Here is a 57,671-nt window from a genome sequence, read left to right as displayed (position 1 = left end):
AAAGCAATGCAAAACACCACCTTGTAATTCTTTTGAGTATGTTTTTAGAATATTAAAGCTGTCTTCATTAGCTTCACGCACATGCACAATCAATGGCTTTTTATATTCAATAGCTAGTTGTATTTGAGCTATAAAAACTTCTTTTTGTCTTGTTTTAATAGTATCATCATTAGTATTTAAACGATAATAATCAAGTCCGCACTCACCCACTGCGATACATTTTTTATCATCTATAAATTCTTTTAAAACTTCTAAATCAAAATCATCTATATCATAAGGATGCACCCCACAAGAAAAATACACATTATCATAAGTATGTGCTATCTCTCTTGCTCTTGGTAGATCTTTTATATCTGCACCTGGTATAATGATTTTATCTACACCATTTTCAAATGCATGCGTTAACATCTCATCTAAATATCCAAAATAAGCTTGGCTATCTAGATGACAATGAGTATCTATGATTTTTTCACTAAAATCACAATCTAAAAACATACCTCTACCCTATTTTTTCCATTAGCCTTAGCTAAATCTAATGCCTTTTGTGCTTTATTGAGCAAATCTTGCATTTGGCTTCCTTTGCTACCAAAAGCAACCCCCACAGAGATGCTATAATCAACCTCGTCTAAAGCTATTAAAACGCTTTCTTTGGAAATATTAACTCTTATATTTGAAAAAGCTTTTAAAGCCTCTTTATTGCTTATATTTTTCAAAGCAATGTAGAATTTACCATCTTCAATTCTAGTAGCTAAATCCATACCACGAATTTGATCTTTAATCTTTTCGGCTGTATGTTTTATCACTCCATCACCGCAATCATAACTTAATTCATAATTAATTGTTGCAAGATTATCAATATCAATCAAAGCCAACGCCATTTCTTCATTTTCTTGTATATCTTCTAAATAATCTAAAAATCTTTTTTCAAAAGTAGTATAATCATCAAGTCCTGTTAATAAATCTTTACCTAAACTATACTCATCTAGCAAAACACACTTTTGCATATAATCTAAACAATTATTTACTCTACAATTAAGTGATTCTTTTTGGAAAGGTCTAATCACATAATCATTCACACCTTTTCTAAAAGCTCTTGCTTCTAATGCATCATCTTTATCCCCAACCATAATCACACCAAGTTCTATTTTAGAATATTTTGAGCGAATTTCTACAAGTAAATCTTCCCCATTAATTACCGGCATAGTAGCATCGCAAATTACTAATTTTGTATCAGGATGATCACTTAAATAGCTTAGTGCCTCTTCCCCATGAGCTGCTGCTAAAACATTAAAAAGCTGATTGTTTAAGTTTTTCTTCATTTCTGCGCGTAAAGTTACATTTGCAATTGCTAAAATTATCTTAGTTTTATTATTTTTTTGAAGCATTCTAATAGAATTTAACATTTCATTAATACAATCTTCACTTTCTTTTTGAATATAATTAATAATATCTTTTTCCATAAATTTTTTACGAGTTTGTCCGTCATTACTTCCTGTAAGAACAATAGCGGGGATATTTTTTTCTAAAACTACATCAACCACTTCACCATTAGGAGCATCTGGTAAACAAAGATCTACAAAAGCCATAAAATAATCATTTTTTAATAAATCTTTTGCACTATTCATATCAAAAGCAACATCTACCTTTAATCCTAAAGTATTTTCTACTTTTTTTGCTAAAAGTTTAGTTAGCATCTTATTATCATCAATGATTAAAATTTTTTCTTCCATGGTAAAACACTCTCTTTAAATAATTTTAAAAAACTAATTATATCATATTGAAATTTACTTTTTGTTTTTAAAGCAAAGTTCTAGTAAATTCTAAAGCTTCTTGGGTAATATTTTCCCCGCTTACCATTCTAGCAAGTTCTTTTACTCTTTCTTCTTTTTCTATCTTTCTTACCCTACTTTCATTTCCTATTTTTTCTACTAGGAAGTGATTGCTTGCTTTTGATGAAAGCTGTGGTAAGTGTGAAATTGCAAAAATTTGATAAAACTTAGCAAGCTCTTTTAAAACTTCAGCTATACTCATTGCTTCTTTACCACTTAAATTTGCATCAATTTCATCTAAAAATATTATCCCACTAGCTTTATTAGTAACATTACATTCAGTTGCGATAAAAGAAAGTCTTAAACGATTTATCTCACCTGAGCTTAAATTTTTCAAACTAGCTTCATTTATATTTAAATTCACTTCATCTTTACCTAAAATACTCAAAGCACAATCTTTAAGCTCTAATTTAATCTCTTTCATATAAAGTTTTTCAAGATAAAAATTAAGTAATTTCTCAAGCTCTTTTAATCTTTTTTTGCGCAAAGTACTTAATTTTTGGCTTTTCTCATCTAAAAGTATTTTAGCATTTTGCACTTTCTCTTCTAATTCTTTTTTTTCAAAACTTAAATTTTCATAATGAGCTAATTCTGCTTTTTTCTTCTCTAAAGCTTCTAAAGCTTCTTCTATACTTCCATATTTTGAAATCAAAGAAGAAAGTTTTTCTATCCTATCAAGCACTTCTTCTATATCAAAATCAAAATCATCAAAACTTTGATTTTCCCACACCACCCTTAGTTCATTTAAACACTCTGAAAAAAATGAACTATCAACATCACTAATTTGCAAAGCTTCAATCACTGCTGATTCTAATTCAAAAATTTTGCTTGCCCTGTTCCAAGCTGCATCAATTTTGTCTTTTTTAGAAAGCCTTTTTTTTAAACTCATCAACTCATCAAATTCGCCTATTTTTGGGTTAATACTTTGGATTTTTTGTATTTCAAAGCTTGTAAATTCTTTTAATTCTTCTACCTTTTTTTCTTCTTCTTGAATTTTTTCTAATTTAATTTTATTTTCTATATATTCTTTATAAACATTTTTATATTCATTTAAAAAATCTTTAAATTTCTTATCTTCTTTTGATTGCATAAAATCAAGTAAGTTTAAAAATCTTTCATTTGAAAACTCATTATTTTCCTTAGCTGAAAGATATTTTACAAATTTCTTAGAAAGTAAGGCTAAATTCTTTTTTGAAATAAGTTGATTATTGACAAAATAACGCGAGCTTTTATCTTTTAAAAGTTTAAATACATTTAATTCTTCATTTTCAATGCCAAACTCATCTAATTCAAGCTCATCATTTAATAAAACTTCCACCATTTTAGCTTCGCTCTCACTTAAAGCAAATGCTGCTAAAATAGCCTTAAAAAGCACAGACTTTCCAGCACCACTTAAACCAGTAAAGACAGTAAGCCCCACTTCTAAGTCTAATTTTGCTTGTTTAAAACCTAAATTTTCTTTGATTAAAATACTTTCTATCATCACTTACCCCAATTTAACTTTTCTTTTAAAACTTGGAAATAATCTCTATCTTTTTTATGTATAAAACTAAGTTCTTTTTTACTAAGTCCTATAAGAATTTTATCATATTCTTTAGGATCAACCACTTCTTGCCCGTCTAAATACAACAAACAATGCTCAACTTTTAGCTCAAGCTCGAAACCATAAGGCAAAACTATAGGCCTTTGAGTTAGAGAATGAGAACAAACCGGAGTTAGAACAAAAATTTCACTCCAAGGATGTACTATAGGCCCACCTGCGCTAATATTATAAGCAGTTGAACCACTTGAACTAGCTATAATCAAACCATCTCCATAATAAGCATTAAAAAGTTTATTTTCAAAAAAAACTTCCACATTTGCCATTAAAGCATTATCACGAGAAAAAACCGCGTCATTAAAAGCAAATTTTTTAATGATTTTATTCTTTTTACAAAGCGTTATTTGAAGCATTTTAGCTTTTTCTATTTTAAAATCATTTTTAAAAAAATCTTTAAAAAAACTTTCTACTTCATTAAAAGAAAAAGCAGTTAAAAAACCTAAATTTCCTGCATTTATCCCTAAAATAGGCTTTTTTGCTTGATAAGCTTGCCTACATAAAGACAAAAGCGTGCCGTCCCCACCTAGAGAAATTAAAAAATCTAATTTCTGTAAATCTTTAAGATTATTTTTTTTCTGATCTAATAGCACAAGCTCTATATTTTTTTGCAAAAAAATTGTTTTTAAAAAAGCAATTTGCTCATTTAAATTTGTATTTAACCTGCAAAATAAGCCTACTTTTTGAATTTTTTCTATATTTATACATTTTTTCATAAAAAAATTATAACAAAACTTAGCTAAGCAAAAGAATAAAATACTATAATAACAAAATTGAACAAAATTAAGCTAAGGAAAAATTTTGAGAACTCATTATAATACAGAGCTTAACATACAAAATGTTGGCGAGGAAGTAACATTATGTGGTTGGGTAAATTCTTACCGTGATCATGGAGGTGTAATTTTTATCGATCTTAGAGATCGTAGCGGACTTATACAATTAGTATGTGATCCAGCAGATAATCAAGAAGCACATAATATAGCTTCATCAGTAAGAAATGAATATGTTTTAATAGCACAAGGAAAAATTCGCCCACGCGGTGAAGGACTTGTAAATCCAAAATTAAAAACCGGAGAAATAGAAGTTGTTATAAATAAACTTACTATTGAAAATGAAAGTGCTGTAGTACCTTTTGCTATAGGCGATGAAAGTGTAAATGAAGAATTAAGATTGAAATATAGATTTTTAGATTTAAGAAGCAAAAAACTTTATGATAATTTTGCTCTAAGATCAACTGCTTGTATAGCAACAAGAAATTCTTTAGCAAAAATGGGATTTTTAGAGGTTGAAACCCCTATTTTAACCAAAGCTACCCCAGAAGGCGCAAGGGATTATTTAGTACCATCACGCGTACATCAAGGTGAATTTTATGCCCTACCTCAAAGCCCTCAGCTTTTCAAACAACTTTTAATGTGTTCAGGATTTGATAGATATTTTCAAATTGCAAAATGTTTTAGAGATGAGGATTTAAGAGCAGATCGCCAACCTGAATTTACTCAAATAGACATAGAAATGAGTTTTTGTGAGCAAAAAGATATCATAGCCATGGCAGAAAATTTACTTAAAGATATTTTCAAAGCTTGCGGAAAAGAAATTAGCATACCTTTTAGACAAATGAGTTACAAGGAAGCTATGGAAAATTATGGCTCTGATAAACCTGATTTAAGATTTGATATGAAATTTATTGATGTGATTGATATTTTTGCAAAATCAAATAATGAAATTTTTGCAAATATTGCAAAAGACACGAAGAAAAATCGCATTAAAGCTTTAAGAGTTCCAAAAGGCGATACGATTTTTTCTAAACGCCAAATGCAAAGATTTGAAGAATTTGTGCGTAAATTTGGAGCAGCAGGACTTGCATTTATACAAATGAAAGAAGATGGTCCTAAAGGCCCACTTTGTAAATTCTTTAGCGAAGAGGACTTAAATGCTTTAATCCAAAGATGTGAATTAGAAGTTGGTGATGTAGTATTTTTTGGCGCAGGGATTAAAAAAACTGTGCTTGATTATATGGGCAGATTTAGATTATTCCTTGCCGATGAAATGAAAATTATCGATGAGGATAAATTAGAATTCTTATGGGTTATTGATTTTCCTATGTTTGAGCAAAATGATGATGGAAGCTATTCTGCAATGCACCATCCATTTACTATGCCAAAAAATATTGATGAGCAAGACTTAGAAGAAATTAATTCTATTGCACATGATGTGGTGTTAAATGGTGTAGAATTAGGTGGTGGTAGTATAAGAATTCACAAAAGTCCTATCCAACAAAAAGTATTTAAGCTTTTAAATATTGATGAAGAAGAACAAAGAAAGAAATTTGGCTTCTTACTTGATGCATTAAGTTTTGGAGCGCCACCACATGGTGGTATAGCAATAGGCCTTGATAGACTTATCATGCTTTTAACAAAATCTTCAAGTATTAGAGAAGTTATAGCATTTCCTAAAACACAAAGAGCACAATGTCTTATGACTCAAGCTCCAAGCGAAGTAAGCAATGAACAAATGAGAGAACTAGGTATAAGATTAAGGGAGAATACTAAATGAAACAATTATTTTTAATCATAGGCGCACCAGGTAGTGGTAAAACAACCGATGCAAGCATTATAGCTACAGATGATGCAAATATTACTCATTATTCTACAGGTGATTTGCTAAGAGCAGAAGTGGCTAGTGGAAGCGAACTTGGAAAGACTATTGATAGTTTTATTTCTAAAGGAAATTTGGTTCCTTTGGAAGTGGTAGTTAATACTATCATCACTGCTTTAAAAAATGCACCAACTAATACTATATTAATAGATGGTTATCCAAGAAGTGTTGAGCAAATGCTTGAGTTTGATAAGGTATTAAAAAATCAAAGTGAAGTAATTTTAAAAGGTGTGATAGAAGTTAAAGTTAGCGAAGAAGTTGCTAGAGAAAGAGTTTTAGGGCGTGCTAGAGGTGCTGATGATAACGAAGAAGTTTTTAATAATAGAATGAAAGTTTATTTAGAACCTTTAGAAGAAATAACAAATTTTTATACTAAAGAAAATATCCACCATGTAATCAATGGTGAAAGAAGTATTGAAGCTATCGTAGCTGATATGAAAAATTTAATCAATGATTTATTAAAATAAAGGATAAAAAATGGATATTAGCAAAATCAAAGTTGGAGAAGTACCAAATAAACTTAATGCAGTTATTGAAATTCCTTATGGATCAAACATTAAATACGAACTTGACAAAGAAAGCGGAGCCATCATGGTTGATCGCGTGATGTATTCAGCTATGTTTTATCCAGCAAACTATGGTTTTATACCAAATACTCTTGCAGATGATGGCGATCCTATTGATATTTTAGTATTAAATGAATACCCTATCCAAGCAGGAGCTGTGATTCCTTGTCGTTTAATAGGGGTATTATTAATGGAAGATGAAAGCGGTATGGATGAAAAATTACTTGCTGTTCCTGTAAGTAAAATAGATCCAAGATATGATAATATTAAATGTTTAGATGATTTACCAAAAGCAAGCCTAGATAAAATCAAAAATTTCTTTGAAACATATAAAATGCTTGAGCCAAACAAATGGGTAAAAGTAAAAGAATTTGCAGGTATTGAAAAAGCAAGTGAAATTTTAGAAAATTCTATTAAAAATTATAAATAATCAAAGTCCTTTTGAGGACTTCACAAAGGATAAAAAATGAAAAGTATTATTGCTTTTAGTATAGCTTTTGTGGTGCTAATAGGCGCTAGTATTGGTTTTTATATGTGGTATTTTGAAGATGATTCAAATACTTATGTATATGATTATAAAAAAAGTAGTTCTTATCAAAGCTACACTCCGCCAAGTACTCAATACAATCAAGAAAGAAATAATATAAGTGATAATACTTATTATCCATCACAACAAATAAATCCGGAGTCTTTAAAAGAAGAAACTCCGGCACAAAATAATCCTACCATAGATGAAAATACAAGCACTCAAGAAGTCGCGCCAACAACCCAAACAAATATAGCTGAAGTTTCTAAAAATGAAACTATTACTCCTAAAGTAGCCCAAGAAGAACAAAAAGTTCTCGTTGAAAACAACAAACAAACAAGCATAAAAAAAGAAAAAACAACAAAATATAAAAATACTATGCAAGAATACATTACAAAAGGTAAAACTAGCAGATATGAACCAAGATTAAGTAATGATTTTGTTAAAGTTTATGTATTGGATGGAAAAAGTTTAAGTGATTATAGGGTTGATATGTTAAAAGAAATGATTAATCCTGTTAAAATTAATTCTCAAGATTACAATTTAACTATTTTTATCGATATGCTTTCAAATGACAATATGAAACTAAGCATATATAATAAAGATATTGTTTTTGCTAAAAATAAGAAAAAATACAATTATGTAGATGTTAAAATTTCTGATTTGAAATTTTTATTTGAAAGAAATGGATATAGTGAATACAGCAATGAAAATCTACTTGAAAAAATCAATCAAAATCTAGCAAGAGAAGATATACTCAAAAGAGTTAAAATTCAAGGTTATGCAGACGATAGAGGTAGTACTTTTGCAAACTATATGATAGGATTAAATAGAGCAATGAACGTGGCTAAACATTTCTTTAGTTTTACTGAGGTTATAGAAATAGAATCTTTAGGAAAAGATACCTATCCTACTAAAGATAAGTCTGATTCTCAAAGACAAAATAATCGTAAAGTAGAAATTAGTTTTTATAACTAATTTCTAAATTTCAAAACTTCTTTAACAATTTTAAGCTAACATAACAATTTATTTTCATTCTCAAGGTAGCAATTATGTATGATAAATCACTAGAAAAAGAATATTATAAAATTTGCGAAGAACGCGGATATTTTGAAATCAATGGTAATGAAAAAATTCAAGAAAAAGGTAAAAACTTTTGTATTATGATGCCACCGCCTAATGTAACAGGTGTTTTGCATATAGGTCATGCTCTAACTTGTACTTTACAAGATATCACAACGCGTTATAAAAGAATGGATGGTTATAAAACTCTTTATCAGCCAGGACTTGATCATGCAGGGATTGCAACACAAAATGTTGTTGAAAAACAACTTTTAGCTCAAGGCATTAAAAAAGAAGAACTCGGTAGAGAAGAATTTATAAAAAAGGTGTGGGAATGGAAAGAGCAAAGCGGTGGTACCATAGTTAAGCAAATGCGAATTTTGGGTATCACTCCTGCTTGGAGTCGTTTGCGTTTTACTATGGATGAGGGTTTGGTAAATGCAGTAAAAAAAGCTTTTGTAGATCTTTATGATAAAAAGCTTATTGTGCGTGGAAATTACATGGTAAATTGGTGCACTCATGATGGAGCATTAAGCGATATAGAAGTAGAACACAAAGAAAATAAAGGAAAATTATATTATTTAAAATATTTCTTAGAAAATTCTCAAGAATATATCGTAGTAGCCACCACAAGACCAGAAACTTATTTTGGTGATAGTGCTGTGATGGTTAATCCAAACGATGAAAGATTTAAGCATTTAATAGGCAAAAATGTCATTTTACCTTTAATAGATAGAAAAATTCCTATTATTGCTGATGAGCATGTGGATATGGAATTTGGTACAGGCTTTGTGAAAGTAACCCCAGCACATGATCATAATGACTATGAAGTAGGCTTAAGACATAAACTTGAATTTATTACCATCTTTGATGAAAAAGGTATCTTAAATGAACATTGCTTGCATTTTAAAGGCTTAGAAAGATTAGAAGCAAGAAATATTATTATAAAAGAATTACAAGAAAAAGGTTTTGTTGAAAAAATAGAAGATTATACTAATCAAGTAGGATATTGCTATCGTTGTAAAAATGTGGTTGAGCCATATATTTCTAAACAATGGTTTGTAAAAAATGAAATCGCAAAAGAAAGTATAGAAAAAGTTAATCTTGGTGGAAGTAAATTCTACCCTGCACATTGGATTAATAGTTTTAATGCTTGGATGAGGGATTTAAAAGATTGGTGTATTTCAAGACAACTTTGGTGGGGTCATCAAATTCCTGTGTATTACTGTAAATGCTCTCATGAATGGGCAAGCGAAGAAACTCCAAGTCAATGCCCAAAATGCCAAAGCACTAATTTCAAACAAGATCCTGATGTTTTAGACACTTGGTTTTCTTCAGGTCTTTGGGCTATGAGTACTTTAGGTTGGGGTAATAAAGACTGGGGTAAAAATACACTTTGGCATGAAGATGATTTAAAAGACTTTTATCCAAATTCTTTATTAATCACTGGTTTTGATATTTTATTTTTCTGGGTTGCTAGAATGATGTTTCAAAGCACTAATGCCTTAGGTGAACTTCCTTTTAAAGATATATATTTGCATGCTTTGGTTAAAGATGAGCAAGGTAGAAAAATGAGTAAGTCTTTAGGTAATGTCATTGATCCTGTGCAAAGTGTGGATGAATATAGTGCTGATATCTTGCGTTTTACTCTTGCTCTTTTAGCTATCCAAGGTAGAGATATAAAGTTAAGTAATGACAAACTCATACAAGTTAGAAATTTTACCAATAAGCTTTATAACGCAAGTAAATTTTTACTCTTAAATGAAGAAAAATTTGAAGATTTAGATAAAAGCAAAATTCAAACTAACTTAGCAAAATACATGCTATCTCGTTTTGAAGTATGCGTAAAAGAAACAAGAGAAAATTTAGACAACTACCGTTTTAATGATGCGGCAAATACTTTGTATAGATTTTTCTGGGATGAATTTTGTGATTGGGGGATTGAGCTTAGTAAGGCTGAAAAATCAAGCATAAAAGAGCTTGGAAGTATTTTTAAAGAAGCATTAAAGCTTTTAAATCCTTTTATGCCATTTATTAGTGAGCATTTATACCATGAGTTAAGTAAAACTTCTATCCAAACTCATGAATCTATAATGATTTCAAAATATCCTAAATTTAATTCTAGAAATGAAAAAATAGAAAAATTATTCAATATCATTATAGAAAGTATAGTGAGTTTACGCCGTGCAAAAACCTTAGTAGAACTTGCAAATGCAAAAATTCAAAAAGCTTGTATAAAATTAAACGATGAGAGTTTAATGGCTGAGTTAAAAAATTACACTAATTTCATCTCAACACTTGCAAAATGTGAAAACATCGAGTTTATCAATACAAATTTGGAAAAATCCATTAGAGATGTAAGCGAGAATTTAGAAGTATTTATACCAACTCAAGATCTTGATTTAAGCGGTGTTTTAAATAGACTTAATAGTCAAAAAACAAAACTTGAAAAAGAATTTAACAAGCTAGATGCTATGATGAAAAATGAAAAATTTATCTCTAATGCACCTGCTGCGGTTGTTGAGCAAAATAAAACTCAACTTGAAAATATTAAAGCTCAACTTGAAAAAATCAATGATGAAATTTCTAATTTAGAAGGCTAATAAGTGATAAAAATACAAAATCTTAAAAAATATTATGGCAAAGAACTAGTTATAAACGATGTTTCTTTAGAAGTTAAAGAAGGAGAAATTTATGCTCTTGTTGGACATAGCGGGGCAGGAAAATCAACTTTGCTAAGATGTATTAATGGTTTGGAAAATTATCAAAGCGGTAGTGTGGAAGTTTTTGGTAAAGAAATAGCTACTTTAAAAGAAAAAGAGTTAAGAGTATTTAGAAAAGATATAGGAATGATTTTTCAGCATTTTGCACTTATGAGTAGAAAAAATGTATTTGAAAATGTAGCTATGCCTTTAGAAATTCATAATTTTGACAAAAGTACAATTCAAAAAAGAGTTAATGAGCTTTTAGATCTTGTGGGACTTTTAGCCAAAAGCAAGGCATATCCAAATGAACTAAGTGGTGGGCAAAAACAAAGAGTAGCCATAGCCAGAGCCCTTGCTTTAAATCCTAAAATTTTACTAAGTGATGAAGCTACTTCTGCGCTTGATCCAAATACTACAAATAATATTTTAGAACTTATTGCCACAATCAATCAAGAATTTAACATCAGTGTAGTATTAGTAACTCATGAAATGGAAGCAGTAAAACAAATAGCACAAAAGGCTGTATTGCTAGAGCATGGACAAATTATAGGTCAAGGGAAAATTGAAGATTTATTCTTAAAACCAAGTGAAAAAATGCGTGAATTCTTAGGTGAGAGTGATTTTTTACCACAAAATGGAGTTAATGTGCGTTTATATTTTTGCAAAGAAAAAGCAAACCAAAGCATTATCACTCATATGGCTAGAAGTTTAAATATTGATTTTAATATAGTTTGGGGTAAGATAGAAAAACTAAACAACAATGCTTTAGGAAATTTGGTAATCAATATAGAAGCCAAAGATCAAGAAAGAGTTTTAAATTATTTACAAGAAAATGGCGTTATTTGGGAGCTTGTGTAATGAACTTAGAAACAATTTTAAGAAATTTTGAAAATATACTTTATCCGGCATTACTAGAAACTCTTTATATGAGTTTTACAGCCACTTTTTTAGCCTTTTTAATCGCGCTTATCCCTGCAATTGTACTTACTGTTACTGATAAAGGTGGCTTATGTGAAAATAAAAGCATTTATAGCGTGCTTGATTTTATTATCAATATTTTAAGATCTTTTCCATTTTTAGTACTTATTGTAGTTTTAAGTCCTTTTACAAAATATCTCATTGGTATTAGCATAGGAACAACTGCTACCATAGTACCACTTACCATAGGAATTGCGCCTTATTTAGCCAAAATGATAGAAAGTGCTTTTAAAGAAATTGATCCTGCTATCATTGAAGCAGCAAGATCTTATGGAGCTAGTAAAGCACAAATTATCTTTAAAGTTATGTTTAGCGAGGCTTTACCAAGTATTATTAATGGTATTACTTTAATTTTGATTATTGTTATTGGTTTTTCTGCTATGGCAGGAACTGTTGGTGGTGGTGGTTTGGGTGATGTGGCTATTCGCTATGGTTATGAGCGCTTTAGAACTGATATTATGATTCAAACTGTTGTGATTTTAATTATACTAGTGCAAATCATACAATTTATAGGAAATATTCTTTATAAAATCACCAAAAGATAAACAATGAAGCATAAACTTGGTATTTTACTAGCTGCGACTAAAAATTCAAGCTTTACCATAGGAACCTTGCTCATTAATATCATGGATGTTATGGGTGAAAAGGTAGATGTGTTTTACATTTTACATGATGGTTTTAGCTTGAACGATCAAAATATCATGCAAAAAATTGTTAAAAACAAAACAATTAAATTTATTCTTTTTACCCAAGAAGATTTTTTAACCACTCTTGATAAAAATCAAAACGATATTAATAATTTATTTTTCTTAAAAAGATGGACGCATATGGCTTTTGCAAGATTTGAAGCTTTTAGGTTTTTAGATGAATGCGAAAGTATTATCTATCTTGATTTTGATGTTTTACTTTTAAAAAGTATAGATGAACTTAGTAAATTAAGAGCTAGAAAATATCATTTTGGTGCAAGATTAGGTAAAACTTTACTTCTTGAAAGCTTACCTACAAAAAAAGAGTATCATCAAAAACGTACATATTTAACTGGAATTTTAGTCTTTACCGATCTTATACCAAATCCTTTAAAATGCTATCAATTTATATATAAACATTTAAACGAAAACATTCATAATTTAAACGATCAAGGATTGTTTACACTACTAGCACTAGAATACAAATTTAAAATAAAAGATTTAAAAGATACTTATAATGGAAATATTGATTATAGAACTAACTTATCACAAAATGCTTCTATAACACATGCAGAAGGTAGCAACAATCGTTTTTGGAATAATATTTTATGCAATCAAACATGGCCTAAATGGCAAGAATACTATGAAAAATGGTTAAAATTTGGAGGAAGTAAATATTTAGATGGAATAAAAGCTACTAATACTCAAGCAAAAGCAAGAGTAAGATATCATTTATCATACAAACTAGGTTATGCCTTTATAGAGTGTGCTAAGAATAAGAAAAAAATTCCTTTTTTACCTTTTACTCTACTAAAGATTTATTACAAACACACAAAACTAGCTAAGCAATACCAAAAAGATTTGAAAACAAAACCTTACCTTAAACTTCCACCTTTATCAAGCTATGATGATTACAAAAGCGAAGGTATTAAAAATCAAAATACTTATTCTTATAAAATTGGAAAAGCCCTTATTAATGCTCAAAAAAGTTGGTATAAAGGTGGTTATATAAAATTTATAAAAGAACTTAAATGCTTTTCTAAAGAATATAAAAACAAACAAAAATAAAACTTTTCTCATCTTATTAATATTTTTACAATATAATCAAACATTTTAAAAAACTATAAAAAAGGAGTTAATATGAAATTGTTAAAACTGCTCGCTGCAAGCACAATTTTAGGTGCAAGTTTATTTGCTAATGAAGTTATCACTGTAGGTGCAACACCTGTGCCTCATGCTGAAATTTTAGAACAAACTAAAGATTTATTAAAAAAAGAAGGTTACACATTAGAAATTAAAGAATTTAATGACTATGTTTTACCAAATCTTAGTACAGATAGTAAAGAACTTGATGCGAATTTCTTCCAACACCAACCTTATTTGGATGAGTTTAATGCCAATAAAGGCACAAAATTAATTAGCGTTGCAAAAGTTCACATCGAACCAATGGCTGTTTATTCTAAAAAATATAAAAATATCCAAGATCTTCCACAAAATGCTACTATAGCTGTACCAAATGATCCGACAAATGAAAGCAGAGCTTTAGATATTATCGCTAGTACTAAACTAGTTAGTTTTAAAAATATCGCATTAAAAACTCCACTTGATATTAAAGATAATCCAAAAAATATCAAATTTAAAGAGTTAAAAGCAGCACAACTTCCAAGAGCTTTAGATGATGTTGATTTTGCAGTGATTAATTCAAACTATGCTTTATCGGCAAATTTAAATCCTGTAAAAGATTCTATTTTAATAGAAAGCAAAGAAAGTCCTTATGCAAACATCTTAGTAACTACTCAAGATAATAAAGATAATCCTAAAATCAAAGCTTTAATAAAGGCTTTGCAAAGTCAAAAAGTAAAAGATTTTATCAATGAAAAATACCAAGGTGCCGTAGTTCCTGCATTTTAAAACAAACCTTGAGTTTAAAACTCAAGGTTATTTATTTTTTAATAAGTTCTGTGGTAATTTTAGCTATTTCTAATTCTTCTTCTGTTGGAACAATTAAAATTTTAATTTTAGAGTCTTTTTTACTAATCTCACCATTTCTAAGTTGTGTATTTTTATCTAAATCTATATCAAATCCCAAATGTGCTAGTCTTTGACAAACTTTTGCTCTAACAATATTATCATTTTCTCCAATACCAGCTGTAAAAATCAACGCATCGACTCTAGGTAAAATCGCAAAATATGAGCCAATATATTTACTCAAACGATAACAAAACATATCAAGAGCAAGTCTTGCTTTTTCGTTATTTTCTTCAATTTGCGCTTCAATATCTCTAAAATCATTAAACCCGCAAATTCCATAAACACCACTTTTTTTATTCATTATAGTATCTAAATCAGATGGATTTAAATTTAATTCTTTTGCTAAAAATGGCAATACAGCAGGATCAATATCACCACATCTAGTTCCCATAATCAAACCTTCTAGTGGAGTAAAGCCCATAGAAGTATCTACGCATTTTCCATTTTCTATAGCACAAACACTCGCACCATTTCCAAGGTGAGCACTAATTGCATTAAATTCATTAATATTTTTACCAAGTATATGTGCAGCTTGTTTACTTACATAAGAATGTGAAGTACCATGAAAGCCGTATTTTCTAACTTGGTGTTTTTCATAAAACTCATAAGGCAAAGCATACATATAAGCATAATCAGGCATGCTTTGATGAAAAGCTGTGTCAAAAACTGTCACATTGGGAACTTTTGGAGCTGCTTTTATCATAGTTTTAATACCTATTAAATGTGCAGGATTATGTAAAGGTGCTATATGAGAAACTCTATCAATTTCTTTTAAAATTTCATCATCTACTAAACAATGTTTAGTTAAATTTGGACCTCCATGAACTATCCTATGTCCACACCCATCAAGCTCATTTAAATCATGTAAAATTCCACTTTGAGCAAATAATTCATTTACCAATTCAATACCTTGCTCATGATCTTTAATTGCTAATTCTTTTTGGTATTTTTGACCACTTTTTAGATCTTTTAGTTCTATTTTAGAGCTTTGCTCGCCTATTTTTTCTACTAAACCAGATGCTAGGGCTTCATCTTTTTCAAAAAGCTTAAATTTAATTGAAGATGAACCTGAATTTAAAACTAATATTTTCATTTTTCTCCTTATTCTTGTGCTTGAATAGCACTTAAAATCACAGTATTAACAATATCTTCCACCAAGCAACCTCTACTTAAATCATTAATTGGTTTTTTAAGACCTTGTAAAATCGGGCCAATAGCTAAAGAATTTGCTGTTCTTTGTACTGCTTTATAGCAAATATTTGCCGCATTTAAATCAGGAAACACATATACATTTGCCTTTCCTGCTACTTTAGAATTTGGCATTTTACTTTTTGCTGTTAGCATATCATATGCTGCATCAAATTGTATAGGACCTTCTAGCTCAAGTTGAGGATATTTTTCTTTAGCTATTTTAGTAGCTTCTTTAATTGCATCCACGCTAACCCCGCTCCCACTATCTCCACTAGAATATGAAAGTAAAGCCACTTTAGGTTCAAGTCCAAAAGCCTTAGCACTATTTGCACTCACATAAGCAATTTCAGCAAGTTGTTCAGGGGTTGGATTTGGCATAACAGCGCAATCAGCAAAAACCAAAACCTTATCTTCTAAAGACATGAAAAACATACCAGAAACCAAACTCACATCAGGTTTTGTTTTGATAATTTGCAAAGCAGGACGAATAGTTTCAGCAGTAGTTGTACTTGCACCACTTACCATAGCATGGGCTTTTTGAGTATGCACAAGTAAAGTCGCAAAATAAGTTTTATCTTGCACGAGTTTTTTAGCTTCTTCTTTACTCATGCCTTTGCTTTTTCTAGCTTCATATAAAAGCTCTTCAAATTCTTCATTATATTGAGAATTTTTAGGATTTATAATACGCACACCATCGATATTGATATTTAAACTATTGGCTTTCGCACAAATTTCATTGCTATCACCTAGCAAAATCAAATCAACAATTTCATTTTGTATCAAAAATTCACTAGCTTTTAATACTCTTTCATCAAAACTTTCAGGTAAAACTACTATTTTTTTATCTGCTTTTGCTTTTTCAAAAAGCTCATAAGAAAATCTTGCCTGAGTTTTATAAGTATATTCTTGTAATAAATCTTGAGTAAGATCTTCATTTTCTTTTAACAAAACAAAGTCGCTAAGCTTTTGGCTTAGTAAAAAATTTAACATAATATGATTTTCATCTTGACTTTTTGCATACAATGGAGTGTTTAGCTCTTTAGCTAAGGCTATATTTAAACTTAAATCCCCCATCAAGCCAAAATCATCTACTCCAACTACTATAGTAAAATCATTTTCTTTTTTTGTTTTTTCAAAATCTTCAATAATTTTTTTAAAAAAATCATTTAAATTTTGAGTGAATTTACCTTGATACTCATTTTTTTCAAAACTACTAAAAAAATCTATTTTAAGATTTCTTTTTGTGCAAAATGAAGTAATTTTTTCTTTATTTTTTTCACAAAAAACAGGAAAGTAAAAAGCTATTTTACCTCGTACCTTTTCTAAACACTGCTGCAAAAATTTTTCATCAATGCAGTTTAATAAAAACATAGATTTCATTTTTTCCTCTTTATTTAACAAAATAATTGTTTTTTATAATATAATTATTTTAAAATTCATCATAATAATATAAGGTTATAAAGCTATGAAATTTAAAAATGTTAATTTTTACTTGTTACCTTTTGTAATGTTTGGCTGTAGTGCCACAGTTGATCCACATATTAATATGAAACCACCTACTTATGTAGAAGAACTAGCTCCTAAGCAAAATCATAATACTCAAAGCAATCCTGGATCGCTGTTTGGTAAAGGAGATAACCCTTTATTTTCTGATAAAAAAGCAATGAATGTAAATGACTTGGTAACCGTAGTCATTAGAGAAAATGCTACACAAAATTCACAAGGCTCTAAATCTACAAGCAAAAACAACAATGTAAATTTAGGTGGTGGACAAATAACTACAGGTGCTGGACTTAGCAAAGTTAGAGATTTTGTTAATGACTATACAAATATAGGCTATACCACAGCAAGTACTTCACAATATCAAGGCACAGGAAGCCAAACTAGAAGTGAAAATTTCCAAACTACAATTTCTGCTAGAGTAATTAAGGTTTTATCTAATGGAAATTATTTTATAGAAGGAAGTCGTGAGCTTTTAATCAATGGAGAAAAACAAATCATTCAACTAAGCGGGGTTATAAGACCTTATGATATTTCTCAAGATAATATGATAGATAGTAAATATATAGCTGATGCAAAAATTCTTTATAAAACTGAAGGCGATATAGACAAATCTACACGCAAGCCTTGGGGGACAAAATTTATGGAGACCATTTGGCCTTTTTAATAAGCTAAATGGTTTTACATAAAACTTGGTGCATCATTGGAAAATAAAATCAAATCCCCATTTTGAGTTAATCTTGATAAAGTTTGCACAAGTTGAGATTTTTCTTTCAATACATAAAAATCTAATGTGATATGTTTTTGTAAAATCACGCTATTAGCCTCTGAAGTAATAATCACAAAATCAAAACATTCATTAATAATTTTACATAATTTTATATTTTCTTCTTCATTAACTTCAACTATACCAGGAGTTACTAAAACTCTTCTTCCTTGATAGCTTTTACAAAGCTCATAGCTTTGACTCATACCCTTAAAATTTCCATTAAAGCCATCATCTATGATAAATTTAGGCTCTTTAGAAATCACTTGCAAGCGATGTTCTACTGCTTTTAAATTCGATACGTTTTTTGTAATATTTTCTATTTTTATTCCTAAATAATGTGCAAGCAAAATACACACGCTAATATTATAAGCATTAAAAGCACCTAGTAAATTTGCATGAAAGTCATAAATACTATCATCTAATCTTATTTTAAAATCTAAACCTTCTAAACTTGCCCTAACATCACTTAAATACTCATCATAAAATTCATTTTCATATAAGGTGCTTGAGTGTAAAAAGTATTTTTCTAAACGCTTGGATTTTAAAGCTTGCAACTTAGCTTTGCGGATATTATCTTGAGTTTTAAAATATTCCAAATGCGCCAAACCAATCTCACCTACTATGCAAATTTGAGGATTTAAAAACTCTGTAATTTCTAAAATATCATTTTGCTCTCTTGCACCAGCTTCTACGATATAAATTTCAGTATTATTTTCCAAATTTTCATTGATATCTTTTACTATACCCATAAAAGTATTAACACTTCTTGGAGTCTTATAGCACTTAAACTCATCTTTTAAAAGTTCGTATAAAAAATTTTTTATACTTGTTTTTCCAAAACTTGCAGTTATTAGAATAATTTTTAAATTTGGATTATCGCAAATCTTTTTACTTGCTTTTTTTATAAAACTTTTCTGATTAATTTTTTCCACAAAAAAGCTTAATAAAAATGTAACTACTAAAGCTTCTAAACCTATCCAAAAAAATGGCATAAATATCAAGCTAAAAAGTAACAAAAATAAAAAATAACGCTTAATCCTAGCAGTAAAAACTAGCTTTTTATCTAAATTTTTATATAAATATCCACCATATAGTAAAGATAGAGCAAAAACTATAAAATATAAATAAAAATTTCCACTATACAAAGAAAACACAAAAGCAAAATAAGGAATTATTAAAAAATACAAATGCCATAAGGGTTTGGAAAAGTGTAAAATTATGCGTGAAAATTTATAAGAGTACCATTGTAAGACTAAAATCAGATAAAATCCAAGTAAAAAATTCAAACTTAAAAAAGCTATCATACTAATCATTTTTTAAAAATTCCTCATGTATTTTTTCATTTATAAAATCAGCATGTTTTAAAAAGAAAAAATGATCCCCATCTAATGCAAAAAATTTCCCTTTTTGTGCTAAAGAATGGATAATTGCTCCGCTTTTTAAAGGTGTAGCCTTATCTTCATTACCCCAAAAAATTAAAATAGGATTTTTAAGCTTTTGAAATTCATTTTCTAAATTTTCATTAACAACCTTTTTAAAGGTTTCATACATCACTTCATTCATGCCTTGAGCGTCTTTACTAATAAAAAATTTCCTCCAAAAATCCCCATAAGGGAGATTTTTCAAAATTTTAAACAAGGCTATTTTAAACTTCACTTTAAAACTTTTTGGTAAAACCACGCCTGCACTAGAAAGCAAAATCAAACCTTGAAAATTAGCATTTTGGCACATAATAGTCGCAACTTTTCCGCCAAAAGAATGCCCCATTAAATAATCTGCTTTTTGCTCTATCGTAGTTAAAAAGTCTTCTACAACCTTTGCATAAGCATAAGAATCCATAGGTGCATCTATACTTGAATTTCCAAAACCAGGTAAATCTAAATAAATTTGCTTAAAATCACTCAAAGGCTTTTCAAAAGCTTGTTTCATAAGCTCTTTATTAGCACCCCAACCATGTAAAATAAGAATTATTTTTTCACATTTTGGATTGATGATTTCATAACTTAAATTATAAAAATACCCATTAGAATATACTCTAGTTTTTGCCATTTCTAGCCTTTTTTATCTTTGTAAATCTTTTCTAAAAGCATCACAGCTTCATTTAAACGCTCATATTCTTCAAAGTTCAAAAGTACAGCTTCAAATTTATTGTTTTTTACAATCACTACTCTACCATTTTCACTTTTTTTTGTTTTTTCAAGCATAGTGCTGAAATTTCTTACCACTTCAGTTGCAGTATAAATTTCATCTTTGCTAAAAGTAGCCATGATTATAGCTTACCTTTTTGTCCATTAATACTATGAATAAAAGCATAATCAATCTTAATTTGCTTTTCAAATTCTATATTTTTAGCTAGACTATTAATTACATTAGTAAAATCTTCAAATAAATAATTTGCTAAAGATCCTGGATTTGGATTGATCTCATTTAAATAAACCTCATCATCTATCACAAAAAAATCACAGCGAATCAAAGCTCCTTTAAATAAAGGATTATAAATTCTAGTAAAATTATCCCTTAATTTTTGTTTTAATTCTTCACTAATATTTGCTTCACTTACTTTAGAACTTTCTGAAAAACCTAAATATTTTTGTTCAAAATCTAAAATTTCATTTTTTCTAGGCTCTTCAATAATAGAAAATTCCATTTTTTCATCTATCATACAACCTGCTAAGTTATATTCTTTAATATTACTTACAAATTGTTCTACCACAACATCCTCATCAAATTCAAAAGCAACATCTTTGGCATACTTAAGCTCGCTTTCATCTTTAACTATGCTTATACCTATACTACTACCTAATCTTGCAGGCTTTAAAATACAAGGAAAATCCAAAGATACATTTTGCTCTTTATGCAAATTTAAAACCTTATAATCAAGTGTTTTCACCCCTACGCTTTGTGCATAAAGTTTAGTTAAAACCTTATTAAAAGATAAAACACTAGCTTCTATGCGTGGACCTATGTATTTTATACCATAAAAATCAAGCAAAGCAGCTATTTTACCATCTTCACCATCTTTTCCATGTATGATATTTATCGCTATATCAATGTCAAGTTTTTTCTCACCTAACATAGTTTTTATAAAAAACCCACCCTGCTTTAACACCAAGGCTTTTTCTTTTTTATAAGCACCGCTGCTAAAAGTTTTTGCATTCATTTTTTCTTCATCTATAAGAAAAAATTCCTTATTTTTATCACAAAATATAAATTTTTTTTGTGCTTTGAGTACTTTTTTTAATACCACAGCACTTACAATGCTAATTTCATGCTCATAAGAATTTGCGCCAAAAATTACACCATATATCATTATATTTTTCCTTTTATTATGCTAATTTTTTCAAAGCCTCTTTAATAAGCTCACTAGTATTTTTACTCTCACAAGTTCTTAAAACCTTTAAAATATTTTCTTGTTTAAAACCAAGTGAAAGTAAAGCTGCCAAAGCTTGTGCTTGGTCTTGATTGGAATTTTCTATATTGATTTTTGCATCACTTAACTCAGCTATAATTCTTTTTGCACTCTTTGGACCAATACCAGGAACCTTTTTAAATACACTCTCATCGCCACTTTGCAAAGCCGCATAAAAAGTATTAGTATCTAAGCTTGAGCAAAGTGCCATAGCAGTAGTTGCTCCTATACCACTAATTTTAATCAACAACTCAAACATTTTTTGCTCATTTATATCTAAAAATCCATATAATTTATGAGAGTCTTCTTTGATAATTTGTGTGATTAAAAACTCAACCTTTTGATCTTTTTCAAAATTACTTGAGCAAAAAAGCGAAACAAAAACACCATAACTTACCCCACTTGAAGTTTTCAAAACTACAAAAGTAGGTTCTTTTTTACTCACTATTCCTTCAATTGCCACTATCATTTAGTTTCTTCCTTGTAATTACTAATAGCACGAATTTCAAAAAGTTCCATCTCATTTTCTGTATTAATTTTTTGAAGCTCAAAACATTGAATTTTTTCTTCATCATGAGGATAATAGCTTAATTCTTTTCTAGGATTTAACAAAATGAATTTAATTTCATTTAAATCCATCCATTTTCCACTTTTATTAATAATCTTAGATTTTAAAAGTTTTTCTTGAATTTTCTTAAGCTTTTCTATGTTTGCTTTTTCTTCTTCTTTTAAAGATTCTATTTTATTGGCAAAAATACTTAGATTTTCAATCTTTTGATTAAAATCTTTAATAGTAGCTTTATAAGCTTGCGGTATAGCTCTTTTTGCACTCATTAATTCTTTTACTTTTTGCTGTAAAATTCGTATGGAGTCTTTACTTATATTGATTGTGTGTTTAGTCTCTTCTATTTCTTTAGCTAAATTTTCTTGTTCTTTTTTCAATCCATCAACATGTATTAGTATCTCTTCTCCGCTTTTTTCTTCTCCAAAAGTTTTAAGATCTTGAATTATAAATTTATTTCCACTACCTTGAATTTTTTCAACATGGATTAAACTTTTAGCACTACATAAACAATTTCCGCCGAGTTCTTGTATGTAAATTTCATCAGCAATAATCTCTCCACCCATAGCCTTTTTAATATTTACTTTTTTAGCCTTGATAGAGCCATTTTCCAAAGTTTCAGCAAAAACCTCCTCAGCCTCACAATATCCTCTTAAGATATTAACCTCAACCTTTTGTCCTATGATAGTGCTTTTATGATGCATATTGCCTTTAAGAATTATCTTTTTACCTCTTAAAACAGAATCTTGAGCCATATTACCAGTAACTTCTAATTCCTGAGCCTCAACAGTAATTCTAGGACCTATTGCATCTTCTAGAGTGTTTGTATTTTTAATCACAATAATAACTTGCTTATCAAAACCCGCCCAAATAGAACCTGTACTTTTAAAATCAACCTTACTAAATTCTAAATAATTTTCTATCTCATAAATGGATTTTCTTTGTATAATAAAACCATCTTTTTTAGCAATATATTTTATACTCTCATCATCTTCTTTAACTTCAAATTTATCAGAACAAATAACTTTTTCTTTATTTATTTTTGGTGGAAGTGCTTTTAAAATTTTAAATCTTAAATCCTTGCCATCGCTACCCTCTTTTGGCTTAATTCTCTCAATAGCCACCTCATCTTTTCCTATAGGCGCTACATAGTTTCTATTCATCACATCATTATACTTTTTTAGATTTTCTAAATAATGATATTTTATTTCTTCATTTGTAGGCTCTTGCGGATTAATTCCTTTACATACTTCAAATTCAACTTCAAAATCAAATTTTTGCTTTTCTTTAACTTTAGTATTAAAATCAATAATTTGCTTTTTAAAATCAAAAATTCTAAATCCAAGCAAATATTTTTCTTTTATCATCGCTTTATAAATAGCTTCTAAAAGCTCTAGTGCTAATTTATCATGAAAAGCAATAGTTTCACTAGCTCTAACGCTGGCTTTTAATAAAGTACAAAGCTCGTTAGTATGTAAACTAACTTCAAAAGTTGAAATGCGTGCAAATTTTTTAAAATAAATTTCTATTTTATATTCTTGTTCTATATTTAATTCATGATTTAAAAATTTCTCATCTTCTTCAAAAATTTTCAACTCTTTTTCATTAACTTTTATCCATTCTTGATTATCATAAGTATAAGAAGTACTAAAACTTAACAACCTAAAATCAAGTTCATCAACTTCACATTTATTTTCAGAAGCAAATATTAAAAGCTCTCTATAAGGGTCTTTAGTGTATAAAATTTTCTTTTCTTCCATAGCTTAAGCTTCCTTATTATATATAAAATTTTGATTTTAGCAAAAATAAAATCAAAATTTAGTTAAAATTAGCTCTATTAAAAATTTTATAATACTCAAACTAATGTTTAAAGAATGAAAATTAATGAGAAAAAATATTGTTTTTAAAAATTTCATCATCAATGCCTTAGGAATTTTATTTTCTAGGATTATGGGCGTTTTAAGAGATATTGTTTTAGCTTTGTACTTAGGAGCTGGAATTTATAGCGATATTTTCTTTGTGGCTTTAAAAATGCCTGCTTTTTTTAGAAGAATTTTTGCAGAAGGGGCCTTTGGACAAGCTTTTTTACCAAGTTTTTTAAAAGCAAGTAAAAAAGGTGCTTTTTGTATAAATGTTTTATTGCAATTTAGTATTATAGTGTTTTTAACCTGTATTTTAGTGAGTTTTTTTGCTGAATTTTTTACAAAGATTTTTGCTTTTGGCTTTAATAAAGAAACAATTATCTTGGCTGCGCCTTTGGTTTCTATTAATTTTTGGTATTTGTTTTTTATTTTTTTGGTAACTTTTTTAGGCTCTTTATTAAATTATAAACAAAATTTTTTCATCACTTCTTTTTCTGCTTCATTTTTTAATCTTTTTGTTGTGATTGCAGGTTTTTTTGTCAATCAAGATGAGCCTTTAGAGGCCTTGTATTATTTTTCATATGCAACTGTCTTAAGTGGTTTAGCTCAACTTATATGGCATATTTTTGCTTTAAAAAATACTAGAATTTTAAAAAGCATGTATTTAAGCATAAAACTTAAAAAAACAAAGACCAATTTAGATAAATTTCATTCTACTTTTACCCATGGACTTTTAGGCTCTTCGGCAAATCAAATTAGTTCATTATTAGATACTACTATAGCTAGTTTTTTAATGGCTGGAAGTATTTCGTATTTGTATTATTCTAACAGAGTTTTTCAGCTTCCTTTAGCTCTTTTTGCAATCGCTCTAAGTCAAGTAAGCTTCCCAAAAATACTAAGACATTTAAAAGCAAATGAAGAACAAAAAGCCTTAGCTTTTATGCAAAAAGCTTTTGAATATTTAAGCGTGCTTTTGATTTTAGCTAGTATAGTTGGGATTATCTTAGCTAAAGAAATTGTGGAGTTTTTATTTCAAAGAGGAAATTTTAATCAAGAAGATACAAAAATCACTGCATTTTTATTACAAGCTTATCTTTTAGGACTTTTACCTTTTGGTTTGCAAAAACTTTTCTCTTTGTGGCTTTATGCTAAATTTAAACAAAAAATAGCCGCTGTAATCGCCTTTAAAACACTTTTTATATCAGCATTTTTTAGTATAGTGATTATTTTACTTATCAAAGAAGAAACTTATAAGAGCTTAGGCATTGCATTAGCTTCATCTATTAGTGCTTTTTATTTATTATATGCTAATATTAAAGAATTTGGCTTTAAAAATCTTTGGGGTATTTTTAGGGTTAAATTTTGGCTTATTAGTATAGTATTTTTAAGTTTATTTGCTCTAGGCTTATTTGAAATTAAAGATATTTTAATACAATTTTTAATTGGAATTTATCATTTTTTTAAAGGTTTGTTTTAATGGTTTTTTTTGATAGTGTTTTAAAGAAAAAATGCGAATTTATCCCAAATGAGGCAAAAAAAGCAAACATTTATCTATGCGGGCCTACTGTATATGATGATGCACATTTAGGACATGCAAGAAGTAGCGTGTGTTTTGATTTTTTAAGAAGAGTTTTGCTAGCAAATGATTATGAAGTGGTTTTTGCTAGAAATTGCACTGATATTGATGATAAAATCTTAAAAAAAATGCAAGAGAGTGGTAAAAGTTTAGAAGAAATTACAAATTTTTATATTAAAAGATATGAAGAAGATATGCAAGCGCTTAATATCTTAGAACCTGATTTTAAACCAAAAGCTACAGCTTATATTGAGCAAATGATTATATATATAGAAAAACTTTTAGAATTAAACCTAGCTTATAAACTTGAAGATGGAATTTATTTTGATACTAGCAAAGATGATAAATACTTTTATATCTCTAAAAGAAATTTAGAAGATAATCAATCACGCTTAGAAGAAAGTGTAGCCAAAAAAAATGATAGCGATTTTGTTTTATGGAAATTTGATGAAAAATTTTATCCTGCAAGTTTTGGTAAAGGAAGACCAGGCTGGCACACAGAATGCGTTGTGATGATAGAAAGTATTTTTAAAGATAAACTTGATATTCATGCAGGAGGCATAGATTTACTTTTTCCTCATCATGAAAATGAAGCTTGTCAGTGTCGTTGTAAAAACAATCATGAGTTGGCTAATTTTTGGCTGCATAATGGCTTTGTGCAAATTAATGGTGAAAAAATGAGCAAAAGCCTGGGAAATAGCTTTTTTCTAAAAGATTCTTTAAAGCTTTTTAGTGGAGAGGTTTTGAGATTTTATCTTTTAAGTGTGCATTATAGAGCACATTTTAACTATGCTTTGGAAGACTTACAAGCTGCTAAAAAAAGACTTGATAAATTTTATCGCTTAAAAAAACGCTTAAATTTAAATGCTTTTATAGATGAAAAAACTACCATAGAAAGTGAAGTAGCTAAAAATATCTTAGAAGTTTTAAATGATGATTTAAATGCCTCTAAAGCCTTGGCTTTACTTGATGAGTTTATCAATGAAAGTAATATTTACTTAGATCAAAATCTAAAAGACAAAGCTTATAAAATACAATTAGAAAAAACCTTAAAAGAACTCGCTTTTATTTTTGGTATAGGTTTTATGGATACTATAAAATATTTTCAATTTGGCATTAGTGAAGAAAAATGTCAAGAAATAGAAGAAAAAATCGCTCTACGCAACAAGGCAAAGCAAGAAAAAAACTATGCCTTAGCAGATCAAATTCGTGATGATTTAGCTAAAGAGAATATTCTTTTAATGGATACACCAAATGGTGTGGTATGGGAGAAAAATGGATAAAAATTACAAAGAAATGAAGCTTAAAGAGGTTTTTACTCGCTTTAAGCCTTATTATAAAGATTATTGGTTTTATTTTGTTTTAGCTATTATTGGCATGCTTTTAACTAGTGGTGGAACGGCAGCTAGTGCATATATCATAGAGCCTATTTTAAATAAAATTTTTATAGAAAAAAATGTTGATTTGCTTTATTATATGCCTTTGCTTGTTGTTTTAATTTATGCTTTAAAAAATCTTGGTACTTATATGCAAGTTTATTATATATCTTATGTTGGGACAGATATTTTAAGAAGATTAAGAGAATTAGTTCTTGGCAATCTTTTGCGCTTAGATATGAGTTTTTTTCATAAATACAGAAGTGGAGAATTAATCAGCAGATGTACTTCTGATATTGGAGCTTTACAAAATATAGTTTCTACTATAATACCTGAAATTTTAAGAGAAAGTTTAACCGCGATTGGACTTTTAAGTGTGGTAATTTATCAAAGTCCAAAACTTGCTTTTTTTGCTTTAGTTATTTTACCTTTAGCAATTTACCCTCTTGCTATTTTTGCTAAAAAAATCAAAAAAATAGGACGCAATACTCAAGAAAAAAATTCTGATCTTACTTCAAGATTAAGTGAAATCTTTTCTAATATAGAACTTATTAAAGCTTCTAATGCAGGTAAAAATGAAATGCAAAAATTCAGCCAAACTAATAGCGAAGTTTGCAAACTTTCCTTAAAAGGCATTAGAATTGAAGCTTTAAGTAGCCCTTTAATGGAATCTATGGGTTCAATTGGCTTTGCAATAGTAATTATAATAGGTGGTAAAGAAGTAATTGATGGAAGTTTAAGCATAGGTTCTTTTTTTAGCTTTACTACAGCTTTATTTATGGCTTATACTCCTATTAAAAGACTTTCTTCACTTTATACAAGATTGCAAAATGCAGTAGCAGCTAGTGAGAGAACTTTTTATCTAACTGATTTAGAACCACAAATTAAAGGTGGCGATGAAAAACTTGCAGAAAACATCCAAAATATTCATTTTAAAAATGTCTCTTTAAGCTATCAAAAAGATAAAATAGTATTAAAAGATGTAAATTTTTCTTTTGATAAAGGAGAAATTCTAGCCTTAGTTGGATCAAGTGGTGGAGGAAAATCTTCTATTATCAATCTTTTGATGTATTTTTTTGAAAAAGATAGTGGTGAGATTTTAATCAATCAAAAAGACATTAGTTCTTTTGATATTATTAGTTTAAGAGAAAATATTTCTTTGGTAACTCAAAATATTTATATATTTAATGACACTATAGCTCAAAATATTGCTTATGCTAAAGAATATAACGAAACACGCGTGATAGAAGTTTTAAAACAAGCTAATGCTTATGATTTTGTCCAAGAACTTGGTGGTATACATACTGAATTAAAAGAACATGGGAAAAATCTCTCCGGCGGACAAAAACAACGCATTGCCATAGCAAGGGCTTTATATAAAAATCCTCAAATTTTAATTTTTGATGAAGCAACTTCAGCACTTGATAATGAAAGCGAAAAAGCCATAGTAAGAACTATAGAAAGCTTAAAAAAAGATCGCTTAATACTCATCATCGCTCATAGGCTTAGCACTATAGAAAATGCTGACAAAATTGCTGTGCTTGATAAAGGAAAAATAGCTTCTATAGGAAATGATGCTTATTTAATGCGACATTGTGAAATTTATCAAAAATTAAAACAAAAAGCACAAAAAACTGATAAAGTTAAAGAAAATGAAAACTAAGAATTATCATTTTTTTAGTAAAATATGCTATTTTGTAAAAAAGGAAAAATATGACTTATGAAAGTTTAAAACCTTTAATATATAAATTAGATCCAGAAAATGCCCATGCTTTAGCTGAATTTAGTATGCGAACGCTAGATTATATATTTCCTGGAGGGCTTAGTTTTTTTGCAAAAGATTGTATAATAAATGATGAAATTTTAAATCAAGAAATTTTTAATTTAAATTTTTACAATCCTGTGGGTTTAGCAGGTGGCTTTGATAAAAATGCAACTATGATAAGACCGCTAAGTGCTTTAGGTTTTGGCTTTTTAGAATATGGAACTTTCACCCCAAAACCTCAAAATGGCAACGAAAAACCTAGACTTTTTAGACTTGTTGAACAAGAAAGTATTCAAAATGCTATGGGTTTTAATAATAAAGGTAAAGATGCTATCGCAAAAGAAGTAAAAAAAGTCTATCCTTTTAGCATACCTTTAGTAGCAAATATAGGCAAAAATAAAATCACTCCAAATGAAGAAGCTATTAATGATTATATTATTTTATTAAAAGAATTTAAAGATTTGTGCGATTTGTTTGTGATTAATATATCCTCTCCAAATACCAAAAATTTAAGAGATTTACAAAGTGAGGAATTTGTAAGCACCTTATTTAATCAAGCAAAAGAAATCACAAAAAAACCTGTGATTTTAAAAATTGCTCCAGATATGAGTATAGATAGTGCAATTTCACTTTGCAAAAGTGCTATTAGTGCAAAAGCTGATGGTATTATCATGGCAAATACTAGTATAGATTATTCTTTAATTGATAATACAAGAACCTTTGGTGGAATTAGTGGTAGATTAATCACTCAAAAAAGTGCGACATTTTTTAAAGAAGTAGCTAAAGAAATTTATCAAGATACTATTTTAATAGCAAGCGGTGGTATAGATAGTGCTGAACTTGCTTATGAACGCATTAAAAATGGAGCTAGTTTGGTTCAAATTTATACAGCTATGATTTTTAAAGGACCAAGCATTGTTAAAAATATCAATCAAGGATTAATTGAACTTTTAAAACAAGATGGTTTTAATCATATTAGTCAAGCTATAGGAGTTAATTTTAAATGATTAATTATAAAAAAATCACCCTTGAAAATGAACTTGAAATTTACACTTTACCTGTAAATAAAAAAAGCGGGGTTATAAGTGTAGATATTTTTTATAAAGTTGGCTCAAGAAATGAAAAAATGGGAAAAAGCGGCATAGCTCACATGCTTGAACATTTAAATTTTAAAAGTACAAAAAATTTAAAAGCAGGCGAATTTGATGAGATAGTCAAGGGTTTTGGTGGAGTGGATAATGCAAGTACTGGTTTTGACTATACGCATTATTTTATAAAATGCTCTAGTGAAAATTTAGACAAATCTTTGTGGCTTTTTGCTGAATTAATGTGTAATTTAAATTTAAAAGATGATGAGTTTCAGCCTGAAAGAAATGTAGTTTTAGAAGAAAGGCGTTGGAGAACTGATAATAATCCTTTAGGATATTTATATTTTAGATTATACAATCATGCCTTTTTACACCATCCATATCATTGGACTCCAATAGGCTTTTTTAAAGATATACAAAATTGGAAAATAGAAGATATACAAGATTTTCATCAAACTTTTTATCAACCCAAAAATGCTATTTTGCTTGTGAGTGGCGATATTAATGAAGATGAAGTTTTCAATCTTGCTAAAAAACATTTTCAAGATATAAAAAACACCAAAGAAATCCCTATAGTTCATGAAAAAGAACCTGAACAAGATGGTGCTAAACGCGTGATCTTGCACAAAGAAAGCGATACGCAACTACTAGCACTTGCATACAAAATTCCTGCATTTAATCATGAAGATATGCCAAAACTTTGCGCATTGAGTGAGCTTTTAGGAAATGGAAAAAGCTCATTAATAAGTGAAATTTTAATTGATAAATTAGAACTAATCAATGAATTTTATGCCTATGCAAGTGAAAATATAGATGAGAATTTATTTATATTTATTTGTGTTTGTAATGAAGGTATAAAAGCAGAAGATGTTGAAAAAGAGCTTTTGAAAATTCTTGAAGATGTAAAAAATGCCAAATTTGATGATGCTATCATGGAAAAAATCAAAAATACCGTAAAAAGTGATTTTATTTTTTCACTAAGCAATGCAAGTAGCGTTGCAAATATTTATGGATCTTATCTTGCAAAGGGTGATTTAAAACCTTTGCTTGATTATGAAAAAAATATAGAAAATCTAAGCAAAGATGATTTAATTCATTGTGCTAGAAAATACTTCAATGAAGACAAATCTACAACAATAATCTTAAAAAGGGGCGAAAATGGACAATAACATCATCATAGGAGCAATGACAGCTTTAATAACTCCATTTAAAAATGGAAAATTAGATGAGCAAACTTACCATAAACTTATCAAAAGACAAATCGCAAATGGAATTGATGTAGTAGTGCCTGTTGGAACAACCGGAGAAAGTGCCACCTTAACCCATGAAGAACATAGAATTTGTATAGAAATAGCACTAGATGCATGCAAAGGAAGTTCTTGTAAGGTTTTAGCAGGGGCAGGAAGCAATGCCACGCATGAAGCTGTAAGTTTAGCTAAGTTTGCACAAGAGCATGGAGCTGATGGAATTTTAAGCGTTACTCCATATTATAACAAACCCACACAAGAAGGTTTATATCTTCATTATAAAGAAATAGCAAAAAGTATAGATATACCTGTACTTTTATATAATGTCCCAGGAAGAACAGGGTGTGAGCTTCAAACAGAAACTATTATAAGATTATTTAGAGATTGTGAAAATATTTACGGAGTAAAAGAAGCTAGTGGAAGCATTGATAAATGCGTTGATTTGCTAGCGCATGAACCTAGAATGATACTTTTAAGCGGGGAAGATGCGATTAATTATCCTATACTTTCAAATGGCGGTAAGGGTGTGATTTCAGTTACTTCAAATTTACTTCCTGATATGATTTCAAAATTAACTCATCTAGCTTTAAAAGAAAAATACATTGAAGCTAAAAAAATCAATGATGAGTTATATAATATTAATAAAATTTTATTTTGTGAAAGCAATCCTATACCTATTAAAGCGGCAATGTATATAGCAGGTTTAACCCCTACTTTAGAATATCGTTTGCCACTTTGCAAACCTAGTGATTGCAATTTAACAAAAATAGAAGCGATTATGAAAAACTATAACATAAAAGGATTTTAATGGATACTTTTTTTCAAAATAAAACTTTAGTAATTAGCGGTGGAACAAGAGGGATTGGTAAAGCTATTGTATATGAGTTTGCAAAAGCAGGAGCCAATGTAGCTTTTACTTATAATTCTAATGCAGATTTAGCTCAAGAAATTGTGAAAGATTTAGAAAATAATTATAAAATCAAAGCAAAGGCTTATGAATTTAATATACTTGAACCAGAAACATATAAAGAGTTGTTTGAAAAAATCGATCAAGATTTTGATAGAATAGATTTTTTCATCTCTAATGCTATCATTTCAGGTCGTGCCGTTGTAGGTGGATATACTAAATTTATGAAATTAAAGCCAAAAGGTATTAATAATATTTTCACAGCAACCGTAAATGCTTTTGTTGTTGGAGCACAAGAAGCGGCAAAAAGAATGGAAAAAGTTGGTGGGGGTAGTATATTATCTATTTCTTCAACAGGAAATTTAGTTCATATTGAAAATTATGCTGGTCATGGTACAGCTAAAGCAGCGGTTGAAGCTATGGCAAGATATGCTGCAACCGAGCTTGGTTCTAAAAATATCCGTGTAAATGTAGTTAGCGGTGGACCAATTGATACTGACGCGCTTAAAGCATTTACAAATTATGAAGAGGTAAAAAATGCAACTATCAATCTTAGTCCGCTAAACCGCATTGGACAGCCACAAGATCTAGCTGGCGCATGTTTATTTTTATGCTCTGATAAGGCAAATTGGATCACAGGCCATACTTTGATCGTAGATGGTGGCACCACCTTTAAGTAATATTACCTTAAGGGTGTTTTATAAAGGATTTTAAAAGTATGAATTTACCCAATATCTTAGCTTTTATAAGGATATTATTAGCTCCACTTTTGTTTTTTTTACTTATTAATGATTTTGAAAATATCCATCCTAGTTGGGTAAATTATTTTGCTTGTGTTATTTTTAGCATAGCTGCTTTAACTGATTTTTTCGATGGCTATATTGCAAGAACTTGGAATCAAACTACTAAACTTGGAGCTATTATAGATCCTTTAGCAGATAAAATGCTTATTCTAGCTGCATTTTTAGGGTTATTACTTACACAAAAAGCTGATCCATGGATGGTTTACATTATCTTAGTAAGAGAATTTTTCATCACCGGCTTTAGAGTGGTTATGGTAAGTGAAAAATTTGATGTAAGTGCTTCTTTTGCAGGCAAAATAAAAACAACCTTTCAAATGATAGCTATTATATTTTTAATTATGCAATGGCCTTTTGCTAATATATTGTTATTTATTGCTTTAGTACTTACACTTTATTCAGCTTTTGAATACATACTAGCTTATGTAAAACATTTAAAAAAGGTATAAATTGAAATCATATTTATTTTTATTTATTATCTTAGTTATTGGCTTTAAATTTTATTCTTTTAGTTTTTTAATAACACTTTTAGTGATATCTTTTTTAATTTTTTTTCACGAATTAGGACATTTTTTAGCTGCAAAACATATGAGGGTTGATGTAGAAATTTTTAGCATAGGTTTTGGAAAAGCTATTTTTAAAAAAACTTACAAAAATACAGAGTATCGCTTATCTGCTCTACCTTTTGGTGGTTATGTTAAACTTAAAGGACAAGATGATTTAAATCCTAGTGAAAAAAATTATGAGCCAAATAGCTATAACACTTTAAGTCCTTTAGCTAGAATTTATATACTTTTTGCGGGACCATTTTTTAACTTTTTTCTAGCATTTTTACTTTATATAGCCATAGGTTTTTTAGGGGTTCAAAAACTTGCACCTGTTGTTGGAGATATAGCGCCAAACTCAGCTGCACAAAAAGCAAATTTACAAATTGGAGATAAAATCCTAGCTATAGATGGAGTTAAAATTCAAAGTTTTGAAGAAATTGGCAAACTTGTTCACGCAAAACCAACCCTGCTTGACATAGAACGCGATAATAAATTTATCAATATCACTTTAACACCGCAAATTGACCAAGGCTATAATGAGTTTTATCAAAAAGTTCAAAAACCTCTTATTGGTATAGCACCTAAGGGTGAGTTTGTTACTATTTATCACTCAGGAATTAGCAGTTTAAAATATGCTTATGAAGAAAGCATAGAAGCTTCTTTGCTTATTTTTAAAGGTCTTGCTAAAATCATCAGCGGGGAATTAGATGCTAAAAATATGGGTGGAATCATCACTATGGTGGATATAACCTCCAAAGCAGCAAATACTAGTATAGTAGTTTTATTTTTAATCACAGCTTTAATTTCCATCAATCTTGGAGTACTAAATTTACTTCCCATTCCAGCACTAGATGGAGGACATATACTTTTTAATCTTTATGAATTAATTTTTAAAAAAGAAGTACCAAAAGTATGTTTTGAATATCTTAGTTATTTTGGCATGGCTTTGCTTTTAAGCTTAATGGTATTTGTAACTTACAATGACATTACTCGTTTTATGAGCAATTAATAAGTCCTAGTAGCAAAATCATAGCGATTAAACTCGGCTATACTATTTTTACGATAAAAGCTATTATAAAATTGCTTACTTAAACTTTGCTCATAATTTAGTCTAAACTTAACCCACATTGCCGTTTGATCTTTTGCACTTGTTTTTTCATCTTGATAATTAAGTGATAAATCCAAAATAGAAATTGGAGAATAAGTAATGTTATACTGATTTTGTGTTTCTTTCATGTTAGAATTTACATTTAAAACATTTAAATAAGGTAAATCAAATATAACCCCAAACTCTGTACTATCATCACTATTATTTTCTTTTATATCATAATGATTAGCATATGCTTTAAAATATTGACTAAATTGCAATTCAGCACCAAAACTATTTTTTGCATAAGCTTGTTTATATTGATCATTAAAATAATTAAAACCCAAATTGATTTCATCAAATTCATAACGATTAATAATTCCCAAAGAATAAGCTTGCTCTAACTGCCCTATTCTTGCTTGTTTTTCTAAAAGTAAAGTAGCATTATCATAATCTAAAATTGAGTTGATATTTTTAATATTTACATTTAAAGCGTTATAATCTAAACTAGCTTCTGTTTTGTCCTTTGAGCTTAAATTTAAAACCTGTGCTAAAGAATTACTAGCAAAAGTACCAAAATCAACATTTTGAGCTTGATACTCCTGCGGTTTTTGAAAAAATACTTGTTTAGAAATTGCATTTGTTTTTTGTTCTTTAGTTATATTAACATCACCCTCACTTAAGCTTTCTTCTAAATTAGAAGCAAGCACATTTAAACATATACAACTTAAAAAAATGTATTTTTTCATTTAACCTCTTATTAAATATGTTTTTTATGCTCTATTTCGCTTATCATTTTTTCATTTATATCTTGAATTTGCTTAATATGTGCATAAATTTTTCTTTCCTCTTTGACTATTTGATTGTTTCTTATACAATCAAATAATTTTTCTATATAAGAATTTAAATTTTGATTTAAAACATAAATATTACTTGTAGAATCAAATTTGGCTAAATTTTTATCTTCTATATCTTCTATTTTGGAATTAATCACACAAGAGCAAGCTAAATATGTTTTTAAACAACACTCTAAATAAAGCAATATTTTATTAGTATCAACACTTGTCTTAGAAATCTCATCTAATAAAATTTTAGCTTTCTCATCAACACCGGTAAACACCTCTTGGAATTCTTCTAAACTTGAGTTAGATTTTTTAGCAACTTTATAAGCTTCATTAGTTATATTTTTAATATTACTCATTTGCTCTATTGATACTTTAATCATCACAGAAATTTCTTTGGCGGCCTCTTGAGTTTTTTCAGCTAAATGTCTTACCTCGTCTGCAACTACCGCAAAACCTCTACCATGCTCTCCTGCACGAGCTGCCTCAATAGCTGCATTTAATGCTAAAAGATTGGTTTGCTCTGTAATATCTTCTATAATAGATATAAAAGAAGAAACATTATTAATTTGCTGTGAAAAAGTATCCATTAAAGTATGAATTTGAGTGATATTTTCGCCTAAATTTTGCAAATCGACTGAAATTAATTCTGCATTTTTGGCACTTTTTGAAGAATGAGTAGAAATATCATTTGCTTGCTCATATATATCATGCATAGTGCTTGCATTATCATTTAATTTCACATTAATCAAAGCTAATTCTTTTTGCAAAGAATCTGACATATCCTTAGAAACATTTTCAACAACAATACTTCTTATGGATAAATTTTGAGTTTTTTCTATTTCTAAAGTAGCTTCATTAATAATTTTAGCATTATATGCGAAAGTACCCATTAAGCCTTCTAATCTTGCTTTTCTATAAAATCTTTGTTCTTTTACAGCTAAAATAGCATTAAGAATTTCTCTATTAAAAGCCTCCATTTGATCAGCTAAATCATTCACAACCCAACTTAATTTTCCTACTCCAGATTTTGGAACAGCTATATGAGTAATTCTTGCTTCCAAATTTCCTTTTGTAAGCTCATTTAAAACTTGAGTAATCCTTAAAACTTCCTTATTTCTATAATAAGCACTAGCAAGTCCAAATAACACGACTAAAGTTCCAATCACACAAAAAATAAAACCAAAAATATTATTTTCTACTATTTCCAAGATTGCCATCAAACAAAATAAAAATAAAGCGAAATAATTTACAGATTGATTGATATTATATTGATAAAACCAATTCTTCATAACTCATCCCTTTTGTATTTAAATAATCATCAAGTTTCTTCCTTGATGCACCTTTTCCACCTTTTTGCTCTTCAATCAAAAGCTCTTTGTATAATTTTTCTATTTTTTCAACTGCTTCTTTTTTGGGTTTTAAACGCATAGAATAATACCCAACAACTTCTCCTTTGGAATCAAACGAAGGACTGACAAAAGCCAAAACCCAATAAAATGATCCATCCTTTGATAGATTCTTAACATAAGCTATAATCTCTTTTTTACTCTTAAGTCTTTCCCAAAGTAATTCAAAAACAACTTTTGGCATATCCGGATGACGCACTATATTATGAGGTTTTCCCAATAATTCTTCCTCACTATAGCCCGAAAGAGAAATAAAGATTCTATTGCAATATATGATTTTTCCTGTAGTATCTGTTTTGGAAATAATCATTTGTCCGTCATTGAAAAATTTTTGATTATTATTTGGCAAAATTTTTCTTTTCATATACCCTCCTTAAAATATTAATTTTAATATACCAATATATAAAATTAATAAATCAAGGATTAAATAAGTCCTTTTTTAAGCTTTCTAATTAAGAATCTTGCAGGATGTAAGGCATGTAAAAATTCTTTTTTTATTCTTGGCTCATCAAAAATCAATGAGCTCATCACTCTAGCACAAACAATAGCACTAGCAAAAGCTCTAGATCCATGAGCAATAGAAAAATACAAAGGAATAAAATCATTTGGTATGACTTGATTTTTATTTTTATGCCATAAAAGTGCTTTATAATTTTGCATATAAAAATTTTCATCATAGGCTTGACCTGCTATGGCAAATCTATCACTAGAATATGATCTAAATCCTACTTTACCGCCCATTATCTCTAAATTTTCATCATGTAAAAACTCTTTTATGTTTTCAATATTTTGTAAATCATCATTTTTTAAAAGCGTTGTATCTTGATTAAGCCTATCATAACTTGCGCCAATAAGTTGTAAATTAAGCTCCTCATTAATAGGACAAATATATCCTTTAGAAGATAAGGCATGCGGGTTTTTTAAAAATGGTTTTAAATGAGTACATTGACCTCTTACACTACTTAATTTCATATATTTATACTCTAAAAAATTCTTAACATCAGCACCTTGAGCATAGATTAACACATCATAATCTTTTAAAATTTTTTGATTATTAAAATTTAAAGAAAACTTTTCATTTTTATAAGAATAATCTTTAAATTCATACTCAAAAAATACCCTAGCCTTGCTTTTTTGCAAAAGTGTCTTCACAAGCTCTTGAGGTTTTATACAAAATCCATCTTTTAAAAAGGCTTGATTGTTAATAATTTCAAATAAAACATTATCTTTTTGACTATCAAAACGCTCTTGCATAAGCTCATTATGAGCAAATTCATAAACCCCTTGTGGAGTTAAATTTAAAATTTGTCTATAAAATCTACTTGCTTCTAAAAAAGCATATTGTGAAAACTCACCCAATAAAACATCGGGTTTTAAAATCAAAGAGCTTAAAATTCCATTGATATTTCCAGAAGCGCCTTTTCCTAATGAATTTTCTTTTTCAAAAACATCTACTTGAACATTTCTTAAAGAAAACTCATAAGCCATGCTTGCTCCGGCTATACCTGCTCCAATAATAGCTATTTTTTGAATCTCTTTTTTTAAAGATGGGGTATTAAAATATGCAAATTTATCTTCAAATTCTAAACCATTAAAAATGGCTTGTATCATTTCTCTTTTTCTAAAACCTTTTATCTTTTGCACTTGAAAATTGTTGTTAATTAAAGCCTTTTTTAAAACACTAGCAGAAGAAAAAGTTAAAACCTTAGCATTTATTTTTGAGTTTTTAGCAACATCGTTTATAATATTATCATCAAACATATCTTGATTTTTAGAAGGTGAAAAACCATCTAAATACCAAATATTTGCCTTAAAGTCTAAATTTTGTAGATTTTCTTTAGCATCACCAAACACCAAATCTAAAAAACAATCTTGAAAATAAAACCTATAAACTCCATCCTTACATGGAGGATAAAAATTTAAAAATTGCTCTAAAACTTCTTTAAATTCCTCATAAAAACCAAGTTTTTTATAAATTTCTCTTAATTTATCTTTTTCTATATAAAAATTTTCAAAGCTAAGATAAAAAAGTCTTTGATTATGTTTTTTTTCTTTTAAAAAACGCTTTAATGTAAGAAAGAAATTTAAGCCTATACCAAAACCAAGTTCTGCTACAATAGTTTGTTTGTTTTCAAAGTCAAAAGCATTTGTATATATAAATTTGCTTTCACTTAAACCATCACTAGAATTAAAATAATAATCATCAAAATCCAAAGAAAAAGGCGCATTATTTTTTATAATAATATTTGCTTTTTTCATTGATTCTTATAAAAATAACTTTCAATTCCATTGGCAATACCAATGGCTAATAATTCTTGGAAATTTTTATTTGTCAATCTATTTCTTTCACTAGGATGGCTAATATAACCTGTTTCAATCAAAATCGCTGGCATTTGTGCTCCCACTAAAACCCAAAACGGAGCCTCTCTAACCCCACCATCAACAACTTTATATTTTTTTCTTACATTGCTCAAAATTTTTTTCTGCACATCGATAGCTAATTTATTTGAAGCAACTATTTTTTCACGATTTAAAAAATTTAAAAATGTTTGCTTGGAAAAATAATTCATTTCTTCAAAATCTGATTGATTTTCTGCTTCAGCAGCTTTTTTACTTCTTTCGCTTCTTGCAGGAGATAAAAAGAAAGTTTCAATTCCTTGCAAAGTCTTAGCTCTTTGTTTATTTGGTGCTGCATTTGCATGGATAGAAATAAACAAATCTGCCATTTTCTCATTAGCCATGGAAGTTCTATCTCTAAGGTTTATAAATTTATCAGTACTTCTTGTGTAATAAATTTTATATCCTCTTTTTTTTAGCTCATTTCCAAGTTTTAAAGCCACACTTAAAACTACATCCTTTTCTCTAACACCCTTATCTCCTAAAGTTCCTGGATCCTTACCTCCATGACCTGGGTCAATTACTATAATTTTGCCTGATTTTTTGATAGTAGCTTTTGCTGCTTTTGAAGTATTTTTTACTGGCGTTTTTTTAATCTTTTTCTCAAATCCTACAAATAGCTCATCATCATCCAAATCAAGACTAGTCTTAAAATCACTAGTAGAATTTAAAACAATTCTTACTGTAGTTTTATTAAACTGCACTATTGTGATAGATTGATTTTTATTAATATCAATTTTTTTTCTATCGCCTTCTAGAATGGCTTCAAAACTCACAATAGAGCGATACATTTTACCATCTTTAAAAGAGTTGATTTTAATATCTTCAATATCAATATCATTGTTTAATTTTAAATTAACACCACTTTTATCTTTACTTGATTTTAAAATATATAAAGGTTCATTTCTGACAACTTCTTTTTTAACTTCTGTTTTTTTAATCTCGCTTTGTTTTTTAACTATAGGTTTAGGTTCTTCTTTTTTTTCTATTTTTTCAAGTCCCATAAAAAGACTTTGATCTTTAAGCTCTATTTTTACTTTTAATTCTTTTTTAGAACTCAAAACTAAACGCATGCTAGTTGGATTAAATTGTGATACAATAATATCAAAATCTTTAAATTCAAAATTTCTCTTTGGCCCTTTTAAAATTCCATCAAAATCTGCAACATAACGAAAATTATCACCTTTTAAAGTAAAATTTTTTATATCTTTTTGGCTAATTTTTTCACTCAAATCAAGCAAAACACCATTATCTAATTTTTTAACATCAAGAATAAAAAGCTCTTTTTGTGCCGAAGTTTTTTTATCTTCTTTTTTATCTTCTTTTTTATCTTCTTTTTTATCTTCTTTTTTATCTTCTTTTTTATCTTCTTTTTTATCTTCTTTTTTATCTTCTTTTTTATCTTCTTTTTTATCTTCTTTTTTATTAGTAAAAGCCGTAGTATTAGTTTCGTTTTTTACTAGCTCTTTTTTTATTTTTTGATCTTGTATAACTTTTAAAGCATTTTTTAAACGCGAAATTTCTTCTTCACTTACTCCGCTTTCTTTAAGCTCTTGCACATAAGCCTTATCATCAAAACCTAAAAAATTTGAACTAATGATTAATCTTTTTAAAATCTCATTTTTTTCTTCATTATTATCATTAATTACGCTTTGTATATATAAAGATTTTAGTTGTTGATGTAATTGCAATTTTTCTTCTGCATTAGAGGTTAAAAAGTTTTGATCAAATTTTTTAACCTCTACATTAGCAAAAACACCAATATAAAATAATAAAAAAATAAAAAATATTCTAAGCATCTTCACCATAAACTAATTTTTTCATTAGTTCTTCTACACTAATAAGTTTATCTAATCTATACCCATTAGCTCCTGTAAAAAATAAACCTGTTTCTTTTTTGCCACTCCAAGCATCGTATAATCTATCCGCTATACAATAACCTACTTTAGTCGCTTCCTTACCTCTACCACATGGTGCAACGCAGTTGCTCACACAAGAAATTTTTGGCCCCATTCTTTTATCTACTAAATTTAAAAGATTAGTTCTTACTCCTCTTGCAGGATAACCAACCGGGGATTTTAAAAGCTCAATATCTTCTTTTTTACAATCAAGTAATACTTGTTTAAAATCATCACTCGCATCACACTCAAAAGTTCCTATAAAACGAGTTCCCATTTGAACGCCACTTGCTCCTAAAGACATCATCTTTTCTATATCTTGCTTATCCCAAATTCCACCTGCAGCAATCAGTGGTATGTCGCCCCAATTTTTAATTTCTTGCACAACTTGTGGCACCACATTTTCTAATTGATATTCATCCATTAAACATTGCTCATAAGTAAAACCCTGATGTCCGCCGCTTTTTGGTCCTTCAACTATAACTGCATCAGGTAAGCGATTGTATCTACTTTGCCATCTTTTACAAATAATTTTTAAAGCCTTAGCTGATGATACAATAGGTACCAAAGCAACATCAGGATAATCTTGTGTAAATTCAGGTAAATTTGTAGGAAGTCCTGCTCCTGAAACTATCACATTAAAACCAACCTCACAAGCATTACGAGCAATTTGCGCATAATTATTACTTGCATATAAAATATTACAGCCCAAAGGTGCGTCTTTGCAAACCTTTCTAGCATTATCTATCAAAGCTTTTAAGCCTGCTTTTGAGTAAAAATTATCACTACCATAAGGTTTTGCATTAAGTTCTTTATCTATATGTGTTCTATTTTCATAATACCCAGTTCCCACTGAAGAAATAATCCCTAAACCACCATTTAAAGAAACTGCAGAAGCAAGCTTATCCCAACTTATACCAAGCCCCATTCCACCTTGAAAAATAGGATATTTTATCTCATGCTTTCCAATTTTTAAAGCTTTAAAACTCATTATATTACCTTTAATTTTGCAAATTTTCTTTTTCCAACTTGTATAATATATTCTCCACTTTCTAGTTGGTATTGTTCATTTTGAACTTTTTCTCCATTAATACTTACTGCATTAGAACTAATCAATCTTCTAGCAGCTGAAGTAGAGCTTTCCATTTTACATTCCACTATAGCTTTTGCAAGCCAAATACTACCTTCTAAAGTAAAACTTGGCATATCACTAGGAAGCTCTTTTGCACTATGAACTTTGTCAAATTCCTCCTTAGCTTTTAAAGCACATTCATTTGAGTGAAAACGAGCTGTTATTTCTAAAGCTAAATTTTCCTTAGCTTTTTTAGGGTGTAATGAGCCTTTTTTAATATCATCTTTCATTTGCGAAATTTCATTTAAGCTTTTTTCACTTAAAAGCTCATAATATCTAAACATCAACTCATCACTTATACTCAAAACCTTAGCATACATATCTTTAGCATTTTCTGTTACACCGATATAATTTCCTAAGCTTTTACTCATTTTATTTACACCATCAAGACCTTCAAGCAATGGCATCATCATTACCGCTTGCTCTTTTTGGCAATTATATACTCTTTGAAGCTGTCTACCCATTAAAAGATTAAATTTTTGATCCGTTCCACCCATTTCTATATCACTTTTTAATGCAACGCTATCATAACCTTGTAAAAGTGGATATAAAAACTCACAAATTGATATAGGACTTTGCTCTTTAAAACGCTTAGTAAAATCATCTCTTTCAAGCATTCTAGCAACACTAAAAGTCGAAGTAAGTTCTACTATACCAGCAGCACCAAGCTCATTTAGCCATTTAGAATTAAAATGAATTTGAGTTTTACTTGGATCTAAAATCTTAAAAACTTGCTCTTCATAAGTTTTAGCATTTTTAAGTACTTCTTCTTTATCAAGTTTTTTTCTTGTGACACTTTTTCCTGTTGGATCGCCTATTTGAGCAGTAAAATCACCTATTAAAAATTGCACTATAGCTCCATGCTTTTGAAGTAAAGCCATCTTGCTTAAAACTACAGTATGACCTAAATGCAAATCAGCGGCCGTAGGATCAAAACCAGCTTTTACAAAAAAGTTTTCGCCTTTTTCATAATAATTTTTTACCAAAGAAATCAATCTTTCCTCATCAATAATTTCTGCTATTCCTCTTTTAATTTCTTTAATAATTTCTTCAATATTCATTATAAAACCTTTTTTAGTGATTATTATATGCATCATTTAAAGATGTAAAATCTAAAATCTTATACCTAGCTTTTAATCTTTCTTTTGCATTTTCAACATCTATATTATTAGGTAATTCAACTTGCACTTCAAAATAATTTGCCACCACAGGCTCTGAATCGGCTGAATTAATACTTAAAACATTAATCTGCATTTTAGCCAAAGTAGTTAGAAAATCCGCTAAAGAGCCTTTTTTATTTTCTATAGAAACAATGATTTTGTAACTTTTTATCGAGCTATCATTCCAAGAAACAAAAACCATTTCTTTGTTATCTTCTATCATCTTCATTGCTTGTTCGCAAAGTTTATGGTGTATTGTAGCACTAGTTGAATGTCTAAAAGCGATGATTTCATCTCCTCTTTTAGGTCTACAACAATAATCAAAATTAATCGTAGTTATTTTATAATTAGAACCAATCACTATGCTTTCAAATTTTTGTTCATTTTGTTCAAATTTAGCTGCTTGATTTTGTCCTACATATTTTCTAAGAGCTATAATTACCTCTTTAAAATAATTAAAATCTAAAGCAATTTGTCTGAGCTTTTTATTAAATTTTTCTTTTTCAAGCCATTCTTCTATAAGTTTAGAATCTTTATTAAATGCCGTAGATAAAAGATTAATGGCAATTTTATTGTTTAATTCTTTTTTCTTTTGCTTACAAAAATCTCTTATACTAGCTCTAGCTTTTCCTGTTTTAACACTATCTATCCAAGAGCATCTAAAAAATTCTTCCTCTGAAGTTTCAATACTAACTATATCTCCATTTTTAAGCACAGTTAAAAGCGGGACTCTCATACGATTTACAAAGGCGGTTTTTGCATGAAGTCCTACTTTAGTATGAACCTCATATGCAAAATCCAAAGCCGTAGCTCCACGCGGTAAGGTAAAAATTTCACCTTTAGGAGAATATACTGCTATATCCTCAATATATAAACTATCCTTTGCATATTCATAAAGCTCAATAGCATCACAATCTTGTATATTATTTCCTTCTTCTTTACCATGCATAGAAATATCTTCAAGCCAATCTAAATTTGGTGTTGCAATATTTCCTTCTTTATATTTCCAATGTGCTGCAACGCCAAATTCAGCAGTTTTATGCATATCAAAGGTGCGAATTTGAGCCTCTATGATATTTTTTGCATCAAAAAGTGTTGTATGTAAGGTTTGATAACCATTTTGTTTTGGCAAGGCTATATAGTCTTTAAATCTTGAAATCAAAGGATTAAAATGCGTATGTAAAATTCCCAAAGCCAAATAACAATCATAAACTTTTTCAACCAAAATTCTTACACCTAAAAGGTCTAAAACTTCATCAAGCCCCACACCTTTTCTTTGCATCTTTAAATAAATAGAATAATTATGTTTAATTCTTTTATGTATAACAAAACTACCTTGTCTAAACCCATTTTCCAAAAATAACATTTCTATTTTTGAAATAAATTCATTAAATCCAAGTTGAATTTGTTGATCTTTTGCATTTATATAATTATCAATTTGTGCATATTCATCAGGAAGCAAAAATTTAAAACTTAAATCCTCAAGTAAATTCTTTATACTTGAAATTCCAAGTCTATGAGCTATAGGTGCATATACCACCAAGGTTTCTTCGCTAATTCTTTTTTGCTTATCTTCTCGTAAATAATTTAAGGTAAGCATATTGTGCAATCTATCACAAAGCTTTATTACAAGCACACTCACATCTTCAACACCCGCTAAAAGCATATTTCTAAAAGTCAGAGCAGATTTTGCAAGTTTCTCATTGGAATTAGAATGAGTAAGATGATCTTCTCTAATACTAACTATTTTAGTTAAACCTTGAACTAATTTTGTTACTTCTTCGCCAAAATTTGCATTTAACTCTTCTTCATTACAATTTGTATCTTCTAATACATCATGTAATAATGCGGCTATAATCATAGATTGTATAGGACTTAAAAAAGCTACAAAAGAAGCTACCAATATAGGATGAACCGCATAAGGTTCTCCACTCTTTCTAAATTGCCCTTCGTGTTTTTGGATACAAAACCCCACTGCTTTTTCCAAAACAGCAGATTGTGGAAAAACCATAAAAAGAATTTCTTTTGCTCTTTGTAAATCCTTGCAATTTTTTACATCATCAACAAGTTTATCTAGCAATAACTCATCATTTACCAGCTTCAATAAATCCCTCTAATACGATTTTATCTTCTGCTATTTCATATAAAGCAATATCAGTATATTTATATTTATTTTTATCTAAATTTACTAAAGGCTCTGCGCCATTTGCAAGCTCTTCAGCTCTTTTAGCCACCACAAGAGCTAATTTGTATCTATCATCTTTTAATTTTTTTAATGCCTTTGCAGCTATTTGTTCTACTCTCATTTTTTACCTTTAATCTTGATTTTTAACAATAGAGCATAAGCTCATATCGCCTTGGATAATTTTTAATAAATTTCCTTCTTTAAACATATTACATACCACAATAGGTAAAGCATTATCTTTAGCTAGAGCTATTGCTGTATCATCCATAACTTTTATATTATCATGTAAAGCTCTTTCATAGCTTAACTCATTAAGCATAATAGCATCATCAAATTTTTTAGGATCTTTGTTATAAATTCCATCTACCTTAGTTGCTTTAATGATCATATCTGCTTGAATTTCAACCGCTCTTAAAGTTGCAGCAGTATCTGTAGTAAAATAAGGATTGCCAGTACCACAAGCAAAAATAACTATGCGTCCTTTTTCTAAATGTCTATGTGCTCTTCTCATAATATATGTTTCGCAAAATGCTTCCATTTGGATAGCACTTTGAACCCTCACATCAAGTCCAGCACTTTCTAATGCTTCTTGCATAGCTATAGAATTAATTACAGTAGCAAGCATACCCATATGATCGCCACTTGTTCTTTTTATCAGTCCATCTCTTGCAGCAGATACCCCTCTAATGATATTACCACCACCTATTACAATACCTACTTCAACATTTTCATGAATCAAACTTTTTATTTCAGAAGCTATATATTTTAAAATAGAATTTTCTATACCAAATCCATTTTCTCCGGCCAAAGCTTCTCCAGAAAATTTAACCAATACTCTTTTTCTTTTATTGTTCATTAAATTTCTCCTTTGATTTAAAACTATATCAAAATTCGCATTAAAAAAAACTAATTTATTTAATCATTTCCAAAGGATTGATATGAAAATTCTTTTGGGTTACTTCAAAAGTTAAATCACTTTCAACCCTACCTATAATATAACCTTTTTTGATATTTCTACCTACTTTAACCCCAGGGGCAATTTTGTCTAAATGTGCATAAATAGTATGTATACCATCTTTATTTTCAACAATCACAACTTGCTTTAAAGTTGGAGTTGCTTTTGCAAAAACTACTTTTCCATCTAAGACATTTCTTACCGCAGCATTAGTACTATCACTTTTTAAAACTACATTTTCATTATAGATCTTAATATTATAAATAGGATCTATATAATTTCCAAATTTTTGCTTTACCGTATAAGATTCTAAAGGAGCTATTGTCTTAGGACCACTATAGCGCTTAACACTACTTGTTTGATAGCTTGAACCCACTTGTTTTATGTTTGAATTTGGCTTTTTATCATCCTTTTTTTGTGCTAATTTTTCTTCTTCTTTTTCTTTGATAATTTTTAATTTATTGAGTGTTTTTCTTAATTCTTGCTGTTGGGCTTGCAAATTAGAAAGTTTTCTAGTATAAATTTCTTTATCAGTTTTTTGTTTAGCTATTTCTTGCTCTTGTTTTTTTCTAAGGTTTTTAAGCTCATCAATTTGATCTTTATAAACTTTTAAATTATTATTAATTGTAGTAATTTGTCTTTGCTTTTCTTCTATTTTTTTGCTCACATCTTCATAATCTTTTGAAATTTGATAAAATTCTTCTTTGAAAATTTTATCCAAAACCCCAACTAACTCCAAAGCAATAATACTATCTTCACTTTCAATATAATTTTTAGGGATTGCTAAATCATAAGCAAAATCTTTAGCAATTAAATCAATTATTTTTCCTTCGATCTTATTTTTATTTTGCAAAAGATCTTTATTTTGTGCATTAAGCTGCTCTAATGCTTTTATTTGAGTTTTCACAGATCCTTCAAGTTTAGAAGTTTTTGAAGTTAAGGTGCTAATTTCTGAAGCAATTTTTTTTAAATTTTTCTCATTATCTAAAATTTCACTAGCTAAATCTTCTAATTTTTTAGATAATTGCTTTACTATGCGTTCATTTTCTTTAATATCTTTTTGCTTTTGTGCAATTTCATTTGCAAATAAAACAGAAAAGGAAAATAAAAAAAGCAAAAAGCATTTTTTCATTTTCTAACCTTAAACATCACAAAATTCACACAAGCAAAACAAACACAAAGCATTGCTAAAAAAATCAAAAATAAATGCGTGAAAATACTTATTTTAGGCAAGCTAATGTCTACACTTTGTAAAGCTAGTTTAATGGATTCAAGATCATAAACTTGGGTAAAAAATAATACAAGCAATAAAAATGCTATAAAACAATCAATAAAAACTATCTTATAAAGCATAAAAGATCTAAACCAAAATGGAGCACCAAGCAAGCACATGATTTCCACTCTTTGAGTATGCTCGAAAAGCCAAATTTTCATTTGTTTAAGCAATAATACAAAACTAAGCAATATTATAATAAACAAGAAAAACCATAATAAAAATTTCACTAAAACTAAAAGTTTATAAATTTTTGTATGCGTTTTTGCAAAAGTCTCCACTCTAGTAATGTTAGGATTTTTTAAAAGTTTATCTTTTAAAATGTTTAACTCATCTTCTGACAAAAGCTTATTAAGCTTTAAAGTATAAAATTTTGGCAATGTAGCTTTTAAAACCTCTATGTTTTTAGCTGATATATCATTTTTAAGTCTATCTATCATTTCATTTGGATTTAAAATTTCTAAAGACTGAAAATGACTTACTTGATCCTCTATGCTTTTTTTATCTAAGTGAGTTTTTCCTACTAAAATGATATTATAATCTTTATTTAAAAGTTTTTCATAATATTCAATAGTTTTATTTGTGATAATCAAAAACTCAAAAGCAAACATCATCACCATTAAAGCAAATATCAAAGAAAGATGATTTTTAAAAGATTTCATTCATTCTCCCATTTTCTATATTAAAACGACGATAATCAAGTCTTAAATTAGTAGGAATTCTATGTGTGACAACTACCACACAAGTTCCAAGTATTTCTCTAGCTGATTTTAATAAAGTCCATATAATATCTGAAGAATACTCATCTAAATTTCCCGTTGGCTCATCACATAAGAGTAATTTTGGATTATGTGCTAGGGCTCTTGCCATAGCCACGCGTTGCTGCTCTCCACCTGAAAGTTGAGCTGGCTTTTTATCAGCTTTGAAAGTTAAATTTACATGCTTTAAAAGCTTTGCAGCTTGTTCTTTACATACATTTTTACTATAACCTTTAATCATCAAAGGTAACATTACATTTTTTTCTACACTAAATTCTTGAACCAAACGATAATCTTGAAAAATAATTCCTATTTTTTGCCTAAGCTGCAAAAGTTCAGCATTAGAAATATCCACTAAATCATTATTGCAAACCTTTAAATTTCCATTTATTGGCTCCAAATCCCCATAAAAAGATTTTAACAAAGTTGATTTTCCACTACCACTTTTTCCTGTGATAAAAACAAAATCATTATCTTTTAGCGAAAAACTAGCATTTTCTATAACAAGCTCATCATAACCAAGACAAAGCTTTTTGGCTTCTATCATCACTGCTTTTTCCTTATCATTTGTTTGAAAGTTATTTAAATCATTATTATTTAATATAAGAATACAATATTTCTCTTAATTTTTCTATAGCTTTTAAATTTTCTTTAGTTTTAAAAGGTTGCTCAAAGATAAATTCTATCTTTTGTAAGTTTAATACTATATAAACATGTTCAGGTTTATAAAAAGCACCAAAAGCTATTTTAATAACAAGTTCTTCATCTTTAATATACATTTTTTCAAAATGCAAGAAAAAATCTTCGCCTTTAAAAACTTCATTTTTAAAATTCTTTTTTATACAAGCTAATTCTTTTGTATTTAATTTTAAATCCTCAATAGCAAATTTTTGATTTTTATTCAAGCTTTTACTCTTGCTAAAACCACTAATGATTAAATCATATATATCTTTATTTTGTCTTTTCCAACGATCTTCATATTTACTTGAAATTTCTAAATTTTCATTTTTTTTGATTAAAGCTTTTAAATGTGAGAAAGTTAAAAAAGTCTCCAAAGTAAAATCAAAATACAAAAAACTATCCGTTCTAAGTTCAAATTGTCCATCTTCTTTTAAAACCCTAGCACATTCATTTGCAAAATTTAACCCCACTACTCTACGGTGAGGCTTTTTATCCCAAGGAACAGGAAAATGCAAAAAGATTTTATCCACAAGATTAGATTCAAGTACGCTTAATAATAATCTTGCATCAGTTTCTATTAATAAAACATTGTTTAAATTTTCACTTAAAGCAAGTTTAGCTACTTGTTCTAATGCAGGAGTGTAAATTTCTATACCAATTATCAGTACATTAGGATTTTGCCTAGCTTGATAAAGTAAATGTCTACCGCTTCCAAAACCTATTTCAATATAAATCTGTTTTTTATTTTTTATTTGTTCTAAAATTTCTTTTAAATCATTAGCAATTAAAGGTGTTTTTTGGATTAACCTTGTGTGTTTTAGCGCCACAGCTTCACAAACTACATCTTGAGTAAAATTTTCTTTAAATACAAGTAAAGCCTTTTGCAAATACCCAATTTGCGAAGGCTTAGTATGTTTTTCACCCTTTATAAGCCATTCTTGACTTTTTTCATCTTTTTTAATTTGTAAAAAAAATTTTTCTTGGTTTATACGCGTAAAAAGCAAATCAACATTTTCACCTTTAGCAAGCCATAAGAATTCAACTCCATCTTTTTCAAAAGGAAGTTGAATTTCTTTTAAAATTTTACACTTAAAATTTGGCATTATTTTACCGCTGTAAATTTATCAGAAGCTTTTGATTCTATGCCATTTGCATCAATTGCAATAACTTCATAACTATATACTTTTCCAGGAGCTGCAGTAATATCTTTTAATTGTTTAGATTTAATCTCTTTAAACACAGCATTACTTCCACCACCACTTCTTTTAACTATGTATTCTTTAGCTCTATCATCATTATCAATCCACTCTACTCTAATACCATCATCTTCAACAGCACACAAAACAATACTTGGCGCTAATGGTGCTCCTAGGGTAATACCTTCCACAGGCTCACTTGCTATAGGACTTTCTAGGCCATCTTTATCGACCATACTAACTTTATAATATCTTTTTTCAGCCACACCTTTAACCACATCTTCATAAGTATTTTCAGAAGTTTTAGCTACCACACTAAAAGGTAAAAAAGTAGTTGAACTTGAATAAATTTTATAATAAGCAAAATCAGCATAATCAATTTTATCCCAAGTTAAAATAATTTTTCTTGGTGCGTCTTTACTTGCTTGTAAATTACTTACCATAGGAGGAAGGGCTTTGGTAGTTGATTCTACTATTTTACTTGGAGTGCTTTTAATACCATCATAAGTTAAAGCTATGATTCTATATTGAAAACTTTCATCAGGTTTTAGCGAATCATCTATATATTCAGCACTTAAGCGATTTTTGATTCTAGCTAATTCTTTAAATTTCATATCTTTCATATTTGCACGCTCAATGATGTATGAATTTACTCTTACATCAGGATGTGGTCTCCAAACTATTTTCACACGATTTGGCAACCCCACAATAGCTTGCACAAAAGGCACTGGATCAATCACTCTATTTGTAAAAGCTTCTATGCTTACACCATCTTGAGAAACTTGTCCAAGTTCATTAAAGGTTTTCATAGAATAATAATATCTTGTATTTGGTGCTAAATTTGTATCAGTATAGTGAGTTTGAAATTTATTTTTGATTTTTGCTATAAGCTCCATAGGTGCACCAGCTGCATTTGCTCTATAAATATAATAACCTGCTATATTTTGATCATACAAAGGTTCCCATTCAAACGCTATACTTGTAATATCACTTATACTTTTAATACTTGATATTTTTGGTAAAGTATCATTTACTTGAGCAATTTGCGGTGAACTTACGCTACAAGCACTAAAAGCTAAAGCAGAACTTAAGATAATCCAATGAAGTTTTTTCATCTATCTCTCCTTGTGTAAAATTTTCTTTTAAAATTTGATAAAAATCATCAAACATAGGAGCTTTTACAAACATCAACTCTTTAGTCCTAGGATGAATAAAATAAATCAAATACGCATGAAGCATTACTCTATTATACTTTATTTTTCCTTTATATCCGTATAATTGATCTCCTAAAATATATCGATTAAAATCTGCTAAATGCACCCTGATTTGATGAGTTCTTCCTGTGTATAACTTAGCAGCTATCAAAGAGCAATTTTTAGCGCTTAATAAATTTATAAAATCTGTTTTTGCATTTTTTGCTAAAGGATTTTTAGTATTTGTAGTAATTTTTTTAAGCCTATTGCTAGGACAACGCATAATAGCTTTTTCATTACTCATTTTATCATTTTTCAAAGGCAATTCACTCAAAGCAAGATAAAATCTACCCATACTTTTATCCAAAAGCTGATTTGCTAAAAATTGATGTGCTTGATTGTTTTTAGCTATGATGATAGCTCCACTTGTGCCCTTATCAAGTCTATGCACAAGCCCTGCTCTATGTTCTCCATTTAAATTTGATAAAGCATAGCCCTTATGCAAAAGCCAATCCACCAAAGTCGCTTCTTTAACACTACTTGCACCATGCACGACAACATTAGGAGCTTTGTTTAAAACCAAAACATCATCATCTTCATATAAAATTTCTATATCAAACTCAGGCGTGTAGCTTTCTTTGGCTTCTTTTGCTAAAGGTAAAAAAATACTTATTTCATCTTTTTGTTTTATTTTTTTAGAACTTTTATTTTCTATTTTTTCATTAATATATATGCAGTTTTCTTTGATTAATTTAGCAACTTGCGAACGACTTTGCTTAAGTATATCTGATAAAAAAACATCCAATCTTTCTTCACAAAGTGATGAAATTTTTAGCATATTATATTTCCTTGTGATAAAATTTGCAATTTTAACATATAATTATGTAATATTTTATAAAAAAGGGTAGCTTTGATAAAACTTGATAGAAGAATTTTAACACATTTTGACTTTGTACAACCTCTTTTAGTGTTACCTATCATAGCTATATCTTTTCTTTTAATTTATGAGGCAAATACGCGCTTAGCTGAAAAACAATTTATCTATACTTTAGTGGGTTTTGCAGGATTTGCGTTTTTTTTCTTTTTACCCTTAAGAAGACTAATGTGGCTTATACCTGTGTTATATTGGATTAATATAGCTTTACTTTTAAGTGTGGATATTTTTGGTGTTGAAAAACTTGGAGCTAGAAGATGGCTTGAAATACCTTTTACGCATTTTACCATACAACCTTCTGAAATTTTTAAGCCCTCTTTTATTTTAATGTTAGCTTATTTGATTTATCAAAATCCTCCACCGCCTAATGGCTATGGCTTAAAACAATTTTTAAAGCTAAGTTTTTATATTTTGCTTCCGTTTTTGCTTATAGCAGGAGAACCTGATTTGGGAACAGCTTTGGTACTTTTAATAGTAGGCTTTGGAACGCTTTTTATCATAGGGGTAAATTATAAAATTTGGCTTAGTATTTTTTTAGCTATAGCCATAGCCTCACCTATTATTTATAGTGATTTTTTAAAGCCTTATCAAAAACAAAGAATTCATGACTTCTTAGCTGAAGAGCCAAGTTACCATGTAAAACAATCCATCATCGCTATAGGAAGCGGTGGTTTGAGCGGAAAAAAAGCAGATGAAGCTACACAAACACATTTTAAATTTTTACCTATTTCTACGAGTGATTTTATCTTTGCATATTTGTCTGAAAGATTTGGTTTTATCGGTGCAGTTGTAATCATACTACTTTACACCTTACTCATTTTTCATTTATTGAGTTTAAATTATAAGCTCAAAGATGATTATTTTACAAGAGTGGTGACAAATTGCATTGCTTTGTTTATTTTCATATATGTAGCGGTAAATATATCAATGACCATAGGTTTTGCTCCTGTTGTTGGTATACCTATGCCATTTTTTAGTCATGGGGGAAGTTCTTTTGCTACTTTTATGATTTTCTTTGGAATTTTACAAAATTTAATAACCTTTAGATATTTAGCAATAGAAAAAGCGGTAAAAATAAAATTCTAAATTTAAATTAAGGAAATAAAGATATAATAACATTTTTATTTTAACTTCTGGCGGATTTATAGCTCAGTTGGTTAGAGCAACCGGCTCATAACCGGTTGGTCGCAGGTTCGAGTCCTGCTAAATCCACCATTTATTTTTTACTCCCGAGTGTTTTTTTGGCAAATTATATTCAAAATATTAAAAAAGAGTTTTTATATTTTCAAAAATAGCTTTTTGTATATTATATAAACAACCATAATAATAATTTATTTTACACCTAAATTATATATTAGGTATAAATCTTTTTCATAGATAAAACTAATTATACTATGTGAGCTATTATCATACTTTATAATATTTTCTAAAGCTTTGAAAAATCACTAGGAATTTTGATAATCAAATTTTCATTTTTTAAGTTTAATTTCTTAAATGATAGGTTTTATTATCATAGTAAAAACTTTGGTTTAAAAATACTTTTTTAAAAAATATATAGTCTTTATAAAAAAGCTTCTTGGTAAATTTTATTTAAAATTTATATCCAGATTGATATAAACCTTTATATCAATCTATGTTATTGATTTAATATCATCATATAAAACTTCATCTTGTGAATTTGGATTTGTAAAACCTTGTTTTAAAAGCATATATCTATTAAACCTAGTTACATTACCCAAATTCTTTAAAACATCTCTCTTGTATTGCTTTTAAAATCTTGCTATTTTTTAAATCAATTACAAAGTTTTTATTTTCATTAACAAATCACACCTACTAAATCTATCATTTACCTACTTCAATCTCACATTCATAATCATATTAGATAAAAAGATACTATCTTTATTAAAGCTTTTTAAGTTATATTCTAGTTTTAAGTATCTTTTTTGTATATCTTGCATTAAAGTTGAAAGATTGTATAAACTTAAACTTTCTAATATATTTATAAGTTCTATCTTGCTTAAAGTATTAAAATCATTTAACAAGCTAAGATAATTACTTATAATAGAAGAAGAATTGATATTGTGAAATACAATTTTATTTTTTATATCTTCTTTAATAAAAAATTGATTATTTTTTATATAAAAATAATCTTTAAGATGATGATCACTTAATATTTGATTGTAAAAACTTAAAAGACTTTCTTTACTATTTAAGTCTATAAAATTTAAAAATATATTTTCTTTTAATAATACTTCTTGTAATTGTTTTAAGTTTTTAAAAGCTTGATTTATACTAGAAGTATTTTTTAAAGCATAAATGATATTATCATCTTTAGAAATTTTTCTATTTATATTATATTGCAATAAAGGATTTTTATAAAGTGTATCACTATTGATCAAGATATTGATATGAAAAGATTCTTTACTTTTATTAGTTAATTGAAGCAAAAATATAACATCTTTTATAACTTGTAAAATATCATTTGCTACTTCACCATAGCCCCAAGTAAAGATAATATGATTATCATCTATATTTGTAGCACCAAATAATAAAGAAGGTGCAAAAATTAAAGCACTAAGGAATAAAATGTAAAATCTTTTCATCAATTGTATTAAAGAAGTTAAAGAGTTTGTTTGATATAATTATATTAAGGGTGCAACGCCAAAGGGGCGCAACCCTTTAGCGTTAATTTACCGCCCAGAAGGGAGGTGAGCATAATGCTAACAAAAATTATCCTTATAATTATACTCTTAACACTTTGCTATGTCAAGGCTCATTGAGTACCCCCTGCTTTTGCAGGGTTTAGGATAATCCCTTTGGCTTACCAAACAAACTTTTAACTAAACTCTATCTCCTTTCTATAATTTTATTTTTCTTTTTAATTAGTAGGTTTTCTTGTTAAATTCTCAAGATTGCTTTCAACCTTTTCTTGTATTTTTATAGAATCAGCTTGTATTTTATCTACATCAATACTTCCAACAATATCAGCAATAAAATCACTTAAATCTATTTCACTAAAATCTAACTTTTGAAATTCTTCTGGAGTAAATCCTCTACAATCAGGACTCTTTGGAGAACCCCAACCTCTTCCAATTTGTGGGCATCCTTGTTCATTAAATATTCTTGCTAATTTTGAATTAAAACAACAATGTGTTTTTTTATGCTGAATACAACCTATGAATTTAATTTTTTTAGAGCAATATTCACCAACTTCTACACATCTATTTTGCTTATTGAGTTTTGCTAGCTTTTTTTCATCTTCTTTACAAGGTACAAGCCCTATAAATACTTTATCTTTATCACAGCAACCACCACCAGTTAAACCAAAAAATTTGTCTTTAGAGCGACATCTATTATCTTTTCCATTAAAGATAAAAATTTGTCCTCCACAAGAACCATCATCTTCCCAACCATTATTATTTTCATCATTAATACCAACTTGAGTATCTTCATCTTCGATATGGCTAGTGCTTTTTTAAAACACAACTATTACATTTAAAATAGTTATCGTTTTAAACATACAATATCTTTACTAACTTCTAAAACTATCTAAAGCATAGCATTTATATTTTATTTTACAGTATAAACAGGACATAAAATAAAATATTTAGTATAGTATAATGTAGAAGAAAAAATTTAAATGGTAATGATTTTAAAAATATTTATAGCTTTGAAAAAATAGCTAAAATTATACTAGGGGTTAAATCTTTAAAATAAGATTTAATCTACTTTAGCAATTCATATAATAGCAAATATTCTATTTTTGAAATTGTTTCTTGAATATATTAACACTTACTCTTCATTAGTCAGGCAGTATTTTTCTTTATTAGAATTTAAATTCACAATATTCTTTCCTTGAAATTCACACTCTAAAAATTTTAATACATCACCTATTTAGCAAAACAATATCACTTTTTTACACATTTTTACAATAAAATACAAAGTATGTGCAAAAGTATGTGCAAATGAAAAATATTTCATTAAAGTATGGATGTTTAGGAATTTAGTTGGTAAATTACACGCCTGCTAAATCCACCATTTATTTTGCATTACAACTTGATTTTCAAAAAAACATTTTCCAATGATTTTTTAGTATTTTGATAATATTTTTGCAAATTTCTTTCTTTTTGCTTTCTTCTATTTGGAGTTTATCTAAAAAAGTTTCTTCAAGAGTGTTAATAAGTTGCATACATTCTTTTGCATTAAATCTTTCTACTTCGTTTAAAGGCGATAACGCTTTTAACAATAAATCTTTATATTCCATAAGAGTTTTAATATCTACCTCTGAAAGCTGGGCTAACAGAGATAGAAATTGTGCAAAATTATACAGTGGCATATATTTCTTTCTTTTTCCACAACATTATAAAATGTGCCTATATATCCGACTAATAAAATCTTTCATGATCTCCACCACCAAAAGTAACCGCTCGTGTTTCTGTGACATTTACACCTAAAGTATTAAATCTCATTGTAAAAGTAGGAGTATCGGTCAATGGTTTAGTGCACCATGTAGTTGATATTACAACTTTTGCTTCACCAGAATTATCAAATTCTTTATCCCATCTTTGTATAATTGGCACAGTTTGACCAAGGCCAACTAAGAGATTAGTTCCACTAAAATCAACTTTTTCTCCTGCAATTCCATCGGTTAATGTTAAAGTTGCACTGGTGTAGCATGAAGCAGGATCTTTCCAAGTATCATATATTGCATGAATGCGTTTTTGCACCTCAATACTTCCTACAATTGCTTCGGAATCAGCTCCATCCCATTCTTTATATTTCACTTTAAGACTAAAAATTCTACCGGTGTGTTCAGTAACTTTTCCAATAGGTTTAAAATTTAAATAAACTGAACCTTTATCATCAGTATGAAGCGTGCCTTTATTTACAAAATTAGTATAACCAAGATACTGATCTGGTTGAACATCTACACTAGAGTTTGGAATTAGTCCATATAGCTCTATAGTTGCTCCTGTATCAAATGGAATATTTTTTACATTTATTCTTGGACGAATTGGACCATTAAATACAGCTGTTTCACTAGCTTTTTCACTTCCATCTTCATATTCAACGCTTACTGTTATCGGACGAACATTAGGATTAATTGTTCTAAACTTAGTTAGCGCAGCACCTTTACTATCAAAATATTTTGGAATTAGATCTTCTTTTGGAAGTACTCCATCGCCGACAATACTCCATTTTATTTTTGCATAAGGAGTGCCTTTTGCCAATATACTGACAGTTTCAATCAAATATGGATTTAGCCTTGTTTTACCAAGAGTTAATTGAATTGGAATCTTCTTATAATTTAATTCTTTACTTAAATTTTTACCCAT

At 28.7% G+C, this 57,671-nt stretch carries 51 protein-coding genes, 1 tRNA gene and 1 pseudogene (1 of these 53 running past the window's edge); 21 read left to right on the top strand and 32 right to left on the bottom strand.

Annotated elements, in window-relative coordinates; all coding sequences use genetic code 11:
• The 4 genes from L8X27_RS05910 to L8X27_RS05895 all read right to left on the bottom strand — a co-directional run.
• Positions 1-495, bottom strand: the 5' portion of a protein-coding gene (locus L8X27_RS05910) for a TatD family hydrolase (RefSeq protein WP_220566657.1). Its footprint begins 303 nt before the window's first position; the window shows 495 of its 798 coding nt (coding positions 1-495); the start codon lies at positions 493-495; its stop codon lies off the left edge, out of view.
• Complete coding sequence (locus L8X27_RS05905) at positions 486-1,730, bottom strand: diguanylate cyclase (RefSeq protein ID WP_263671576.1); 1,245 nt, start codon at positions 1,728-1,730, stop codon at positions 486-488. The genes L8X27_RS05910 and L8X27_RS05905 overlap by 10 nt, the downstream gene beginning before the upstream one ends.
• A 67-nt stretch (positions 1,731-1,797) precedes the next feature.
• On the bottom strand, positions 1,798-3,312 hold the full coding sequence (locus tag L8X27_RS05900; protein WP_133319216.1) for an AAA family ATPase: 1,515 nt from the start codon (positions 3,310-3,312) through the stop codon (positions 1,798-1,800).
• On the bottom strand, positions 3,312-4,142 hold the full coding sequence (locus tag L8X27_RS05895; RefSeq protein WP_133319217.1) for an NAD(+)/NADH kinase: 831 nt from the start codon (positions 4,140-4,142) through the stop codon (positions 3,312-3,314). The genes L8X27_RS05900 and L8X27_RS05895 overlap by 1 nt, the downstream gene beginning before the upstream one ends.
• 85 nt (positions 4,143-4,227) lie before the next feature.
• Between L8X27_RS05895 and aspS the strand changes: the two genes are divergently transcribed.
• The 9 genes and pseudogenes from aspS (at position 4,228) to L8X27_RS05850 (ending at position 14,515) form a co-directional block, all read left to right on the top strand.
• Positions 4,228-5,979, top strand: coding sequence for an aspartate--tRNA ligase (gene aspS, locus L8X27_RS05890; protein WP_133319218.1), 1,752 nt, complete (start codon positions 4,228-4,230; stop codon positions 5,977-5,979).
• Positions 5,976-6,548 (top strand): adenylate kinase, encoded by a 573-nt coding sequence (locus L8X27_RS05885; RefSeq protein ID WP_133319219.1) that lies wholly within the window; start codon positions 5,976-5,978, stop codon positions 6,546-6,548. Before aspS ends, L8X27_RS05885 begins: the two co-directional genes overlap by 4 nt.
• 10 nt (positions 6,549-6,558) lie before the next feature.
• Complete coding sequence (ppa, locus tag L8X27_RS05880; protein WP_220566652.1) at positions 6,559-7,077, top strand: inorganic diphosphatase; 519 nt, start codon at positions 6,559-6,561, stop codon at positions 7,075-7,077.
• A gap of 36 nt (positions 7,078-7,113) precedes the next feature.
• Positions 7,114-8,151: a hypothetical protein gene (locus tag L8X27_RS05875; RefSeq protein WP_263671577.1), complete on the top strand. Its 1,038-nt coding sequence runs from the start codon at positions 7,114-7,116 to the stop codon at positions 8,149-8,151.
• Positions 8,152-8,225: 74 nt separating this feature from the next.
• Positions 8,226-10,838, top strand: a complete 2,613-nt coding sequence (locus L8X27_RS05870) for a valine--tRNA ligase (protein ID WP_263671578.1) — start codon at positions 8,226-8,228, stop codon at positions 10,836-10,838.
• Between the two features lie 3 nt (positions 10,839-10,841).
• The gene (locus tag L8X27_RS05865) at positions 10,842-11,798 is read left to right on the top strand and encodes a methionine ABC transporter ATP-binding protein (RefSeq protein WP_263665861.1); all 957 of its coding nucleotides are present in this window, start codon (positions 10,842-10,844) and stop codon (positions 11,796-11,798) included.
• Between the two features lie 2 nt (positions 11,799-11,800).
• Positions 11,801-12,457: pseudogene (locus L8X27_RS05860) on the top strand (methionine ABC transporter permease); the annotation flags it as partial.
• A gap of 9 nt (positions 12,458-12,466) precedes the next feature.
• A complete protein-coding gene (locus tag L8X27_RS05855) occupies positions 12,467-13,672 on the top strand; it encodes a glycosyltransferase (RefSeq protein ID WP_263671579.1) in 1,206 nt (401 codons plus the stop codon).
• Positions 13,673-13,744: 72 nt separating this feature from the next.
• Complete coding sequence (locus tag L8X27_RS05850) at positions 13,745-14,515, top strand: MetQ/NlpA family ABC transporter substrate-binding protein (RefSeq protein WP_263671580.1); 771 nt, start codon at positions 13,745-13,747, stop codon at positions 14,513-14,515.
• 31 nt (positions 14,516-14,546) lie between these two features.
• Here the strand turns inward: L8X27_RS05850 and L8X27_RS05845 are convergent, their stop codons facing one another.
• Entirely contained in the window at positions 14,547-15,728 is a 1,182-nt protein-coding gene (locus L8X27_RS05845) for an acetate kinase (protein ID WP_263671581.1), read from the bottom strand.
• Positions 15,729-15,736: 8 nt separating this feature from the next.
• The gene (pta, locus tag L8X27_RS05840; RefSeq protein WP_318529411.1) at positions 15,737-17,206 is read right to left on the bottom strand and encodes a phosphate acetyltransferase; all 1,470 of its coding nucleotides are present in this window, start codon (positions 17,204-17,206) and stop codon (positions 15,737-15,739) included.
• Between the two features lie 85 nt (positions 17,207-17,291).
• On the opposite strand from pta, the gene flgH reads away from it, so the two are divergent.
• Positions 17,292-17,993: a flagellar basal body L-ring protein FlgH gene (gene flgH, locus L8X27_RS05835; RefSeq protein ID WP_133319229.1), complete on the top strand. Its 702-nt coding sequence runs from the start codon at positions 17,292-17,294 to the stop codon at positions 17,991-17,993.
• Positions 17,994-18,007: 14 nt separating this feature from the next.
• Here flgH and L8X27_RS05830 read toward each other — a convergent pair whose 3' ends face one another.
• Genes L8X27_RS05830 through L8X27_RS05805 form a run of 6 tightly spaced genes read right to left on the bottom strand, consistent with a single transcriptional unit; the run spans position 18,008 to position 23,826 of the window.
• Positions 18,008-19,408 carry a Mur ligase family protein gene (locus tag L8X27_RS05830; RefSeq protein ID WP_263671582.1) on the bottom strand — a complete coding sequence of 467 codons (1,401 nt, stop codon included), beginning with the start codon at positions 19,406-19,408 and terminating at the stop codon, positions 18,008-18,010.
• Positions 19,401-20,144: an alpha/beta fold hydrolase gene (locus L8X27_RS05825; protein WP_263665856.1), complete on the bottom strand. Its 744-nt coding sequence runs from the start codon at positions 20,142-20,144 to the stop codon at positions 19,401-19,403. The genes L8X27_RS05830 and L8X27_RS05825 overlap by 8 nt, the downstream gene beginning before the upstream one ends.
• A gap of 2 nt (positions 20,145-20,146) precedes the next feature.
• Positions 20,147-20,362 carry a type II toxin-antitoxin system Phd/YefM family antitoxin gene (locus L8X27_RS05820; RefSeq protein WP_087699049.1) on the bottom strand — a complete coding sequence of 72 codons (216 nt, stop codon included), beginning with the start codon at positions 20,360-20,362 and terminating at the stop codon, positions 20,147-20,149.
• A gap of 2 nt (positions 20,363-20,364) precedes the next feature.
• Positions 20,365-21,405, bottom strand: a complete 1,041-nt coding sequence (locus L8X27_RS05815; RefSeq protein ID WP_263671583.1) for a D-alanine--D-alanine ligase — start codon at positions 21,403-21,405, stop codon at positions 20,365-20,367.
• A 16-nt stretch (positions 21,406-21,421) separates the two neighbouring features.
• Positions 21,422-21,973: a Holliday junction branch migration protein RuvA gene (ruvA, locus tag L8X27_RS05810; protein ID WP_220566641.1), complete on the bottom strand. Its 552-nt coding sequence runs from the start codon at positions 21,971-21,973 to the stop codon at positions 21,422-21,424.
• Positions 21,970-23,826, bottom strand: coding sequence for a FapA family protein (locus tag L8X27_RS05805; RefSeq protein WP_263671584.1), 1,857 nt, complete (start codon positions 23,824-23,826; stop codon positions 21,970-21,972). The genes ruvA and L8X27_RS05805 overlap by 4 nt, the downstream gene beginning before the upstream one ends.
• A 124-nt stretch (positions 23,827-23,950) precedes the next feature.
• Here L8X27_RS05805 and murJ point away from each other — a divergent pair, with 124 nt between their 5' ends.
• The 9 genes from murJ to rseP are packed head-to-tail and all read left to right on the top strand — an operon-like array spanning position 23,951 to position 34,244.
• Positions 23,951-25,405 carry a murein biosynthesis integral membrane protein MurJ gene (murJ, locus tag L8X27_RS05800; protein ID WP_263671585.1) on the top strand — a complete coding sequence of 485 codons (1,455 nt, stop codon included), beginning with the start codon at positions 23,951-23,953 and terminating at the stop codon, positions 25,403-25,405.
• Positions 25,405-26,787 carry a cysteine--tRNA ligase gene (gene cysS, locus L8X27_RS05795; protein WP_263671586.1) on the top strand — a complete coding sequence of 461 codons (1,383 nt, stop codon included), beginning with the start codon at positions 25,405-25,407 and terminating at the stop codon, positions 26,785-26,787. Before murJ ends, cysS begins: the two co-directional genes overlap by 1 nt.
• The gene (locus L8X27_RS05790; protein WP_263671587.1) at positions 26,780-28,543 is read left to right on the top strand and encodes an ABC transporter ATP-binding protein; all 1,764 of its coding nucleotides are present in this window, start codon (positions 26,780-26,782) and stop codon (positions 28,541-28,543) included. Before cysS ends, L8X27_RS05790 begins: the two co-directional genes overlap by 8 nt.
• A gap of 50 nt (positions 28,544-28,593) precedes the next feature.
• Positions 28,594-29,652: a quinone-dependent dihydroorotate dehydrogenase gene (locus tag L8X27_RS05785; RefSeq protein ID WP_263671588.1), complete on the top strand. Its 1,059-nt coding sequence runs from the start codon at positions 28,594-28,596 to the stop codon at positions 29,650-29,652.
• The gene (locus L8X27_RS05780) at positions 29,649-30,902 is read left to right on the top strand and encodes a M16 family metallopeptidase (RefSeq protein ID WP_263671589.1); all 1,254 of its coding nucleotides are present in this window, start codon (positions 29,649-29,651) and stop codon (positions 30,900-30,902) included. Before L8X27_RS05785 ends, L8X27_RS05780 begins: the two co-directional genes overlap by 4 nt.
• Positions 30,892-31,788: a 4-hydroxy-tetrahydrodipicolinate synthase gene (dapA, locus tag L8X27_RS05775; RefSeq protein WP_133319239.1), complete on the top strand. Its 897-nt coding sequence runs from the start codon at positions 30,892-30,894 to the stop codon at positions 31,786-31,788. The genes L8X27_RS05780 and dapA overlap by 11 nt, the downstream gene beginning before the upstream one ends.
• Positions 31,788-32,567 carry an enoyl-ACP reductase gene (locus L8X27_RS05770; protein WP_087689753.1) on the top strand — a complete coding sequence of 260 codons (780 nt, stop codon included), beginning with the start codon at positions 31,788-31,790 and terminating at the stop codon, positions 32,565-32,567. Before dapA ends, L8X27_RS05770 begins: the two co-directional genes overlap by 1 nt.
• 38 nt (positions 32,568-32,605) lie before the next feature.
• Positions 32,606-33,136 (top strand): CDP-diacylglycerol--glycerol-3-phosphate 3-phosphatidyltransferase, encoded by a 531-nt coding sequence (gene pgsA, locus L8X27_RS05765; protein WP_263671590.1) that lies wholly within the window; start codon positions 32,606-32,608, stop codon positions 33,134-33,136.
• A gap of 1 nt (position 33,137) precedes the next feature.
• The gene (rseP, locus tag L8X27_RS05760) at positions 33,138-34,244 is read left to right on the top strand and encodes an RIP metalloprotease RseP (RefSeq protein WP_263671591.1); all 1,107 of its coding nucleotides are present in this window, start codon (positions 33,138-33,140) and stop codon (positions 34,242-34,244) included.
• Here rseP and L8X27_RS05755 read toward each other — a convergent pair.
• The 16 genes from L8X27_RS05755 to L8X27_RS05680 form a co-directional block, all read right to left on the bottom strand.
• The gene (locus L8X27_RS05755) at positions 34,241-35,071 is read right to left on the bottom strand and encodes a hypothetical protein (RefSeq protein WP_220566632.1); all 831 of its coding nucleotides are present in this window, start codon (positions 35,069-35,071) and stop codon (positions 34,241-34,243) included. The two genes, rseP and L8X27_RS05755, sit on opposite strands and share 4 nt — an antisense overlap.
• A gap of 11 nt (positions 35,072-35,082) precedes the next feature.
• Positions 35,083-35,880: a methyl-accepting chemotaxis protein gene (locus L8X27_RS08065; protein WP_259443340.1), complete on the bottom strand. Its 798-nt coding sequence runs from the start codon at positions 35,878-35,880 to the stop codon at positions 35,083-35,085.
• A 550-nt stretch (positions 35,881-36,430) separates the two neighbouring features.
• Entirely contained in the window at positions 36,431-36,937 is a 507-nt protein-coding gene (locus L8X27_RS05745; RefSeq protein WP_220566630.1) for a PAS domain-containing protein, read from the bottom strand.
• 59 nt (positions 36,938-36,996) lie between these two features.
• Complete coding sequence (gene mnmC / locus L8X27_RS05740) at positions 36,997-38,832, bottom strand: bifunctional tRNA (5-methylaminomethyl-2-thiouridine)(34)-methyltransferase MnmD/FAD-dependent 5-carboxymethylaminomethyl-2-thiouridine(34) oxidoreductase MnmC (RefSeq protein WP_263671593.1); 1,836 nt, start codon at positions 38,830-38,832, stop codon at positions 36,997-36,999.
• A complete protein-coding gene (locus L8X27_RS05735) occupies positions 38,829-40,769 on the bottom strand; it encodes an N-acetylmuramoyl-L-alanine amidase family protein (protein ID WP_263665846.1) in 1,941 nt (646 codons plus the stop codon). Before L8X27_RS05735 ends, mnmC begins: the two co-directional genes overlap by 4 nt.
• Positions 40,762-41,859, bottom strand: coding sequence for a nitronate monooxygenase (locus L8X27_RS05730; RefSeq protein WP_263671844.1), 1,098 nt, complete (start codon positions 41,857-41,859; stop codon positions 40,762-40,764). Before L8X27_RS05730 ends, L8X27_RS05735 begins: the two co-directional genes overlap by 8 nt.
• The gene (tyrS, locus tag L8X27_RS05725) at positions 41,859-43,061 is read right to left on the bottom strand and encodes a tyrosine--tRNA ligase (protein WP_220566337.1); all 1,203 of its coding nucleotides are present in this window, start codon (positions 43,059-43,061) and stop codon (positions 41,859-41,861) included. Before tyrS ends, L8X27_RS05730 begins: the two co-directional genes overlap by 1 nt.
• A 13-nt stretch (positions 43,062-43,074) precedes the next feature.
• On the bottom strand, positions 43,075-45,264 hold the full coding sequence (locus L8X27_RS05720; RefSeq protein ID WP_263671841.1) for a RelA/SpoT family protein: 2,190 nt from the start codon (positions 45,262-45,264) through the stop codon (positions 43,075-43,077).
• Entirely contained in the window at positions 45,248-45,466 is a 219-nt protein-coding gene (locus L8X27_RS05715) for a DNA-directed RNA polymerase subunit omega (protein WP_133319250.1), read from the bottom strand. The genes L8X27_RS05720 and L8X27_RS05715 overlap by 17 nt, the downstream gene beginning before the upstream one ends.
• Positions 45,467-45,475: 9 nt before the next feature.
• Complete coding sequence (gene pyrH, locus L8X27_RS05710; RefSeq protein ID WP_133319251.1) at positions 45,476-46,201, bottom strand: UMP kinase; 726 nt, start codon at positions 46,199-46,201, stop codon at positions 45,476-45,478.
• A gap of 55 nt (positions 46,202-46,256) precedes the next feature.
• Positions 46,257-47,432 carry a murein hydrolase activator EnvC family protein gene (locus tag L8X27_RS05705; RefSeq protein ID WP_263671839.1) on the bottom strand — a complete coding sequence of 392 codons (1,176 nt, stop codon included), beginning with the start codon at positions 47,430-47,432 and terminating at the stop codon, positions 46,257-46,259.
• Entirely contained in the window at positions 47,429-48,235 is an 807-nt protein-coding gene (locus tag L8X27_RS05700) for an ABC transporter permease (RefSeq protein ID WP_133319253.1), read from the bottom strand. The genes L8X27_RS05705 and L8X27_RS05700 overlap by 4 nt, the downstream gene beginning before the upstream one ends.
• Positions 48,222-48,878: a cell division ATP-binding protein FtsE gene (locus tag L8X27_RS05695; protein WP_263671837.1), complete on the bottom strand. Its 657-nt coding sequence runs from the start codon at positions 48,876-48,878 to the stop codon at positions 48,222-48,224. Before L8X27_RS05695 ends, L8X27_RS05700 begins: the two co-directional genes overlap by 14 nt.
• Positions 48,879-48,924: 46 nt before the next feature.
• A complete protein-coding gene (gene trmB / locus L8X27_RS05690) occupies positions 48,925-50,115 on the bottom strand; it encodes a tRNA (guanosine(46)-N7)-methyltransferase TrmB (RefSeq protein ID WP_263660620.1) in 1,191 nt (396 codons plus the stop codon).
• Complete coding sequence (locus L8X27_RS05685) at positions 50,115-51,323, bottom strand: ferrous iron transporter A (protein WP_220566341.1); 1,209 nt, start codon at positions 51,321-51,323, stop codon at positions 50,115-50,117. The genes trmB and L8X27_RS05685 overlap by 1 nt, the downstream gene beginning before the upstream one ends.
• A complete protein-coding gene (locus L8X27_RS05680; protein WP_263671835.1) occupies positions 51,277-52,239 on the bottom strand; it encodes an RluA family pseudouridine synthase in 963 nt (320 codons plus the stop codon). The genes L8X27_RS05685 and L8X27_RS05680 overlap by 47 nt, the downstream gene beginning before the upstream one ends.
• 72 nt (positions 52,240-52,311) lie before the next feature.
• Here L8X27_RS05680 and L8X27_RS05675 point away from each other — a divergent pair, with 72 nt between their 5' ends.
• Together L8X27_RS05675 and L8X27_RS05670 are read left to right on the top strand one after the other, a co-directional pair.
• Positions 52,312-53,421 (top strand): FtsW/RodA/SpoVE family cell cycle protein, encoded by a 1,110-nt coding sequence (locus tag L8X27_RS05675; protein WP_087700555.1) that lies wholly within the window; start codon positions 52,312-52,314, stop codon positions 53,419-53,421.
• A gap of 52 nt (positions 53,422-53,473) precedes the next feature.
• A tRNA-Ile gene (locus L8X27_RS05670) sits at positions 53,474-53,550 on the top strand.
• Positions 53,551-54,185: 635 nt separating this feature from the next.
• Here the strand turns inward: L8X27_RS05670 and L8X27_RS05665 are convergent.
• From L8X27_RS05665 to L8X27_RS05650, 4 genes are all read right to left on the bottom strand, one after another.
• Positions 54,186-54,938 (bottom strand): hypothetical protein, encoded by a 753-nt coding sequence (locus tag L8X27_RS05665; protein WP_263681132.1) that lies wholly within the window; start codon positions 54,936-54,938, stop codon positions 54,186-54,188.
• 275 nt (positions 54,939-55,213) lie between these two features.
• The gene (traN, locus tag L8X27_RS05660) at positions 55,214-55,708 is read right to left on the bottom strand and encodes a conjugal transfer protein TraN (RefSeq protein ID WP_263681143.1); all 495 of its coding nucleotides are present in this window, start codon (positions 55,706-55,708) and stop codon (positions 55,214-55,216) included.
• A gap of 690 nt (positions 55,709-56,398) precedes the next feature.
• On the bottom strand, positions 56,399-56,671 hold the full coding sequence (locus L8X27_RS05655; RefSeq protein ID WP_133319257.1) for a hypothetical protein: 273 nt from the start codon (positions 56,669-56,671) through the stop codon (positions 56,399-56,401).
• A 49-nt stretch (positions 56,672-56,720) separates the two neighbouring features.
• On the bottom strand, positions 56,721-57,587 hold the full coding sequence (locus L8X27_RS05650) for a hypothetical protein (RefSeq protein ID WP_263681130.1): 867 nt from the start codon (positions 57,585-57,587) through the stop codon (positions 56,721-56,723).
• Between the last annotated feature and the right edge of the window lie 84 nt (positions 57,588-57,671).

Origin of the sequence: Campylobacter sp. CNRCH_2015_1657 (assembly GCF_025772685.1) — a bacterium.
GTDB lineage: Bacteria > Campylobacterota > Campylobacteria > Campylobacterales > Campylobacteraceae > Campylobacter_D > Campylobacter_D lari_D.
Note: the sequence above shows the minus strand (reverse complement) of the source record. Positions and strands in the feature narration are given on the sequence as shown.

What these genes read in the sequence shown, in the direction of transcription:
- L8X27_RS05825 (WP_263665856.1), bottom strand. Translation starts at nt 20,144, where the DNA reads ATGGCAAAAACTAGAGTATATTCTAATGGGTATTTTTATAATTTAAGT.
- L8X27_RS05905 (WP_263671576.1), bottom strand. Translation starts at nt 1,730, where the DNA reads ATGGAAGAAAAAATTTTAATCATTGATGATAATAAGATGCTAACTAAA.
- L8X27_RS05685 (WP_220566341.1), bottom strand. Translation starts at nt 51,323, where the DNA reads ATGAAAAAACTTCATTGGATTATCTTAAGTTCTGCTTTAGCTTTTAGT.
- pgsA (WP_263671590.1), top strand. Translation starts at nt 32,606, where the DNA reads ATGAATTTACCCAATATCTTAGCTTTTATAAGGATATTATTAGCTCCA.
- L8X27_RS05875 (WP_263671577.1), top strand. Translation starts at nt 7,114, where the DNA reads ATGAAAAGTATTATTGCTTTTAGTATAGCTTTTGTGGTGCTAATAGGC.
- L8X27_RS05900 (WP_133319216.1), bottom strand. Translation starts at nt 3,312, where the DNA reads ATGATAGAAAGTATTTTAATCAAAGAAAATTTAGGTTTTAAACAAGCA.
- L8X27_RS05705 (WP_263671839.1), bottom strand. Translation starts at nt 47,432, where the DNA reads ATGAAAAAATGCTTTTTGCTTTTTTTATTTTCCTTTTCTGTTTTATTT.
- cysS (WP_263671586.1), top strand. Translation starts at nt 25,405, where the DNA reads ATGGTTTTTTTTGATAGTGTTTTAAAGAAAAAATGCGAATTTATCCCA.
- L8X27_RS05770 (WP_087689753.1), top strand. Translation starts at nt 31,788, where the DNA reads ATGGATACTTTTTTTCAAAATAAAACTTTAGTAATTAGCGGTGGAACA.
- L8X27_RS05700 (WP_133319253.1), bottom strand. Translation starts at nt 48,235, where the DNA reads ATGAAATCTTTTAAAAATCATCTTTCTTTGATATTTGCTTTAATGGTG.
- L8X27_RS05730 (WP_263671844.1), bottom strand. Translation starts at nt 41,859, where the DNA reads ATGAGTTTTAAAGCTTTAAAAATTGGAAAGCATGAGATAAAATATCCT.
- pta (WP_318529411.1), bottom strand. Translation starts at nt 17,206, where the DNA reads ATGAAATCTATGTTTTTATTAAACTGCATTGATGAAAAATTTTTGCAG.
- ppa (WP_220566652.1), top strand. Translation starts at nt 6,559, where the DNA reads ATGGATATTAGCAAAATCAAAGTTGGAGAAGTACCAAATAAACTTAAT.
- L8X27_RS05815 (WP_263671583.1), bottom strand. Translation starts at nt 21,405, where the DNA reads ATGATATATGGTGTAATTTTTGGCGCAAATTCTTATGAGCATGAAATT.
- trmB (WP_263660620.1), bottom strand. Translation starts at nt 50,115, where the DNA reads ATGCCAAATTTTAAGTGTAAAATTTTAAAAGAAATTCAACTTCCTTTT.
- L8X27_RS05655 (WP_133319257.1), bottom strand. Translation starts at nt 56,671, where the DNA reads ATGCCACTGTATAATTTTGCACAATTTCTATCTCTGTTAGCCCAGCTT.
- L8X27_RS05745 (WP_220566630.1), bottom strand. Translation starts at nt 36,937, where the DNA reads ATGAAAAGAAAAATTTTGCCAAATAATAATCAAAAATTTTTCAATGAC.
- L8X27_RS05830 (WP_263671582.1), bottom strand. Translation starts at nt 19,408, where the DNA reads ATGATTAGTATGATAGCTTTTTTAAGTTTGAATTTTTTACTTGGATTT.
- murJ (WP_263671585.1), top strand. Translation starts at nt 23,951, where the DNA reads ATGAGAAAAAATATTGTTTTTAAAAATTTCATCATCAATGCCTTAGGA.
- L8X27_RS05785 (WP_263671588.1), top strand. Translation starts at nt 28,594, where the DNA reads ATGACTTATGAAAGTTTAAAACCTTTAATATATAAATTAGATCCAGAA.
- L8X27_RS05805 (WP_263671584.1), bottom strand. Translation starts at nt 23,826, where the DNA reads ATGGAAGAAAAGAAAATTTTATACACTAAAGACCCTTATAGAGAGCTT.
- L8X27_RS08065 (WP_259443340.1), bottom strand. Translation starts at nt 35,880, where the DNA reads ATGCATGATATATATGAGCAAGCAAATGATATTTCTACTCATTCTTCA.
- L8X27_RS05715 (WP_133319250.1), bottom strand. Translation starts at nt 45,466, where the DNA reads ATGAGAGTAGAACAAATAGCTGCAAAGGCATTAAAAAAATTAAAAGAT.
- ruvA (WP_220566641.1), bottom strand. Translation starts at nt 21,973, where the DNA reads ATGATAGTGGCAATTGAAGGAATAGTGAGTAAAAAAGAACCTACTTTT.
- L8X27_RS05870 (WP_263671578.1), top strand. Translation starts at nt 8,226, where the DNA reads ATGTATGATAAATCACTAGAAAAAGAATATTATAAAATTTGCGAAGAA.
- L8X27_RS05755 (WP_220566632.1), bottom strand. Translation starts at nt 35,071, where the DNA reads ATGAAAAAATACATTTTTTTAAGTTGTATATGTTTAAATGTGCTTGCT.
- L8X27_RS05820 (WP_087699049.1), bottom strand. Translation starts at nt 20,362, where the DNA reads ATGGCTACTTTTAGCAAAGATGAAATTTATACTGCAACTGAAGTGGTA.
- pyrH (WP_133319251.1), bottom strand. Translation starts at nt 46,201, where the DNA reads ATGAACAATAAAAGAAAAAGAGTATTGGTTAAATTTTCTGGAGAAGCT.
- L8X27_RS05885 (WP_133319219.1), top strand. Translation starts at nt 5,976, where the DNA reads ATGAAACAATTATTTTTAATCATAGGCGCACCAGGTAGTGGTAAAACA.
- L8X27_RS05790 (WP_263671587.1), top strand. Translation starts at nt 26,780, where the DNA reads ATGGATAAAAATTACAAAGAAATGAAGCTTAAAGAGGTTTTTACTCGC.
- L8X27_RS05850 (WP_263671580.1), top strand. Translation starts at nt 13,745, where the DNA reads ATGAAATTGTTAAAACTGCTCGCTGCAAGCACAATTTTAGGTGCAAGT.
- L8X27_RS05695 (WP_263671837.1), bottom strand. Translation starts at nt 48,878, where the DNA reads ATGATAGAAGCCAAAAAGCTTTGTCTTGGTTATGATGAGCTTGTTATA.
- L8X27_RS05680 (WP_263671835.1), bottom strand. Translation starts at nt 52,239, where the DNA reads ATGCTAAAAATTTCATCACTTTGTGAAGAAAGATTGGATGTTTTTTTA.
- flgH (WP_133319229.1), top strand. Translation starts at nt 17,292, where the DNA reads ATGAAATTTAAAAATGTTAATTTTTACTTGTTACCTTTTGTAATGTTT.
- L8X27_RS05665 (WP_263681132.1), bottom strand. Translation starts at nt 54,938, where the DNA reads ATGAAAAGATTTTACATTTTATTCCTTAGTGCTTTAATTTTTGCACCT.
- mnmC (WP_263671593.1), bottom strand. Translation starts at nt 38,832, where the DNA reads ATGAAAAAAGCAAATATTATTATAAAAAATAATGCGCCTTTTTCTTTG.
- L8X27_RS05895 (WP_133319217.1), bottom strand. Translation starts at nt 4,142, where the DNA reads ATGAAAAAATGTATAAATATAGAAAAAATTCAAAAAGTAGGCTTATTT.
- L8X27_RS05845 (WP_263671581.1), bottom strand. Translation starts at nt 15,728, where the DNA reads ATGAAAATATTAGTTTTAAATTCAGGTTCATCTTCAATTAAATTTAAG.
- L8X27_RS05855 (WP_263671579.1), top strand. Translation starts at nt 12,467, where the DNA reads ATGAAGCATAAACTTGGTATTTTACTAGCTGCGACTAAAAATTCAAGC.
- L8X27_RS05780 (WP_263671589.1), top strand. Translation starts at nt 29,649, where the DNA reads ATGATTAATTATAAAAAAATCACCCTTGAAAATGAACTTGAAATTTAC.
- dapA (WP_133319239.1), top strand. Translation starts at nt 30,892, where the DNA reads ATGGACAATAACATCATCATAGGAGCAATGACAGCTTTAATAACTCCA.
- L8X27_RS05735 (WP_263665846.1), bottom strand. Translation starts at nt 40,769, where the DNA reads ATGCTTAGAATATTTTTTATTTTTTTATTATTTTATATTGGTGTTTTT.
- tyrS (WP_220566337.1), bottom strand. Translation starts at nt 43,061, where the DNA reads ATGAATATTGAAGAAATTATTAAAGAAATTAAAAGAGGAATAGCAGAA.